The 57,671-nt window shown below is 55.2% G+C and carries 56 protein-coding genes and 3 tRNA genes (1 of these 59 only partly in view); 14 read left to right on the plus strand and 45 right to left on the minus strand.

The genetic code is table 11. From position 1 onward, the window contains the following. The 13 genes from urtB to dctP all read right to left on the minus strand — a co-directional run. Positions 1 to 905: the 5' portion of an urea ABC transporter permease subunit UrtB gene (gene urtB, locus ACOSDM_RS08925; protein WP_420724165.1), read on the minus strand. Its footprint begins 718 nt before the window's first position; 905 of the gene's 1,623 nt are visible here — the first part of the coding sequence; it begins with the start codon at positions 903 to 905; the stop codon falls past the left edge of the window. 106 nt (positions 906 to 1,011) lie between these two features. Beyond that, positions 1,012 to 2,298 carry an urea ABC transporter substrate-binding protein gene (gene urtA, locus ACOSDM_RS08930; RefSeq protein ID WP_420724166.1) on the minus strand — a complete coding sequence of 429 codons (1,287 nt, stop codon included), beginning with the start codon at positions 2,296 to 2,298 and terminating at the stop codon, positions 1,012 to 1,014. Positions 2,299 to 2,619: 321 nt separating this feature from the next. Continuing rightward, entirely contained in the window at positions 2,620 to 3,063 is a 444-nt protein-coding gene (locus ACOSDM_RS08935) for a DUF7282 domain-containing protein (RefSeq protein ID WP_420724167.1), read from the minus strand. Positions 3,064 to 3,224: 161 nt separating this feature from the next. After that, a complete protein-coding gene (locus ACOSDM_RS08940; protein ID WP_420724168.1) occupies positions 3,225 to 3,959 on the minus strand; it encodes an anti-sigma factor in 735 nt (244 codons plus the stop codon). Then, a complete protein-coding gene (locus ACOSDM_RS08945; RefSeq protein ID WP_420724169.1) occupies positions 3,956 to 4,504 on the minus strand; it encodes a sigma-70 family RNA polymerase sigma factor in 549 nt (182 codons plus the stop codon). The genes ACOSDM_RS08940 and ACOSDM_RS08945 overlap by 4 nt, the downstream gene beginning before the upstream one ends. Before the next feature lie 218 nt (positions 4,505 to 4,722). After that, a complete protein-coding gene (locus ACOSDM_RS08950) occupies positions 4,723 to 5,949 on the minus strand; it encodes a hypothetical protein (RefSeq protein ID WP_420724170.1) in 1,227 nt (408 codons plus the stop codon). Positions 5,950 to 5,955: 6 nt separating this feature from the next. After that, positions 5,956 to 7,179 carry a hypothetical protein gene (locus ACOSDM_RS08955; RefSeq protein WP_420724171.1) on the minus strand — a complete coding sequence of 408 codons (1,224 nt, stop codon included), beginning with the start codon at positions 7,177 to 7,179 and terminating at the stop codon, positions 5,956 to 5,958. 460 nt (positions 7,180 to 7,639) lie between these two features. Beyond that, positions 7,640 to 7,716, minus strand: a tRNA-Arg gene (locus ACOSDM_RS08960). A 131-nt stretch (positions 7,717 to 7,847) separates the two neighbouring features. Continuing rightward, complete coding sequence (locus tag ACOSDM_RS08965; RefSeq protein WP_420724172.1) at positions 7,848 to 8,153, minus strand: ETC complex I subunit; 306 nt, start codon at positions 8,151 to 8,153, stop codon at positions 7,848 to 7,850. Between the two features lie 106 nt (positions 8,154 to 8,259). Then, entirely contained in the window at positions 8,260 to 9,774 is a 1,515-nt protein-coding gene (locus ACOSDM_RS08970) for a malonate--CoA ligase (RefSeq protein ID WP_420724173.1), read from the minus strand. 39 nt (positions 9,775 to 9,813) lie between these two features. Further along, positions 9,814 to 11,130: a TRAP transporter large permease gene (locus ACOSDM_RS08975; RefSeq protein ID WP_420724174.1), complete on the minus strand. Its 1,317-nt coding sequence runs from the start codon at positions 11,128 to 11,130 to the stop codon at positions 9,814 to 9,816. Beyond that, positions 11,130 to 11,681 (minus strand): TRAP transporter small permease, encoded by a 552-nt coding sequence (locus tag ACOSDM_RS08980; RefSeq protein WP_420724175.1) that lies wholly within the window; start codon positions 11,679 to 11,681, stop codon positions 11,130 to 11,132. Before ACOSDM_RS08980 ends, ACOSDM_RS08975 begins: the two co-directional genes overlap by 1 nt. Positions 11,682 to 11,777: 96 nt before the next feature. Further along, positions 11,778 to 12,767: a TRAP transporter substrate-binding protein DctP gene (gene dctP, locus ACOSDM_RS08985; protein ID WP_420724176.1), complete on the minus strand. Its 990-nt coding sequence runs from the start codon at positions 12,765 to 12,767 to the stop codon at positions 11,778 to 11,780. Between the two features lie 155 nt (positions 12,768 to 12,922). Here dctP and ACOSDM_RS08990 point away from each other — a divergent pair, with 155 nt between their 5' ends. From ACOSDM_RS08990 to ACOSDM_RS09015, 6 genes are all read left to right on the plus strand, one after another. Then, positions 12,923 to 13,588, plus strand: a complete 666-nt coding sequence (locus tag ACOSDM_RS08990) for a GntR family transcriptional regulator (protein WP_420724177.1) — start codon at positions 12,923 to 12,925, stop codon at positions 13,586 to 13,588. A 151-nt stretch (positions 13,589 to 13,739) separates the two neighbouring features. After that, positions 13,740 to 15,260 carry a 4-hydroxyphenylacetate 3-hydroxylase family protein gene (locus ACOSDM_RS08995; RefSeq protein WP_420724178.1) on the plus strand — a complete coding sequence of 507 codons (1,521 nt, stop codon included), beginning with the start codon at positions 13,740 to 13,742 and terminating at the stop codon, positions 15,258 to 15,260. Between the two features lie 8 nt (positions 15,261 to 15,268). Next, complete coding sequence (locus tag ACOSDM_RS09000) at positions 15,269 to 16,441, plus strand: LysR substrate-binding domain-containing protein (RefSeq protein ID WP_420724179.1); 1,173 nt, start codon at positions 15,269 to 15,271, stop codon at positions 16,439 to 16,441. A 28-nt stretch (positions 16,442 to 16,469) separates the two neighbouring features. After that, positions 16,470 to 16,886 (plus strand): RidA family protein, encoded by a 417-nt coding sequence (locus tag ACOSDM_RS09005; protein WP_420724180.1) that lies wholly within the window; start codon positions 16,470 to 16,472, stop codon positions 16,884 to 16,886. 3 nt (positions 16,887 to 16,889) lie between these two features. After that, positions 16,890 to 17,564 carry a DUF1028 domain-containing protein gene (locus tag ACOSDM_RS09010; protein WP_420724181.1) on the plus strand — a complete coding sequence of 225 codons (675 nt, stop codon included), beginning with the start codon at positions 16,890 to 16,892 and terminating at the stop codon, positions 17,562 to 17,564. 42 nt (positions 17,565 to 17,606) lie between these two features. Further along, entirely contained in the window at positions 17,607 to 18,536 is a 930-nt protein-coding gene (locus ACOSDM_RS09015; RefSeq protein ID WP_420724182.1) for a LysR substrate-binding domain-containing protein, read from the plus strand. Here ACOSDM_RS09015 and argE read toward each other — a convergent pair. Genes argE through ACOSDM_RS09035 form a run of 4 tightly spaced genes read right to left on the minus strand, consistent with a single transcriptional unit; the run spans position 18,531 to position 21,607 of the window. Further along, a complete protein-coding gene (gene argE / locus ACOSDM_RS09020; protein WP_420724183.1) occupies positions 18,531 to 19,688 on the minus strand; it encodes an acetylornithine deacetylase in 1,158 nt (385 codons plus the stop codon). The two genes, ACOSDM_RS09015 and argE, sit on opposite strands and share 6 nt — an antisense overlap. A 56-nt stretch (positions 19,689 to 19,744) precedes the next feature. Continuing rightward, on the minus strand, positions 19,745 to 20,314 hold the full coding sequence (locus tag ACOSDM_RS09025; protein WP_420724184.1) for a biotin transporter BioY: 570 nt from the start codon (positions 20,312 to 20,314) through the stop codon (positions 19,745 to 19,747). Beyond that, positions 20,289 to 20,885, minus strand: a complete 597-nt coding sequence (locus ACOSDM_RS09030) for an energy-coupling factor transporter transmembrane component T (protein WP_420724185.1) — start codon at positions 20,883 to 20,885, stop codon at positions 20,289 to 20,291. The genes ACOSDM_RS09025 and ACOSDM_RS09030 overlap by 26 nt, the downstream gene beginning before the upstream one ends. Further along, positions 20,873 to 21,607 (minus strand): energy-coupling factor ABC transporter ATP-binding protein, encoded by a 735-nt coding sequence (locus ACOSDM_RS09035; RefSeq protein ID WP_420724186.1) that lies wholly within the window; start codon positions 21,605 to 21,607, stop codon positions 20,873 to 20,875. Before ACOSDM_RS09035 ends, ACOSDM_RS09030 begins: the two co-directional genes overlap by 13 nt. A gap of 328 nt (positions 21,608 to 21,935) precedes the next feature. Between ACOSDM_RS09035 and ACOSDM_RS09040 the strand changes: the two genes are divergently transcribed. Next, positions 21,936 to 24,005: an NAD(P)-binding protein gene (locus tag ACOSDM_RS09040; protein WP_420724187.1), complete on the plus strand. Its 2,070-nt coding sequence runs from the start codon at positions 21,936 to 21,938 to the stop codon at positions 24,003 to 24,005. Positions 24,006 to 24,032: 27 nt separating this feature from the next. Here the strand turns inward: ACOSDM_RS09040 and ACOSDM_RS09045 are convergent, their stop codons facing one another. The 3 genes from ACOSDM_RS09045 to ACOSDM_RS09055 all read right to left on the minus strand — a co-directional run bounded on the left by ACOSDM_RS09045 (position 24,033) and on the right by ACOSDM_RS09055 (position 26,014). Continuing rightward, the gene (locus tag ACOSDM_RS09045) at positions 24,033 to 25,130 is read right to left on the minus strand and encodes a hypothetical protein (protein WP_420724188.1); all 1,098 of its coding nucleotides are present in this window, start codon (positions 25,128 to 25,130) and stop codon (positions 24,033 to 24,035) included. A gap of 224 nt (positions 25,131 to 25,354) precedes the next feature. Beyond that, a tRNA-Pro gene (locus tag ACOSDM_RS09050) sits at positions 25,355 to 25,431 on the minus strand. 91 nt (positions 25,432 to 25,522) lie between these two features. Then, on the minus strand, positions 25,523 to 26,014 hold the full coding sequence (locus ACOSDM_RS09055) for a GFA family protein (protein ID WP_420724189.1): 492 nt from the start codon (positions 26,012 to 26,014) through the stop codon (positions 25,523 to 25,525). Between the two features lie 138 nt (positions 26,015 to 26,152). On the opposite strand from ACOSDM_RS09055, the gene ACOSDM_RS09060 reads away from it, so the two are divergent. Then, positions 26,153 to 26,482, plus strand: a complete 330-nt coding sequence (locus ACOSDM_RS09060) for an ArsR/SmtB family transcription factor (RefSeq protein ID WP_420724190.1) — start codon at positions 26,153 to 26,155, stop codon at positions 26,480 to 26,482. Here the strand turns inward: ACOSDM_RS09060 and ACOSDM_RS09065 are convergent. Then, positions 26,473 to 27,885, minus strand: coding sequence for a mechanosensitive ion channel family protein (locus tag ACOSDM_RS09065; RefSeq protein ID WP_420724191.1), 1,413 nt, complete (start codon positions 27,883 to 27,885; stop codon positions 26,473 to 26,475). The genes ACOSDM_RS09060 and ACOSDM_RS09065 overlap by 10 nt on opposite strands. 251 nt (positions 27,886 to 28,136) lie before the next feature. Between ACOSDM_RS09065 and ACOSDM_RS09070 the strand changes: the two genes are divergently transcribed. Then, entirely contained in the window at positions 28,137 to 29,345 is a 1,209-nt protein-coding gene (locus tag ACOSDM_RS09070; RefSeq protein ID WP_420724192.1) for an MFS transporter, read from the plus strand. A gap of 797 nt (positions 29,346 to 30,142) precedes the next feature. Here ACOSDM_RS09070 and guaA read toward each other — a convergent pair. The 16 genes from guaA to ACOSDM_RS09150 form a co-directional block, all read right to left on the minus strand. Next, the gene (gene guaA / locus ACOSDM_RS09075) at positions 30,143 to 31,711 is read right to left on the minus strand and encodes a glutamine-hydrolyzing GMP synthase (RefSeq protein WP_420724193.1); all 1,569 of its coding nucleotides are present in this window, start codon (positions 31,709 to 31,711) and stop codon (positions 30,143 to 30,145) included. 707 nt (positions 31,712 to 32,418) lie between these two features. Continuing rightward, a complete protein-coding gene (locus ACOSDM_RS09080) occupies positions 32,419 to 32,814 on the minus strand; it encodes a RidA family protein (RefSeq protein ID WP_420724194.1) in 396 nt (131 codons plus the stop codon). 13 nt (positions 32,815 to 32,827) lie between these two features. Next, the gene (locus ACOSDM_RS09085; protein ID WP_420724195.1) at positions 32,828 to 33,946 is read right to left on the minus strand and encodes a peptidoglycan DD-metalloendopeptidase family protein; all 1,119 of its coding nucleotides are present in this window, start codon (positions 33,944 to 33,946) and stop codon (positions 32,828 to 32,830) included. Next, positions 33,939 to 34,583, minus strand: a complete 645-nt coding sequence (locus ACOSDM_RS09090; RefSeq protein ID WP_420724598.1) for a protein-L-isoaspartate(D-aspartate) O-methyltransferase — start codon at positions 34,581 to 34,583, stop codon at positions 33,939 to 33,941. Before ACOSDM_RS09090 ends, ACOSDM_RS09085 begins: the two co-directional genes overlap by 8 nt. A gap of 86 nt (positions 34,584 to 34,669) precedes the next feature. Further along, the gene (surE, locus tag ACOSDM_RS09095) at positions 34,670 to 35,455 is read right to left on the minus strand and encodes a 5'/3'-nucleotidase SurE (RefSeq protein ID WP_420724196.1); all 786 of its coding nucleotides are present in this window, start codon (positions 35,453 to 35,455) and stop codon (positions 34,670 to 34,672) included. A 5-nt stretch (positions 35,456 to 35,460) separates the two neighbouring features. Further along, complete coding sequence (gene serS / locus ACOSDM_RS09100; RefSeq protein ID WP_420724197.1) at positions 35,461 to 36,744, minus strand: serine--tRNA ligase; 1,284 nt, start codon at positions 36,742 to 36,744, stop codon at positions 35,461 to 35,463. 97 nt (positions 36,745 to 36,841) lie between these two features. Further along, a complete protein-coding gene (gene tatC / locus ACOSDM_RS09105; RefSeq protein ID WP_420724198.1) occupies positions 36,842 to 37,696 on the minus strand; it encodes a twin-arginine translocase subunit TatC in 855 nt (284 codons plus the stop codon). Beyond that, positions 37,693 to 38,385 carry a Sec-independent protein translocase protein TatB gene (gene tatB / locus ACOSDM_RS09110; protein ID WP_420724199.1) on the minus strand — a complete coding sequence of 231 codons (693 nt, stop codon included), beginning with the start codon at positions 38,383 to 38,385 and terminating at the stop codon, positions 37,693 to 37,695. Before tatB ends, tatC begins: the two co-directional genes overlap by 4 nt. A gap of 70 nt (positions 38,386 to 38,455) precedes the next feature. After that, entirely contained in the window at positions 38,456 to 38,701 is a 246-nt protein-coding gene (locus ACOSDM_RS09115) for a twin-arginine translocase TatA/TatE family subunit (protein WP_420724599.1), read from the minus strand. 116 nt (positions 38,702 to 38,817) lie between these two features. Continuing rightward, positions 38,818 to 39,897: an ABC transporter ATP-binding protein gene (locus ACOSDM_RS09120; RefSeq protein WP_420724200.1), complete on the minus strand. Its 1,080-nt coding sequence runs from the start codon at positions 39,895 to 39,897 to the stop codon at positions 38,818 to 38,820. 82 nt (positions 39,898 to 39,979) lie between these two features. Further along, positions 39,980 to 40,651 (minus strand): SMC-Scp complex subunit ScpB, encoded by a 672-nt coding sequence (gene scpB / locus ACOSDM_RS09125; protein WP_420724201.1) that lies wholly within the window; start codon positions 40,649 to 40,651, stop codon positions 39,980 to 39,982. 35 nt (positions 40,652 to 40,686) lie between these two features. Continuing rightward, positions 40,687 to 41,586, minus strand: coding sequence for a segregation and condensation protein A (locus tag ACOSDM_RS09130; protein WP_420724202.1), 900 nt, complete (start codon positions 41,584 to 41,586; stop codon positions 40,687 to 40,689). Positions 41,587 to 41,649: 63 nt separating this feature from the next. Continuing rightward, entirely contained in the window at positions 41,650 to 42,663 is a 1,014-nt protein-coding gene (gene nagZ / locus ACOSDM_RS09135; RefSeq protein WP_420724203.1) for a beta-N-acetylhexosaminidase, read from the minus strand. Positions 42,664 to 42,678: 15 nt separating this feature from the next. Beyond that, positions 42,679 to 43,602 (minus strand): SPOR domain-containing protein, encoded by a 924-nt coding sequence (locus tag ACOSDM_RS09140; RefSeq protein ID WP_420724204.1) that lies wholly within the window; start codon positions 43,600 to 43,602, stop codon positions 42,679 to 42,681. A gap of 97 nt (positions 43,603 to 43,699) precedes the next feature. Then, complete coding sequence (gene argS / locus ACOSDM_RS09145) at positions 43,700 to 45,532, minus strand: arginine--tRNA ligase (protein WP_420724205.1); 1,833 nt, start codon at positions 45,530 to 45,532, stop codon at positions 43,700 to 43,702. Positions 45,533 to 45,578: 46 nt separating this feature from the next. Then, positions 45,579 to 46,733, minus strand: coding sequence for a deoxyguanosinetriphosphate triphosphohydrolase (locus ACOSDM_RS09150; RefSeq protein WP_420724206.1), 1,155 nt, complete (start codon positions 46,731 to 46,733; stop codon positions 45,579 to 45,581). A 154-nt stretch (positions 46,734 to 46,887) separates the two neighbouring features. Between ACOSDM_RS09150 and erpA the strand changes: the two genes are divergently transcribed. Continuing rightward, a complete protein-coding gene (gene erpA / locus ACOSDM_RS09155; protein WP_420724207.1) occupies positions 46,888 to 47,253 on the plus strand; it encodes an iron-sulfur cluster insertion protein ErpA in 366 nt (121 codons plus the stop codon). 24 nt (positions 47,254 to 47,277) lie between these two features. After that, positions 47,278 to 47,895 carry a TetR/AcrR family transcriptional regulator gene (locus ACOSDM_RS09160; RefSeq protein WP_420724208.1) on the plus strand — a complete coding sequence of 206 codons (618 nt, stop codon included), beginning with the start codon at positions 47,278 to 47,280 and terminating at the stop codon, positions 47,893 to 47,895. A gap of 25 nt (positions 47,896 to 47,920) precedes the next feature. Here the strand turns inward: ACOSDM_RS09160 and ACOSDM_RS09165 are convergent, their stop codons facing one another. The 4 genes from ACOSDM_RS09165 to yajC all read right to left on the minus strand — a co-directional run bounded on the left by ACOSDM_RS09165 (position 47,921) and on the right by yajC (position 51,413). Next, positions 47,921 to 48,295: an Mth938-like domain-containing protein gene (locus tag ACOSDM_RS09165; protein ID WP_420724209.1), complete on the minus strand. Its 375-nt coding sequence runs from the start codon at positions 48,293 to 48,295 to the stop codon at positions 47,921 to 47,923. A gap of 46 nt (positions 48,296 to 48,341) precedes the next feature. Beyond that, positions 48,342 to 49,298, minus strand: coding sequence for a protein translocase subunit SecF (gene secF / locus ACOSDM_RS09170; protein ID WP_420724210.1), 957 nt, complete (start codon positions 49,296 to 49,298; stop codon positions 48,342 to 48,344). A 3-nt stretch (positions 49,299 to 49,301) separates the two neighbouring features. Continuing rightward, positions 49,302 to 50,915 carry a protein translocase subunit SecD gene (gene secD, locus ACOSDM_RS09175; protein WP_420724211.1) on the minus strand — a complete coding sequence of 538 codons (1,614 nt, stop codon included), beginning with the start codon at positions 50,913 to 50,915 and terminating at the stop codon, positions 49,302 to 49,304. Between the two features lie 90 nt (positions 50,916 to 51,005). Then, on the minus strand, positions 51,006 to 51,413 hold the full coding sequence (yajC, locus tag ACOSDM_RS09180) for a preprotein translocase subunit YajC (protein WP_420724212.1): 408 nt from the start codon (positions 51,411 to 51,413) through the stop codon (positions 51,006 to 51,008). A 218-nt stretch (positions 51,414 to 51,631) separates the two neighbouring features. On the opposite strand from yajC, the gene ACOSDM_RS09185 reads away from it, so the two are divergent. The 3 genes from ACOSDM_RS09185 to ggt all read left to right on the plus strand — a co-directional run bounded on the left by ACOSDM_RS09185 (position 51,632) and on the right by ggt (position 55,483). Continuing rightward, positions 51,632 to 52,507, plus strand: coding sequence for an ATP-binding protein (locus ACOSDM_RS09185; RefSeq protein WP_420724213.1), 876 nt, complete (start codon positions 51,632 to 51,634; stop codon positions 52,505 to 52,507). 754 nt (positions 52,508 to 53,261) lie between these two features. After that, positions 53,262 to 53,570 carry a hypothetical protein gene (locus ACOSDM_RS09190; protein WP_420724214.1) on the plus strand — a complete coding sequence of 103 codons (309 nt, stop codon included), beginning with the start codon at positions 53,262 to 53,264 and terminating at the stop codon, positions 53,568 to 53,570. Beyond that, the gene (gene ggt, locus ACOSDM_RS09195) at positions 53,567 to 55,483 is read left to right on the plus strand and encodes a gamma-glutamyltransferase (protein ID WP_420724215.1); all 1,917 of its coding nucleotides are present in this window, start codon (positions 53,567 to 53,569) and stop codon (positions 55,481 to 55,483) included. The genes ACOSDM_RS09190 and ggt overlap by 4 nt, the downstream gene beginning before the upstream one ends. Here ggt and ACOSDM_RS09200 read toward each other — a convergent pair. The 4 genes from ACOSDM_RS09200 to ACOSDM_RS09215 form a co-directional block, all read right to left on the minus strand. Then, positions 55,480 to 56,331, minus strand: a complete 852-nt coding sequence (locus ACOSDM_RS09200) for a hypothetical protein (protein ID WP_420724216.1) — start codon at positions 56,329 to 56,331, stop codon at positions 55,480 to 55,482. The genes ggt and ACOSDM_RS09200 overlap by 4 nt on opposite strands. Before the next feature lie 307 nt (positions 56,332 to 56,638). Continuing rightward, positions 56,639 to 56,715 (minus strand) — tRNA-Pro (locus tag ACOSDM_RS09205). Between the two features lie 50 nt (positions 56,716 to 56,765). After that, positions 56,766 to 57,221, minus strand: coding sequence for a MerR family transcriptional regulator (locus tag ACOSDM_RS09210; protein WP_420724217.1), 456 nt, complete (start codon positions 57,219 to 57,221; stop codon positions 56,766 to 56,768). Positions 57,222 to 57,310: 89 nt separating this feature from the next. Continuing rightward, on the minus strand, positions 57,311 to 57,601 hold the full coding sequence (locus ACOSDM_RS09215) for an integration host factor subunit alpha (RefSeq protein WP_420724218.1): 291 nt from the start codon (positions 57,599 to 57,601) through the stop codon (positions 57,311 to 57,313). Between the last annotated feature and the right edge of the window lie 70 nt (positions 57,602 to 57,671).

Here is a 57,671-nt window from a genome sequence, read left to right on the forward strand (position 1 = left end):
GGCATCGAGGTGCGAATGATGTCCTGCACGATGAAGGTCGTATAGGCCCCCAACATCACCATTTCCCCGTGGGCCATATTGATAACGCCCATCACGCCAAAGGTGATCGCCAGTCCAATCGCCGCCAGCAGCAGCACCGACCCCAGCGACACCCCGTACCACGCATTCTGTGCCAGATCCCAGATCGCCAGGGATTTTTGAATGGCCGCGATGGCCGTGTCGATATCGGATAATAACGGGCCTTCCGCGCTGCCTCTGGCATTCAACAGAACCGCCAGCGCCGACTGGTTTCCCCGATCCGCCATCAAGGCAACGGCCGCCTGCTTTTCCGCCATATCGCGGGGGGAATTCAGGACCGCCGCCGCGCGGGCTTCCTGCAGGGCAAGTTTCACGGCTTCGACCGTTTCTTTTGCAATCGCAGTATCCAAAAGGTCAATCGCATCAGCATCTTTGGACTTGAATATCGCCCCAGCCGCAGCAAGCCGTACCTTTGGATCATCCGACAACAAGGTCAGGGCGCCCAGCGCGGATCGTATTTCCCGACGCAACCGGTTATTGACCTTGATCTTCTCGACGGCACCACTGGGAACCGACCCCAATGCATCGCCCGATATCGGATCGAATGTCTCGACCGTCGCGCCCTCATCCAGGCCAATCACAATGGCCTTGTCTGATTTCGTGACGAACAGCAGCCCCTCCCCCAATGCTTCCAAGGCTGGGACGGCGCGGGCATCACCCGTTGCGGCAATGGCCTGGATTGCCTTCGCGCGGTCTGAATAACTGCCTTCGGCCAAAGCGGAAATCTTGTCTTGTAAGGCGGGGTCTTGCGCCGCCATCCCTTGGGCTGTTCCTAGAATGAGGAACAGGGATAGGGCTGATAGAGAGAAACGAATAAAGGCCTTCATGGAGAGTATCACCTCTGCTGGAGCGCCAAAATAGATCGGTCACACTCTGTTTCGGGTATCGGGGATGGCGATATGTGCCACCCCCGACACTGCGAAACCCTGCGCCTTATGCGCCGCCGCACTTGCCTTCAGCGGTATTGAAATTGCCGCAGGACATGGGCTTGCGCCAATCAGAGATCAGATCTTTCGACCCCGGCAGGAAGTCGGACCAGGCATCCCCAGGGACCAGGCCTGGCGTCCGCCAAACGGTGTCGAACTGACCATCCGACTGAATCTCACCGATCAGGACCGGCTTGGTGATGTGGTGGTTCGGCATCATCGCGGAATAGCCGCCCGTCAGGTTCGGAACGGAAACGCCAACCAGATTGTCGATAACGGTATCGGCAGAGGTGCTGCCCGCCGCTTCCACAGCCTTGATCCACATGTTGAAGCCAATGTAGTGGGCTTCCATCGGGTCATTGGTGACGCGCTTGTCATCCCCGATAAAAGCCTTCCATTTTGCAATGAAATCAGCATTTTCCGGGGTGTCGATGGCCATGAAGTAATTCCAGGCCGCCAGGTGACCGACCAGAGGACCGGTATCCAGACCCGCCAGTTCTTCTTCCCCAACGGAGAAAGCGACGACAGGAATGTCTTCGGCCTTGATGCCCTGGTTCGCCAGTTCCTTATAGAAAGGCACATTGGCATCACCGTTAATGGTGGAGACCACAGCGGTTTTTTTACCAGCCGATCCGAAGGTTTTGATGTCAGACACGATGGTCTGCCAGTCAGAATGACCAAACGGGGTATAGTTGATCATGATGTCTTCAGGGGCCACGCCTTTATCCAGCAGATAGGTCTCCAGGATTTTGTTCGTGGTGCGGGGATAGACATAGTCCGTACCCGCTAAGACCCAACGCTCTACGCCTTCCGCATCCGCAAGATAATCCACCGCCGGAATGGCCTGCTGGTTCGGGGCCGCGCCGGTATAGAATACATTGCGCTGGCTTTCTTCCCCTTCATACTGAACCGGATAGAACAGGATGCTGTTTAGTTCTTCAAAGACCGGCAGGACCGATTTGCGCGATACAGAGGTCCAGCAGCCAAACACCACATCGACCTTGTTGACGGAAATCAATTCCCGGGCCTTCTCAGCAAACAAGGGCCAGTCAGACGCCGGGTCAACCACAACGGCCTCAAGTTTTTTGCCCAGAACGCCGCCCTTTTTGTTCTGCTCGTCAATCAGCATCAGCATCGCGTCTTTCAGCGTGGTTTCGCTGATCGCCATGGTGCCGGAAAGGGAATGAAGAATGCCGACCTTGATCGTCTCTTCAGCAGCCTGGGCCACGGTGCCAACAAGCATCATGCCTGATATCGCCGCAGCGCCCATTAAGGAACGAATACGATTTTTCATGTTTAGCCTCTCTGTCTACAGTTTTTATAGTTACTCCAATAATTGTGCACTGCAACAAGCGTACCAATTTTTCGGTACTTTCTGGAGCACGACAGAACGCTAACTAATCGATTGATATAACGTATATTATTTCACAAATGTGACATCGGCCCCAATTCTGGAGCATCCTTAACCTTTAAATAATTGCATATATTTTAAACTATCTAAAATTTTTGATCAAAAAATAGACATTTTATGAAATAACCAACACTCTGATCGCGAAAAAAATCCCACCCCTGCCAGTGGCGGGGGTGGGAGGGCATACCGTCCGTTATCAAGCGATTATTTGGCGGTAATCACCGTCATGACCAGTTTCCCATCAACACGGACTGGGCCGTCTTCCTTGGCGCCCAGCGTGTATTCAAATCCGCCTGTTTTCATGCCACCTTCTTCACCATGCAGCATCAACATCAGCATTTCACCGCTTTTGACCGGTTCGGTCAGAATTGCGCTGACATCGGCGTTTTCACCGATTTTCAACGGCGCATAGCCAATAACCGGGCCGGGCTTCATATCAGCACCGGTGCGGTGAACCACCATCCAGCCGTTGGCTTGTGCGACAATCTTATCAGCCGTAACGGTGCCAGTTGTCACATCCTGATCCGATGCCATCACGCCCAGTTTCATATCGCCGGAATTAGACCCGGCGGAAGCCGTGATGCTGATGACAGTGCCTGCTGCAAAAACCAGAGCAACGATAGCCGTTACAATAAAATGGCGAACCATAAAAACCTCCTGTGTATTGTCTGTTATGCGGACAAACGCTGTGTTTGAACGCAAGACCACATTGCCAGGGATCAGACCCTGACAAGCCACCCTTCTGATGGCCTACCTATAGCTACGGAAGGTTCCTGAGAAAGTTTCAAAACAGACGAAAAAAATGGCGATCAGGGCTGAACGGGGATCAGATAGCCATGGATGGCCGGGCCTGTGGGTTTACCCGTGGGCGACCCCCCTGGCGGTTCCACACTGATACCGAATGTGGCTTGCTGCAGTACTTCAGAAGGATAGGCCGCCAGACTTTTTTGTGTCAGGGCCCCATCCTCTGACAGCAGGCCCAAGGATTGCGGTTCTTCAGCAATCCCATCGCCGACGATCCACAGCTGATAAGAGGCCTGTTGCTGTCGTTCCGCCGCAACCGGCTGAATGGTCAAGGCGCGCGTTTTCAAATCAATCGATAACAGGAATGCGGGCTGTTGGTCATCAGATTGAAAAACCGCAACGAAAGTCTCTTGCTGGGGCCCTTGAACAAGGGGGGCATTGACCAGGATATAGGCAAACAGCGATGCCGCGATTGCCCCGGTCACAAATGTTGCGCCACGCCAACGCGATACATGCTTTTTCAGTGAAAGGATAGTGCCGCCATTCCTCTCACCCCCGGTGCCGCCCTGCCCCTCCTGTTGGTCAAGGCGCGCCTGGATGCGATCAAACAGATGCGGATCGGGCACCGCGCTGCTGATTTCTTCCTGCAGCGGTGCCAAACGCTGTGTCCAGTCATGAATAGCCGCCTCCAGCGCCGCATCCTGAAGTCGGCGCGTCTCCACCGCCAGGCGCTCCTCTGCATTTAAGGTGCCCAGCACATATTCCCCGGCCAATTGGTCTATTTCTTCCCGGTTTGTCATGACCCCAGGCATTCCTTCAATTGCTTCAAACTGCGATGCAGCCACGTCTTAATCGTATTCACCGGCTGACCAAACAAATCCGCCAGATCCTGGCGAGAGGCCCCTTCCAGATAGGCCAGCCGCACCATTTTGGCCCGGTTGGGATCCAAGGCCTCCAAACAGACGGACAAAGCCTGATACGCCTGACTGCGCTCCAATTCATCCGGTGCGGATCGGGAGGGATCAACAATCGTATCAATCTCAATTTCCACAGTCATCCCCTGGCCCTTTTGGCGGCGCAATACATCAATGGCGCGATTGCGGGCGATGGTTCCCATCCAGGTGATCGGCGATGCACGGTCCGGGTCATATCGCGCCGCCTGCCGCCAGATGGTCACATAGACCTCTTGCAGCACGTCCTCGCTGAGCGCCTGGTCCTTCAAGATACGAAGGACAATGCCAAAAAGTTTCAAGGAGGTGGCCTGATACAGGGCAGCAAAGGCAACCCGATCCCCCTGCGCACAGGCAATCAGATGGTCCTTCAAATCGCCAGGGGTGCATTGCATACCCAAACCCACTTATCCTTACGCCCCCATCCGCATCACGATATCACAGCCAGCGCAGGACATATACCAAAACCGGGCGTTATGTGGATGGTGGGTGCTCTATCCAGTTGAGTACTGAGCCGTAGGTTGGGTCATTGGGTCACCTTCGTCGTTCTTGTCTATCTTATGGGCGCTGCCACTTAACAATCAAGAAAGGTCAATACGGGTGTCCAGCTTATTCATTGCATGCGATAGCAATGACCACGCACTTCCGCTGTGCATTTCCATGCCCCACTTTTCATCTGCTTACAGTCTGCATTCGCAAAGGTTGTACGCTCGGAAGAGTTCCCTTTTTCAATTTCGGAAAATCTTGTTGAATCGTAACGCGCTCCTTTACCATAGCACTGTTCGCTAATCTTGTTGGTAGCCTTTAGCCGTGCGTAAGCAATGGCTTTGGCGCGGACGCTAAATGTCGATAAATTTTTACCGGTCACCACCTGAGGCATTGGTTCATAGACTTTTTGGGGAGCATTTTGTTTTTGGCGAACCGATGCGGTATCGCCTCTCACATCTGCATACTGATCTTTCTGGGGTGATGATGAATTTGATGAACTGTTGGACTGGTCGTTGGACTCATCGATATTCATTAAAGCCGAGCCAGCTTCTGAACCGTTATAAGGACTGGAACCAAATCCCTTTGTAGAAGGCATGGCTTGGGACTGAGCTGTAAATTTTTCCTGACGCGCCTGCCGCTTTTTCATCCGCATTGCTTGACGCCTTGCTCTCTCAATCGCATAGGGCGACTGAAGCCGTGTGATATTACGGGGCATTTCCGTCAAGTTCTCCCACTGCTTCGCCAACTGGGTCTCGTTAGAGTCCAACTCAGCGAACACGTCCTCCATCTCTCGCTCATATGCCCTTTGTTCTTGAGCTTCCTGACGCCTTTGTTGTTCTTCTAATTCTGCTTTTCGGCGACGTTTCTCTTTTAAATGACGGCGATATGCTTCATCAGCCTCAGCTTTTTGTCGGTTTTCATCTTCAATTCTTTGCTCCTGGGCCAAAGCGATATCCTCAGGGTCCTTTAAGGTTACACCGCTAAGATCAATCTCAACTGCACTCTTCTCAGCAGTTGATGGCGCTCTCTCATGGGGGGAACTTTTCAACGATGATAATGGCACAAAGCCCGAGACATCCTCATCTGAAACGAGTTGTACCTTAGCCCAAGAGCCGCTCATACTAAGTAGAAATACACGCTTGTTGAGCTTAAGATTAGCTAAAAATTCACTGGCTGAATCCGGACGCACGCGCACGACTGTTTCCCGAGCAACATACCGAATTTCATGTTCAGACGAAGGCTGGTTTCCCAAGCTATTCAGAATATCAGATTCAATATCGGCCAGCAGAGGTGACGTCAGAAAGGTGAGGTTCAATGCGATTAACGTACTTAGCAAAGCTGTAATTTTCATTATCAATCAACCATTGGCGAGTTCGAGAAAGTATTCGTGCTCTTTAGCATGATGATATTTCGATGCGTCGAACCGAATAACATTGCCATCATGATTGAGCTTCAGGCAATTAAGGCTTTGTGCTTCACATTGTGTTACTGGAAGGTCTTTCCCAACCAACTCGGGGCCACGCACTGGGATAACCATATAAGAAGTCGCCACATCGCACCGTAATGTGTTTGCACGGCTTACAACGCAATACTGTTTACTATTGTCAGAGTAAACTTCGTCCAAAAAAGCAAAGCCAAATTGTGGGATTTGATATTTTTCTTGACCTGTTACCCTAGTATTTTGCTGGGTATATGTGAATTTGTTAAGGCCATGGTCGTTAAACAGATATGCCTGAGGGAGAATTTGATTCGTCGAAACGCCGACATGGGTCTCGGCGTAGTTTTGACCGTCAAAATATGTTATATCGGGTGAAATGGTAAAGAAATCACTGACAGAAAAGTAATCTCCGCCCCACGAAACAAAAAGTCGTCTGGGAATTCGCCAATCACGGTGCCCTGCTAGAGATAAACCTTCAAATATTTCTCTAATCTTACTTTCACTGAGACTTTGAAATTTATCGGGTTTTCCGACGCAAGCACCTTCTTTGTATTTTGAGCCAATGGGGCAGGCATATGCCTCAAATTTATACAAATTCGCTGAGTTTGAGCCAGATTTTACCAGTCTGTAGACAGATATCGTACCGTCCTTATTATCAATGTATCGTGAACTGAAGGATTTATGCTCTTCGACTCTCAACTTATAAAAATCTCGCCAAAGTGACGTCATGCGATTTTCAATGTAAAGCTCAGCTGATGAGGCATACCAATTTTCTATTGAATTGATAGCAAGTTTCCGATCAACGTTTTCGGATGCAGCTGAATAAATCTCAATAGCTCTGCTGTAGTGCTTCGCGCCCTTGCCGTTCCTTTCGATGTATTTTTTTATCTGCTCAAGCGCTTCAAAATCCCTTTTGGTTGATAGCGCCGCCAGGGCTTCATAATAGAGAAGTTCACCGGTTATTTTCCCAGTTTCCTTCAGCCCCTGCAGTATCTCATAAGCCTTCTGATAATTTTCGGTTTCAAGTGAGGTGATGAGTCTTTGAACCATGGCCTCACGTTGAATATCGATGGCATTGGCTGATATTGGCAGCATCAATAAAAGGAGAGAAATGAATGAAACAATTGTACTCTTAAAATACATTATCGATGGCTCCTAAATAAGTTACCCTGCCATGAAATTTTCCTAAGGTTTTCAAAGGTACAATCTGACTGCAATATTATCCTATATGATTGCGTATTCTGTCCTTGAAAACTCTATTATTTGATTTTGAGCGTATAAACGATGAATTCATATGTCAAGAACACCATTACTATTATTAAGTAATAAATAGATTGGCGTTTCAAATTTATATGACTCTCGTCTTTGTGGATTTTATTTGTGATATCAATATGTTGGTTTCCATAGCCATCCGGCCAAACCAAGGATGCGCTGGCAAATATCATCAGGGATATGATTTCAGATCTGTGACGATCCTGGGGATTTTTTCTGATGCTGATTAATAGTCATACTATAAAAACGCCCTAAGATTTTATCACTGGTGTGATGCGCGAAAACGACTTCAGGGAATCCACACGCTTAGGGGGGCAATCGAGAAGGAATATGGCGGCCCCGACAGGGTTCGAACCTGTAACCATCCGCTTAGAAGGCGGGTGCTCTATCCAGTTGAGCTACGGAGCCGTTGGGGTGATAGAATAGCGGTCATTGCCATCAAAAGACAAAGGCCACCAAACGATCCAAGGGGCGTTCGGTAGCCTTTTGAAAGGTATGCTGCAAGAGATTTTAAGCCCTCACACAGCTTGCCCGAACGATCAATGGGTCCAGGGGCGTCGTCTGTTGTTGGAGAAATTGTCGGAATAGGATTTCGGCTTTATGCGGCGATCCTTGGGTTTTTCCACCGTATAGGAATAGCCGTTCTTTTCCGCATAGGTAATTGCCTCGTCCGCCGTGTCGAATTGCAGGCGCACCTGCTTGCGGGTATCGGCTGATCCGACCCAGCCCATCAGCGCATCCGGGCGGCTGGCCGTGGTGGGTTCGAATTCCAGAATCCAATCTTTCGTCCCGGCACGACCGGATTGCATGGCGGTTTTGGTCGGTTTGTAAATGCGAACTTCCACTCTTCTCTCCCCTATCTGATACGGGAATTTCCACTGTTGGATCGGTCATACCATGCTTTGCCCAGCATGCCTAGACAGCATTCCGGGGCGATTTCAGGGCCGGGATTCAGATTTTGAACTGGTCCTTGTACTTATCGCGCAAGACGTTTTTCTGAACCTTGCCCATGGTATTGCGGGGCAGCTCGTCATGGATGAACAGGGCCTTTGGTTGTTTGAAGCGCGCGATCTTGGGCGCAATGGATGACAGGATCGCATCGGGATCCAATGTCACCCCCTTTTGCGGCACCAGGACACCAACGACCCCTTCCCCGAAATCCGGATGGGGCACGCCAATGACGGCTGATTCCAGCACGCCGTCCTCTTCATCCAACAGCAGCTCTATTTCCTTGGGATAGATATTATACCCGCCGGAGATGATCAGATCCTTGGCCCGGCCGACAATGCGCACATAGCCGCGATCATCCATCTGCCCGACATCGCCGGTGATGAAGTATCCATCGGCGCGGAATTCTTCCGCTGTCTTTTCCGGCATATTCCAATAGCCCTTGAAGACATTGGGGCCGCGCACTTCGATCACGCCGATTTCCCCCTGGGGCAGGACCTTTCCGGTTTCCGCATCCGCGACGCGCAAATCCACACCGGGCAGCGGGAAGCCCACAGTGCCGGCCCGGCGCTCCCCATCATAGGGGTTGGAGGTATTCATATTGGTTTCGGTCATGCCATAGCGTTCCAGAATGCGATGACCCGTCCGTGCCTCAAACGCGATATGGGTTTCCTCCAACAAGGGCGCGCTGCCCGAAACGAACAGGCGCATATGGGACACCAGATCCTTGGTGAAGGCGGCCTCGTCCAGCAATCTGGTATAGAAAGTCGGCACCCCCATCATCGTGGTCGCGTGCGGCAGAAACGCAATCATCTGATCGGCCTTGAAACTGGGCAGGAAGATCATCGATGCCCCGGCCAGGAAGCAAATGTTGGACGCCACGAACAGCCCATGGGTGTGAAAGATCGGCAAGGCATGCAACAGCACATCCGCCCCTGTGAACTGCCAGTAATCGGTCAGGGCCCGAGCATTGGACAACAGATTATCCTGGGTCAGCATCGCACCTTTGGAGCGCCCGGTCGTGCCTGATGTATACAGGAAGGCTGCCAGATCGTCCCTGCCCCGCGCGCGGGTCTTAAAGCCGTTGGGTGCCTGATCTGCTGCCGCCATCAAACTGCCGCTGCCATCGGCATTCAGGGTCATCAGCCGGGCACCATGGGCCTTGGCAACCGGGTCCAGGGCGGGTTGGGCCTTCTGATCACACAACAGGATCTTCGGTGTCGCATCCCCGACGAAGTAATCGACCTCGCTGGCCGTGTATGCGGTGTTCAGGGGCAGGAAAATCACCCCTGCCTGAACACAGGCAACATAGACAGACAGAGCCTCTGGCGACTTGGCCACCTGTACGGCCAGACGATCGCCCGGCGCAACGCCCAATTGGGTGATGACATGGGCAATGCGCGCCGACCGGTCCAGGAAATCCCGAAACGTCTCAACCCGACCATCCGCCAGGGTCAGGAAAGGCGCGTCCCTGTCACGATGGGGCAGAAACAGGGCATCATACAAATGGTTAGACATACACAACGCTCCAACTTCATCGGCGGCGGCCGACCTAAACTACACCGCCGGTCCCATAACCATCTCTGGCAAGCCGGTCGCCAGCCACGGGAAGACACACAGGATTATGATCGCAACGACCATGCACAGGACATAGGGGATAGATCCCTTCAGGATCGTCTTCAAGGGAATATCTGGCGCTATCCCATTGATCACATACAGATTCAGACCAACCGGTGGGGTAATCAGACCGATCTCCATGTTAATGGTCAGGATCACTGCAAACCAATAGGGATCGAACCCGGCTGCTGTGACAATGGGCAACAGGATTGGCGCAGACATCAGGATCACCGCAACCGGTGGCAGGAAGAATCCGGCAACCAACAGGAAGATATTGATAAAAATCATCAATAGCCAGGGATTGACATCCAGAGTCCCGATCCAGCCAGCAATGGATTGTGTGATAAACAGGCTGGACAACATATAGGAAAACACACTGGCAGCCCCGATGATGAACAGGATCATCACGCTTTCCCGTGTCGAGTCCCGCAGCACCACCCACAGCGCTTTCGGGCTCCACAGGCTGTAGACGACCATCGCGACGGCCATACATAACAATGCACCGACAGCGGCAGTCTCAGACGGGGTCGCATAGCCACCATACATCGCAACCAAGACGCCCAGAATGATCAACAGGAAGGGCAGAACCCGGGGCAGGATTTCCAGCTTCTGACGCAGGCTGAATTCGCTTTTGCGCAGCACTTCTTCTGATCCGTTGCGCCATGTGTCATACAGCGACCACAGCATGAATAGGACGACAAGAAGGACGCCCGGTATCACCCCTGCCAGAAACAAACGACCTATCGAGGTATCTGTGGCAATGCCGTAAACAATCATCGTCACGGAAGGCGGGATCAGAATGCCCAGCGTACCGCCCGCGGCAATGGATCCGGCGGCGACACCATCCGGGTAGCCGCGTTTGCGCATTTCCGGAATACCCATCTTGCCAATCGCCGCACAGGTCGCGGGCGAGGATCCGGACATTGCCGCAAACAGCGCACAGGCGCCCAGATTGGAAATCACCAGGCCGCCCGGAACACGGGTCAGCCAGCGGTCCAGGGCTTCATACAAATCTGCCCCGGCCCGCGTGGAAGCAATGGACGCCCCCATGATAATGAACATTGGAATCGACAGCAGGGCGAAATTATCCAGCCCGCCAAAAAAGATTTCCGGCATCAGGGCAACTGACCGCATGCCATCAAAGGCCAGCAAGAAGCCCGCAGCAACCAACAGCAACCCAATCGCAACGGAAATACCGGAAAACAAAACCACAATCGTGGCAACCGCCACCATTAATCCTAAAATCAGCGGATCCATCAGGATGTACTCCCAACACCATAGGACGTATCAATGCGCGCCAGGATCGCATAAAGGTCCGCGATCAACTGCAGCAGCAATAAACAGAAACCGACAGGAACACCCAGATAGGGGATCCACAAACGCACGGCCCAAACCGTGTCGGATTTCCAATCCCGCGCAAAGGCTTCATACCATTGCTCATAGCCATAGACGGCCATGATGCCGATAACGGTGATGGTCGATAAAATCACGATCAGCGCCAGCACGCGCCGCAACCCAACGGGCAGCATCATGGGCACCAGATCGACATTCACATGTCCGCGTAAACGCTGAACATAGGGCAGGCCCAGCAGCGTCGCGTTGATCATCAAATAGACAACCATCTCTGTCTGCCAGGTGGTCGATTGATTTAAAATGCCGCGCACAAAAATCATCTGGCATGTAATCGCGACAGACGCGATGATCATCGCCGCCGCAATCCAACCGCAAATCGTAGAAATCCTGCCCACAACGCGCAGAAACAAATTTCCACCGTCGCGGTCTGTCGATGTCTCACCGTGTCCGCTCATCACCGAAATCCTCCGCACAAAATGGCACTTTCAACGTTGTGAAATGGCACGGGGTGATCCTGTAAGATCACCCCGGCCGGACATTCAACGTTCTGCTTACTCGACTGAAAGTGCCATATCCAGAAGCGCCTGGCCGTCTGGAACAGACTCAACGAAGGTCTTGTAGGAAGATGTCTTTGCAACATCACGCCACATCTGGAATTCCGCTGGCGTCATTTTCGCGATTTCAACACCGGCTTCTTTAAAGACACGAACCGATTCCGCATCTTCCTTTTTGGCTTCGTCCAGATAATAAGCCTGAGCCTTTGCAGCCCCTGCCTCCAATGCCGCCTTCTGAGCATCGTTTAATCCATCAAAGGTGGATTTGTTCATCAACAGCGGCTGATACATGAACCACAACGCAACATCACCAGCAGGCGTGTAGCATTTCACCTGTTCGTAGATCCGATAGGAAACGAAAGAAGAGGATGAGGTATTGGTGGCTTGCAGTACCCCGCTTTGCATCGCGGAATAGATTTCTGAAGACGCCATGGAAGCAATGGACGCCCCCGAAGCAACCAGCATCTCTTCGAATGCCTTACCGGCGGCCCGAATCTGAAGGCCTTTCACATCATCAGGTTTGGTGATGCAGCCCTGGGTACTGGCAAATCCACCGGCCAGATAGCCATGGACCAGAACCATGACATCATCGCTGGCCAAGATGTCTTCGATCTTACCCATAAAGGGCGATTCATTCAGTCGTGCCGCATGGTCATGGTTTTTCACCAGGCCTGGCATCAGCGTCAGGTTATACTCCGGATGCTGACCCCCCGCATAAGACAGCGGGAACACAGTCATGTCCAACTGACCCCGGGTCATTGGCTTGTACTGTTCTTTGGCCTTAAACAAAGATCCCGACGGAAAAATCTGGATCGACAGATCCACATTTGCCGCCGCCACTTCATCGGCGACGATCTGCGCAACCTTGTGGCGCACATCAGACGTTGACCATTGGTGGGATAGACGGAGTTCTTTCGCGAAAGACGGGCTTGTCACCCCGGCAATCAGTGCGACCGCCGCAAGCGCGGCGCTTACCTTAAACTTCATAGCGTTCTCCCCTAAAAGGAATGATATTATTATTTCTTTCCATCACGCTGTTATCAGCGCGTTGAAGAGCAGCCTAAATCGACTGCATCCAATGTCAATGATAATGTATACAATTTCGATTTGTCGCCCAAACAATGCGGTGATACCTTAAGACCATGACAATACGAACCGCTGATATGGTCCGGGAAAACCTGGAACAATTGATCATCACCGGCGCCCTGGGAAATGGCGACCGACTGGACGAGGTGCGTCTGGCAGCGCAATTTGATGTATCACGCACCCCGGTACGCGAGGCGTTACAGATGCTGACCGCCACGGGTCTGGTCGAACATATCCCAAACCGGGGCACATTCGTTCGACACCCGGATTTTCCAGAAATGATTGAAATGTTTGAAGTTATGGCAGAACTGGAAGCCTTGTGCGCGCGCCTTGCGGCCCGCCGGATCCAAACCGCACAATTAATCAAAATGCAGGAAGCAGCCGCCGCCTGTGAAAATGCGCTGCAACACGGCACGCTGGATGATTATTATCTGGAGAATGAAAGATTTCATTTCCTGATTTACCAGGCCAGTGGCAATGGCTTCCTGGCGGCAGAGGCGACAAGGCTGCAAAAGCGCCTGAAGCCATTCCGGCTGATGCAATTGCGCGTCCGGGGCCGCATGAAACAATCCATGCAGGAACATCGTGAAATACTGGCGGCGATCCAAGCCGGTGACGAATCCTTAGCCGCAAAAGCCTTGCGGGGTCACGTCAAGATTCAGGGGCAACGGTTCAACGACCTGATGGCCAGCTATACCCAGAATACCGCCCAGGCCGGGTGACGCATTTAAGCTAAGTCGATCAAAATGGATTAGCCTTATCCTAATCAAGGATGTGGAAAGCCGTGCTTTATCTTAGCCCCAATCTTCCGCCACACTGACTGCAGCACAGAATCCCGTACGGGATGCAATTTTTTGGATGTGGAGCAGACCAATGATCAGAACAGGCGACCAATACCGCGATTCCATTCGGGATAACCGCGAAGTTTATATGAATGGCGAACGGGTAAAAGATGTCACCCGCCATCCCATGTTCAAACCCCTGGTCGATATCCGCGCTCGCATATACGACATGGCCCATGACAGCGAAACCGCCGATGTTATGACGGTTGAGCAGGACGGCGAAGTCAACGCGGTTGGCAACGCCCTGCCCTATACTCAGGAAGACTGGTGGGCCAAGCGCCGCGCGACCGACACCGTGCTGGAAACGATTGGCGGTGTCGTGACCCGTGTGGGAGACGAAACCGTCGGCGAAATGTGGTCACTGTATGATGGTCAGGACCTTCTGAACGAAGTCGACCCTCAGTTTTCAAAGAATATCCAGAGCCATATCAAGAAAGTACTGCACGAAGACCCCTTCCATGTATCGGCCAATACCGATCCCAAGGGCGACCGGTCTCTGGCCCCACAGGATCAGGATCCGGACATGCTGTTGCATGTGGTCAAGGAAACCGATGCTGGCATTGTCGTGCGGGGCGCGAAATATGAAACGGCAGCAGCCTATGCCAATCAGGCCTTCACCAAGCCCACGATTGCCAATTGGGGCAATGCAGAAATGTCCGACTATGCTGTCGGCTTCATCTGTGACCTGAATTCGCCTGGGTTGAAATTTATCTGCCGCGGTGGATTTGCCGGCACGCGCGGGGATGAGCGGGACTATCCCCTGACCAATCGCTTTGATGAAGTCGACACCATCGTTATCTTCGATAATGTTCTGATCCCCTGGGAAAATGTGCTGTTCTATCGCCATACCAAGGCGGCAACTTTTATCCGGGCGACGCTGCATCGCTATTCCGCCTTCGCCTTTGTACAGCGCACCCTGAAACAGGCCGACCAGATGATCGGAACCGCCCTGTTCAATGCGCGGCAGACCGGCCTGGAAAAGCAACAGGCGGTTCAGGAAAAACTGTCCCAACTGGCGATCTGGCGTGAAGGCATCAATGCGCATCTGACCGCTGCCATTGCCCTGGGCGAACGATCCCCTGCGGGGCTTTTGATGCCCAATCAATCCCTGCTGATGACCGGGCGTTGTCATGCCCTGGATAACCTGCCGGCCATGATGCATATCTCGCGGGAATTATGCGGGGGACAAATTTGCGTCACCCCCAATGTCGCAACCTTTGAATCGCCGGAAACCAAGCCCTGGATGGATAAATACTATACCATCAATGACAGCTGGATGGCGGAGGATCGGCGCAAGCTATTGGCCTATGCCCGCGACCTGCTGAATTCGGACTATGCCGGTCACCGACTGACCTTCCAGCTTTTTGCGCAATCTCCGCCTTTCGCCCAATATGGGGCCGTCTATCGCAATTTTGATTGGGATGGGCCGCTGAGCTTTGTAAAGGCGGGGGCCAATCTTTCTGACACCGTGGTGAAAGGCTTCAAGCCCCGCAACAGCGACTGTGCAGTTCACCAATATTATGGCGAGCAGCTAAAAGACGCCGCGGAATAGGGGAAGTCATGGACGGCATCATCGATCTGGACCTGCGGGACCGCTTTCTGGGCGGGATGAGCCATGCGGCCTGCACGGTCAATATCGTCACCACCAATGGACCAGCCGGTCATGCGGGGGTCACGGTCTCAGCCATGGCATCGGTCTCTGCAGATACGCCCCGCCCGACCCTGCTGGTCTGTGTCCATCACAAAAGCCCCGCTGCGCAGGCGATCATTGATAATGGCGTGTTTTGCGTCAATGTGCTGCGCGATGATCAATCCTATATCTCCGACACATTTGCGGGACGCTTTCGCGATGATGTTGCAGACAAATTCGCCTGTACCGAATGGACCAAGCAAGTGACCGGCGCCCCCAGGGTGAAGGATCCGCTGGTCGCCTTCGACTGTCGGGTATTGAGTTCGGAACGTGTCGGCACCCATCATGTATTTATCGGAGAGGTGGAGGATATATTCTCCGCCGGGCGTGGATCGCCCCTGATCTATGCCAATCGCACCTATGGACGGACATCGCGGATTGATCCCGTCGCCTCAATAGAGGCCGGATTGATCAATGCCGAGGGAAGCCTGCGCATCGGTTGTTTCCACACATTCGGTCCCTTTGTTCTGCCGGAAGTCTTGAGCACAATCACACCGCAACTGGATGTTGAACTGACATTGGTGGAAGGCGATCACCGCCGCATTCTGGAGAGTCTGAAATCCGGTGAGACGGATATCGCCTTGATGTATGATTTCGATCTGGGGCGGGATATTGAGACGGAACTGCTGAACGAACTGTATCCCTATGTCCTGTTGGCGGAAAATCATCCCCTGGCGGCGCAACAGAGCCTGTCACTGGCCGATCTGGTAGCGGAACCCATGATCCTGTTGGATGCCCCGCCCAGTGCGGATTACTTCCAATCGTTGTTTACCAAGAATGGCATGTCGCCCAATATCCGCTATCGATCCGCATCGTTTGAGATGGTGCGCGGCATGGTGGGCCGTGGTCTTGGATTTTCCATTCTAGCAACCAAGCCCGCCAGTGATATCAGTTACGATGGCTGTCCCCTTATCACGCGCCCCTTGACCGATACGGTTGATCCCAGCCGCGTTGTCCTGGCGACCCGCAAGGGAAAGCGTCTTCCGAAACCAGCCCAGGCTTTCGCCAGCCTGTGTCGTGATATGTTTAGTCCTGAAACCTGACCCAACCCAATCTGTGAACGGAAACACTATGGCCCATACCCGCATTCGAAAATTCAACACCGCCGATACCTATCCGGAGCAAAATCTGGACAATGATCTGTGCCAGGCCGTGGTGACACAGGGCGGCAAGACCGTCTATCTGCGCGGTCAGTGCCCGCAAAACCTGGATGATGCCAAAAATATCGACAGCCATGATCCGGTGGAACAGACCCACAAGGTCATGCAGAATATCAAGCAATTGATCGAAGAAGCCGGTGGCACGATGGAGCATCTGGTGAAAATCGTCGTCTATATCACCGATGTCCGCTATCGGGAGGCGATCTATCGCACCATGGGCGAATATATCAAAGGGGTTCATCCCGTTTCCACAGGCCTGGTGGTACAAGCCCTGGCGCGCCCGGAATGGTTGGTTGAAATCGACGGCACCGCTGTCATACCGGAGTAACCGATGACCTTTTCCCTTGTTGCCCGTTGCAAAGAGACCGGCATGTTCGGTATCGCCATTTCGTCTTCCTCTCCTGCTGTTGCAGCGCGGTGTTCCTATACCCGCGCGGGCGTTGGCGCGGTTGCCAGTCAGAATATCACCGATCCGACACTGGGGCCGGGTGCGCTAGACCTGATGCAAGGGGGCCTCAGCGCGCCAGAAGCCATCGCAAAGCTGCAGGCGGAGCGGAACTTTATGGACTATCGTCAAGTTTTGGCGATTGATACGGCGGGCAAAACGGCAATCCATTCCGGCACTCGGGCGCTTGGCATCTGGACACAGGCCGAGGGAATTGATGTCGCCTCCGGTGGCAACTTGCTGGCCAATGACACGATTCCACAAGCCATTGTGGACGGGTTCATGGCATCCAAGGGGCATCTGGGTGATCGCCTGATCGCTGCCATGCGGGCCGGGTTGGCGGCAGGCGGTGAAGCCGGTCCCGTCCATTCCGCAGGCCTGCAATTATGCGATACGGTCGCCTGGCCCGTTGCGGATTTGCGCTGCGATTGGACCGAAGACTGCCCGATTGAGGCCATCGCAACCGCCTGGGACGTCTATAAGCCGCAATTGGCAGCCTATATACAGCGCGCCCTAGATCCGACGGAGGCCCCGTCTTACGGCGTACCGGGCGATCTTTAATAGTGTCTTGATTTTCGTCAGCGTTAAGGTTTAGTGGCATCTATGCCGCTGCGATTCACATTCAGACAGCTTGAATATCTCGTTGCCGTTGGGGAGGCAGGCAGCATTGCGCTCGCCTCTCAGCGGATCAATGTGTCCTCCCCCTCTATCTCGTCAGCCATCTCTCATCTAGAGGCGGAATTGGGGATGCAGCTATTCGTGCGCCAACATGCCCAGGGCCTGTCCCTGACGCCAGGCGGACAGCGCCTGTTTAACGAGGCGAAGCAAATCCTGCATCACGCGGCCTCCCTAACCGATCTGGCCGGCGATATCCGCACAGTACCGCGTGGGCCGATCTCCATTGGCTGCCTGAACACCGTCGCACCCTTTATCTCCGCTGCGATCCGCCGCTCCTTCGAGGCAGACTACCCCGATGCGGAAGTGACACTGCGTGAAGCCCATCAGGCGGAATTGCTGCATATGCTGGGCCGTGCGGAAATCGACATCGCCATTACCTATGATCTGGAGATACCCAGCGATATAGAATTTCAGCACCTGATCGCCCTTCCCCCCTATGTCATGGTCGATATAGACCATCCCCTGGCGCATCAGGACAGCATCATATTGGACGATATGCGCGATGACCCAATGATCCTGTTGGACCTGCCATTGAGCCGCGAATATTTTCTGTCCGTGTTTCATGCGGCAGGAATTCGCCCCAACATCGCGCAACGCACATCGGATCTTTCCGTCGCGCGCAGTCTGGTGGCAAACGGATTTGGCTATTGCCTGATCAATTTCCGCACAAAGACCAGAATTGCACCGGATGGGGAGGAACTGACCTTCCTGAAGCTATCTGGCAATCATCGCCCGATGGTTTTGGGACTGGCGACAAAGCGCAGCGAGCATGTCCCGCGCGTTATCTCCGCCTTTACAGAACATGTGCAAAAGCTTGCGGAAAAGGGCACCCTGCCCGGCATGGCCCCGCTATAGGCCATCCCGCAAACGCGCGATCAGGGCATCCAGCATCTGATCGCATTGCTGTAATTGCACCAGGGTAACAAATTCGTCTGGCTTATGTCCCTGTGCCATAGAGCCAGGCCCGCACACTACGGTGGGCAGGGATAGGCGTTGTGTAAACAGCCCCGCCTCCGTTCCGAAGGCCACTTTCATCGTGGCATTGGCCCCGGTCAAGGACTTCACAAAGGCAACGACGTCGGAAGATTCGGGTGTTAACAAGCCAGGGTAACTATTTGTTATTTCAAAGTTAATTGAAACTTCCGGATAGTCGTCTGAATGCCGGGCTACAATGTTGTCAGCCGCCGCGCGAATGCGGTTTAAAATCTCCGCCGGATCATCCTGTGCAATATTTCGGATTTCAAAATCCAACTGACAGTGATTGGGGACAATGTTCAACGCAACGCCCCCCTGGATCAGGCCAACATGAACCGTGCTATAGGGAACATCATAATCGGCATCCTGGGCATCGCTTGCTGCCAGTGCCGCCTGCTCCTGGCGCAGCACCGCGATCAGATCCGTTGCCAGATGAATGGCATTCAGTGCCTGGGGGGCCAGGGCGGAATGCCCCTCTCGCCCTGTGCAGGTCGCCCGGATGACGGTCTTTCCCTTATGCCCCGTCGCCACCGCCAGAGAGGTCGGCTCCCCCACGATACAAAAACCGGGCTTGAACGGCGCATCGGCCAATACATCCAACAGGGACCGCACACCGATGCAGCCGATCTCCTCATCATAAGACAGGGCCATGTGCAGCGGCGTTTTTAGATCGTATTGGGACGCGCGCACCATCGCCGCGATGGCGCAGGCGACGAACCCCTTCATATCCGCCGTGCCGCGCCCATAAACCTTGCCGTCTTCCTGGGTCATCTGAAACGGGGGCTTGGTCCAGGCCTGCCCCTTTACCGGCACAACATCCGTATGCCCAGATAACAGCACGCCACCCGCCTGATCCACTTGCCCAATAGTGGCGTAAAGGTTGGCCTTTGTACCGCTCTCATCCCTCAATACTTGGACCGTCGCACCCGCTTGGCGCAACACATCCTCCACGAACAGGATGAGATCCAGATTGGGCTCCAAACTGACGGTGGGAAAAGCTAGAAGACGATCTAAAATGTCGAGGGTTTTCATATAATATCTCTTAGAATGTGAACTACACCTATCTTATCAGGTGCCGATGCATCATTTTATTCTGATAGGCTCGGTCTGGCGCGTCGGACCTCACGGTTTATATAGGCAGCTAGGATAGCCTTGAGGATATCCCCAGGGATAAAGATGGCAACGGCGAGAACAGCCTTCAGCAGAGACAGCTCAGCAATGATCATCAGCCCGACAATTCCAAAAACATAAAGCAAGACGATACCGCCCAAAAGGCTCGCAATCACACCTGCGGTCATAACGCCGAGCCGAGTTGTCGCCCTGAACACCAGTCCAATCGCGATAACGGCAATGGGCCATCCAACAAAAAAACCGACAGTGGGGCCTACAAACACACCCAGCCCACCGCGTCCACCCGCGAGCAGGGGAGCGCCGAGTGCAACGACTCCGATAAAGACGATGATTGAAAGCGCCCCGCGCCAGGGGCCAAGAATCAGCCCTGCCAGCATGACGCCCAGTGTTTGGGCGGTTATTGGAACGCCACTGGCAATGGGCAAAGTAATCTGGGGAATCAATCCGAGGGCGGCGATGAATGCCGCGAAAAGCGCAACGCGGGTTACTGTATTTTCCATTCTATTTTCTCCGATCAAAGCCGCCACGGGCGACCAGTGCTTCAGCGGTGCGATCCGCATCATCTATCACTGATATAACAAAGGGTGATACGAGTCGCCAAAGTGGGCGGCGGGGTGAGCGGGCGCGCCAGCTTTCCGCAAGGAATTGCCAACGTTCTGTCAGCATTGGTGCGAAACGCAAAGTCATAGCAATGACCACGCCAACCGGGCGGGTCGGCAGTCCGATCCACCGGAGCGGCGCCAGAATGCGGTCCAGCACGGCAAGCATGCTAGCCAGCGGAATCGAGGCTGAAATCACTGTGGCGAGCAGAACCAGCGTGGCGATTCGCAGGCAGACAGTAAGACCCAGCACCCAATCCCCCAACAGTCCATGGGCCGCAAAGGCGAGGAGCAGCATTTGTCCAGGCGCGCGCAACGCGGAATATAGGCCGTGGGCGCGGGCAAGTATGGTCAGGATCACGACGCAGGCGAAGACTGCGATCAGAAAGACAGGCCTGTCTATCAGAAAGACGAATACATTGATAAGAGCCAGCAATAAGAGCTTCAAACCTGCGGGCAAACGGCGCAGCCATTGCGCCTCAATATTTACATTTCCCACGATGACTCTCTTTCTACGGCTGCCTGCATCGCGACGGCGAAGGCGGGCAAGATGGATTCCGGTCGACCATCGGCATGAATCCTCCCTTTCTCGATCCACAACACTCTGTCGAAATCGTTCAGGCTATCGATGTCATGGGTGATCATAAGGACCTGATGGGGCAGATCCGCAATGAAACGCTTCAGGCGGCTTCGGGTTGGAATGTCCAATCCATTGAAGGGTTCATCCAGCAGGATCACTTTCGGCTGCATGATCAACACCGCCAACAGGCACACCAGACGGCGCTGACCTTCTGACAGGGTCGCGACGGCGCGATCGCGCCAATCGGCGATCCCATAGTGCTGAAGCAACGCCATAACCGTGGAATCAATCCGCTTCGAAGAGGTGCCATTTTCGCTCAGACCAAAGGCAATTTCCTCAAAAACATTGGGACACAGGATCTGATGATCCGAGTTCTGAAACAGAAAGCCGGCAACAGATAAGGAGTCAAAGTCGCGTTTTGCGGGGTCGCGACCATAGAGCCGCACAGTCCCGGATGAGGGGCGCAGTATTCCCTTTATAAGACGCGCCAATGTCGACTTTCCCGATCCATTTCGTCCAACAATCGCAACTCGGTGCTGTGTTATCGACAGATCAAGATCATGCAGAACCGTCTGCCCACCGCGATCAACCCGGGCCTGTTTCAGGTGAATACCGGTTTCAACGCTGATATCTGAAGTCACGAGCTGTATCCATTATGGGCAGTGAAGGCGCCATCTATCGCATATTGTCTCGCTGAGTCCCAGACGCGAGGCAAAGTATTATTTTGGCCGAGGGCGTCTTCCGGCCTCTCTTGTGCCATGAAGCCACGTTATCGGCTCACAATGTACGCTGCTGTCAAATTCAGCGTGAAATTTAGTGAAACCTGACCTCAGATATTCGCACTACATCAAGTCTTGCTTACCAGCGCGATGGTTAGTCTTTACCTAAGCTGCGCTTCCGAACACGATGCTTTTGCAGAGGAATGGAATTGCCCAACCTCCGCAAGGCAGCAAAATAGGGAATTCAGACGTGGCACGGGATCCAAGATACGACATTTTATTTGAACCACTGGCAATCGGTCCGGTTACAGCCAAGAACCGATTCTATCAGGTGCCGCACTGCAATGGTGGTGGCTATCGCGACCCATCGGCGGCGGCAGAAATGCGTGGCATCAAGGCCCAGGGCGGCTGGGGGGTAATCTTCACCGAACAATGCGAGATGCACCCGACATCTGAAATCACCCCCTTTATCGAATTGCGCCTGTGGGAAGATCAGGACATTCCGATGATCGCCAAAATGGCCGACAGGATGAAGGAACACGGCGCCTTGGCAGGCATTCAACTGGCCTATTCCGGGATCAATGGTCCAAATTTCTATACTAAAGAAGTCCCCATGGCCCCGTCTGCCCTGCCAATTCGGACCTTTACCAATGACCCGGTGCAGGCACGGGCGCTGGACCGTCAGGACATCAGGGATCTGCGTCGCTGGTTTGTTACCGCCGCGAAACGCTCCCGCACGGCAGGGTTTGATCTGATCTGCCTGTATGGCGCCCATGGGTTTGGCATTTTTCAGCATTTCCTGTCCCGCGCCACCAACCATCGTACCGACGAATATGGCGGCAGCCTGGAAAATCGCTCACGCTTCGTGCGCGAAGTGATTGCTGACCTAAGAGATGCGGTCGGCGATTCGATGGGCCTGACCTTACGTGTTTCCCTGGATGAAATCACCGGCGATCTGGGGTTTGGCAATGCGGAAGTCCGCGATTTCATCGAAATGCACTCAGATCTGCCCGATTTATGGGACCTGGCCCATGGCACGTGGGAGGATTGCTCCGGCCCCTCCCGCTTCAAGGAAGAAGCGGCGCAACAGGATCTGGTGCAGGGAATCAAGGCGCTGACCAGCCGTCCCGTCGTTGGCGTGGGGCGTTTCACCAGCCCTGATGTCATGGTGCGGCAAATCAAATCCGGCATCCTGGATTTCATTGGATGCGCGCGCCCCTCCATTGCGGACCCCTTTCTGCCAAAGAAAATCGAAGAGGGCCGTATCGAGGATATTCGCGAATGCATCGGGTGCAATATCTGCATCACCGGCGATATGACCATGTCCATCAGCCGCTGTACCCAGAACCCCACCTTTATGGAGGAATGGCGCAAGGGCTGGCATCCCGAAAGAATGAATGCAAAAGGCGACAGTTCGTCCGTTCTGATTATCGGTGCAGGCCCGGCAGGACTGGAAGCAGCCCGCGCCTGCGCCGAGCGGGGCTACGATGTCGCCCTGGCAGAGGCACAATCCGAAATTGGGGGGCGTGTGGCGAGGGAGCGCCTGTTGCCTGGCCTGTCTGCCTGGGGGCGCGTGGTCGACTATCGCGCCTATCAATTATCCCAGAAGGGCAATGTCGAGACCTATCTGAACTCCTCCCTGACGGCGAACGATATCCTGCAATTCGGCTTTGAAAATATCGCCATTGCCACGGGGGCAAGCTGGCGGCGCGATGGGGTTGCGCGTCAGCATGTATCGCCCCTGCCCATCGATCCCGCCTTGCCCCTGTATACGCCAGACGACCTTATGGCGGGTAGCATTCCGACCGGCACTGTCTTCCTGTATGATGATGATCATTATTACATGGGGGGCGTACTGGCTGAGTTGCTGGTTCAGAACGGTGCCACGGTTGTGCTGGTCACGCCTTCCGCCTATGTGTCGGACTGGACCAACAATACCCTGGAACAGGCCAGCATTCATCGAAAACTGGCCATGATGGGGGTTGATATCCAGCTGAACCGGGGCGTAGTAGCGATTGGGGCAGATCATGTCCTGACCAATTGCACCTATACGGATGTGACCCGCCCGATACCCTGTGATGCCGTTGTCATGGTGGCATCGCGCATCGGAAACGATGGACTGTATCAGGCCTTAAAGGCCCGACAGGACGATTGGCTGGATGCCGGGTTAAAATCCGTGAAGCTGATCGGGGACGCCAATGCGCCGGGGCCAATTGCCTGGGCGACCTATGCCGGTCACCGGTATGCCCGTGAATTGGATGAGCCAGACCGTGGCGACGCGCTATCTTTCCGGCGGGAGATTACGGCCCTGGCGGAGTAGATTTGTCCTGGCAGCCTCTGTTCAGGCCTAAATCTCCACAATCTCAAAGGCGCTCAGTCTCTGTATCATTTCCTGATCCAGCTCTTCAGTGCGCCAGTCCATATTCGCCTTCACCCAGCTTTTCTGGGTTTCGCGAATTCCCGACAGGATATCCGCCTGCTTACCCGCCAGAACAGCCTTCGGAAGAATTGGCAGATCCTCATAAATCTGTTCCAACATCTTACGACGTTCGCCCCGGAAACTTTCTTCAGATTCTTTCCAGACCTGACATAAACGTGTCCAGCCATCCAGAATCCAGGAGATCTTTTGGACACGGTCAGACATATCCCGCATCGCCTTATCGGATTGGCTCAGGGTCGCAGCCAAATCAATTTCATATCCCCAGCAAGCGTCCATTTCCCGCAATGCAATGTCACTGGTCAATGCCGCAGCCTCAATCACGCCTCTTCCAACGAATTGAACTTCTGGCGGCTCTTTCGTCAGATGCTCTTTGATTTCATCGATCATCAATTGAATATTGCTATAGGTCTGGGTCAGATAACCCGGATATTCTGTTTCTCTGGCACCGATTGCCCAGATGATATTGGCCCATAGCTGGAATTTCCGCATCAGCTCTTCTGATGTCGTATTCCATTTCTCACTGTAACGTTTGAACTGCTCTTTGGCCTGAGATTGGCCGCCCTCCGTCATCAGATCATTCACATCCAGTTCAATCGGATCAGTACTCAAGACCCTCAGTGCCCGCAGGATCAGCAAACACTGGTTGTAGGATACGACCGTACGTTCATCTTTCAGCGCCTTCTTTGCCGCCTTCGCCTTTGGGACGCCGCCATAGCCCTTGGCATTCACTTCCATCACGATCCGCCGCAAATCAAAGGGCGTAAAGGTTTGAGCATCGGTCAAATGCTCCAACAAGGCCTGATCATACAAATTCAGATCAATCGTCCCGGAAAGAGCCTTAAATGGAACGACATAGGTGCCCTTACCACCACTCAGCGCCGGCAGAAGAAACTCCCTTTCCTCCGCAACTTCGCCCCGTAAACGCGCGTTGCGGGCCACGTCCGTGGTAAAAGGAACCGTCACGCCCCGTTCTTCAAATGTGCTAGGTAAAAATAATGTCGCCATTGCCCCCATCCTATGCAAAAGGCGTATTATAATTTCGCTAAGGTGGCAATTGGAAAGAGTCTGGAAACCTCAGCCCAATCCAAAATTACTGTGATGCGCCAGTTCACCAGTATTGCAGGGATGCAATATCTTTTCGTCATCGCTGAGGTCATTCCTCAGGTAACAAATAAATGCACTCCCTCGTCGGCAGAGAAAGCGAAATGCATATTTATTTTCAGAAAAAATGGTCGGGGCGGCTGGATTCGAACCAACGGCCCTCTGCTCCCAAAGCAGATGCGCTACCAGGCTGCGCTACGCCCCGACATGTGCGGTCTCCCGCGCCCGATTGCTCAGGTGGCGCAATGAGTATTGCGTCGCGGGGGGAAAATCAACACTTCCGTTGACCTGTAATGTCACTTCTCGCGATTTTTTAGGGCCATAAAGCGCTTTTGGCTGGATTCCGGCCATTCTTCGCGGGGTTTATAGTATCCGGGATGTTGTGACGCCCCCGGCGGAATGATCACCCAGGGCTGTTTAGAGTCGGTATAGATGTGAATATCTGGCGGCGCGCTTTCCGGATTGTCCAGTGTCCCAACCCGCACGAAGGCGACAACTTCCCCCGCCCCGGCATAATGGCTCCAAACCGCCATACGACAGGTTGGACAGCGATGGATAATCTGACCCTTTCCGCTCTCACTGGGGGTCATGATGACTTCCGGGGTGCCTGTGATCACCTCGACATGACTGCTTTCGATCATCGCGTTCAAGGCAAAGGCGGACCCTGTTTCGCGCTGGCACCAATGGCAATGACAGCAATGCACGAACATTGGCGGGGCGGTTATCGCATAGCGTATCTGTCCACAACTGCATCCGCCCTCTTGTCGCCACTGTGCCTGTTCCTTCATCAGACGCCCCTTCATGTAAATGTGCAGTTTTTGTTTCACTATGTCGAAATATGCTTGAATTCCGTTTGCGGTTCCCCCTACATAGACCCTGCGATCTAGAAGTAGCGTATTTTGGTGACATTTACCATGGTGGGGACCATGACAACAGCATGCTTGAAAGCGGGTCAAACGACTCCGATAAGAGAGAGTTCTGCCGTCGATATCGATTCGGCGGCTGCGGCGCTTCGTGCCATATCAAATGTGCATAGATTTATGATTCTGTGTCTTCTGGCAGAGCAGGAACACACTGTTGGGGATCTGGAACGGGCGGTCGGAATTCGTCAGCCCAGCATGTCCCAACAGCTGGCGCGGTTGCGGGAAGACGGTATCGTGTCTTGCACCCGGGACGGGAAATCAATGATCTATGCCCTGACTGATTCCAGGGTCAGGCAGGTGATTTTGACGTTGAGCACGATCTATCATCGTTGATCGTCCGACGGCGCTGTAGTGCCTGACGATGGCGGAGGTTCCGTTGCGTCTGAATGACCCATCTTCGAAGCATCTGGCTTGGGGGACAGGGGTTCTGTGTGCATATAGACCGGAATTGGCACGCTGGACCGGATGTGAAGATCACGCTGCCCGAATGGGAACTCTATCCCGTTGTCGCGGTACATCTGCCAAATAATCAACAGAATTTCGCTGCGGACATTCACCACGCCCGCCTGGGGATCATCAATCCAGATCCGCATTTCCAGTTCCAGGGCATCGTTCCCGAAATTCATGAAACGACAAACCGGCGCCGGATCGGTCCGGACACGCGCGATGGAACGCGCCGCCTGAACGGCCAGATCCATCGCCAGCTTCACATCTGAGTCATAGGATATGCCAATTGGAATCTTCAGGCGCACCAATGTGTTGGAATAGGACCAGTTTTCAACCCGTTGAGAGATCAGCTCTTCATTGGGAATCAGATGTTCTGTTCCATCCCGGGTGATCACGGAAACATATCGGGCGCGCAAGGAATTAATCCACCCGAACGTATCGCCAATGGCTATTACATCGCCGGGCTTTACAGATTTATCCATCAGCAGGATCAAGCCGCTGATCAGGTTGGAGATAACCTTCTGCAGACCAAAGCCGATCCCCAGGCCAATCGCGCCGGAAAAGACCGCCAACGCGGTTAGGTCTATGCCGATACTGTCCAGGGCGGCGAAAATAGCAATGGCGATCAGGAGAATGCGGAAGGTCTTGCTGAGCAGCACCCGCGCGGACGGCGATAAGCTCTTGGAATTATGAAACCGGCTATCGACCATCTGGGATACCAGGCTGCCCAGCCATAGCAGCACGACCAGCACCACACCGGCCTTACACGCGCTGAGGACAGAAATCCGGACATCCCCAAGATTGACCCCCATCCTGTCCAGCGCCACCATTGTGGGTGTCAGGAGCCCCAGCAGATTCAAGGCGGCAATGCTCCAGGCGATGATTGCCAGCATTTTGGCCCAGCCGGGGTCCCGCACCGCGCCGGAAACCAATCGGATCACCACCCAGGCCGTTAACAGGCTGACCGCGCTTTCAATCAGGTGATTGGACAGTCCAGCCTCTTGCGCTGCAAAAACTGAAAACCATTGTAAAATCAGCCATATGAGCGGCAGTATCAGTGGCAACACGGTCCGGATTGCCACATCGAAAACGCGGGCAAACCTCAATTTGCCGATCTGATTTTCCAGCAGGCGTTTTACGGTCGGGGTCAAAAGCGCTGACAGGCCGAAGGCCACGACAATGATACCCGCCTGGACGACGGTGGACGGCACCAGAAGATTAATGTCGATCCACTGCCACACGCTCGCGATCAGCCGTTCAATCTCCGCCGCGTCCAGATACTTCTCCATTCCAACTCCCTTACATGATTTTGAATATCGTAGAGAGCATTCCGGTAAATTACTAGGCTGGCACGAGGCTGGGGCGGATCACCTTAATTTTAAGGCGATACTCTGCTGTTTTATTCCATTTGGGAACTCAATATAGTGTCATGCAATTTATTCATTCCTGAACTTCACATAAATTGCGTCAAAACACCCCCTATTCTCCAATACCGATGACCGCCATATTGCGCTGCATCACATAGGGACGCGGAGTATCCATGCCGACAAAAGCAGAAATCATAACCAGCACGACTATTGCTGAAGACCCGCCGGTCTTGAGCCGCTGGCTGACATTTGCCATGGCGGGCGCGACGGGAATTGCTGTGGCCAATATTTACTATAATCAGCCGATGCTGGGCATCATGCAGGCGGAATTTCCCGGACAGTTGGCAGGGCTTGTTCCGACCGTCACACAGTTGGGATATGCGCTGGGCATATTCCTTCTTGTCCCCCTGGGGGATCTAGTCGAACGCAAGAAGTTGATCATCCTGCAGTTTGGTCTGCTGTTCCTTGCCCTGGCCGGTGTGGCCCTGGCCCCCAATGCGTCTGTGCTTCTGTTAACGTCCTTGCTGGTCGGGGTCGGTGCGACGGTCGCGCAACAGATTATTCCTTTGGCGGCGCATTTGTCGGACCCAAATAAAAGAGGCGCCACGGTGGGATTGGTTATGTCCGGTCTGTTATGTGGCATCCTTTTCAGTCGTACCCTGGCCGGGTTTGTCTCAACCCATTCCGGGTGGCGCGAAATGTTCGCCCTGGCCGTGCCAATGGCACTCGCCGCTTGTGCCGTGATGGCCTGGAAACTGCCGCGCAGTCACCCGGAACCGACAATGGGCTACCCTGCCCTGTTGGGATCGATATTGGGATTATGGCGGGAGTTTCCTGAACTGCGCGTGGCAACGCTGACGCAATCCTCTCTCTTCGCGGCGTTTAGCGTGTTCTGGACCATCCTGGTCTTCCAATTGGAAAGCCCGGCCTTCAATCTGGGTCCCGACGCAGCGGGCTTATTTGGAATTATTGGCGCAATCGGTATATTGGCTGCCCCCTTTGCAGGCAAACTGGCCGATAAGCGTGGCCCGCATATGATCGTGCTTTTCGGGGCCAGCCTAACCCTGGTTTCATGGGTCATATTCGGATTCTGGATATCCATCCCCGGCCTGATCGTGGGGGTGATCCTTTTGGACCTTGCCCTGCAAAGCGCGATGATCCCCAATCAGCACATCATCTATGCCCTGCGGCCCAGTGCCCGTGCCCGCGTCAATACGATCTTCATCGGCAGCATGTTTCTGGGTGGCTCGCTAGGGTCCGCCCTCGCCTTGCAAATCTGGACGGCGTTCGGGTGGACCGGGGTCTGCCTGCTGGGTGGCGGCTTCTGCGCCATAGCAACGGCATTGCAACTCGTCCGTTGGTCTGCACGTCGCTCCCGGTAAAACGCCGCACGCACAATTACACTACACGATATGGGCTACGGCATCAGCCTCTCTCTGCTTTTGCCCCGTTTAACATTAGTAAAACAGGCTGTTTGTGAAGGGACTTCATCCCAGTATCCACGCCCATAATTCTGGAACATAAATGCTGGGGGCCCGCATTCTTGATGGAGTTGGCCTAAGGTTGTTTTGGTTGGATAAACATTCGGATAATCCTCAGGGATATACAGCGATCAGCCATACCAATATTCGATATCACGATAATTGTCTTTTGGTCCTGATAGTTCAGTTCTTTCCCGATCCTGTGTGCAGTCCGACCATGCACCATTCACCGAGCAATCACCTGGCCTCACTTCAAATTATTCGATGACTTTACTCGGAGCCTCCCCCGTAAAATCTTCAATAACCTTATAGCCATATGGTTTGGTATTCAGACTTCTTTCGAAGTCTCCGAAAGACCCGCGATCAACTGTCTGGCATCCCATAAGGCTCGCAATGAAGAGCAATACAAAAATGTAAGTGTTCTTTTCATCTTAACTGACAGCTTGATTAAGATTTTCGATATCGACTATAAAGACCCAGTCTATTCTTCTGATTCCTGCCTTCAGCGACCAAGCCTTTGATCATACAAATGGCTCTACCCATTTCAATTCCTCACGAAATTGCTGCAATTATGCCCAATATGTGCAAAATAGGCTGTAAGGGCCGATGCGCTGAGGGATCGCTTCGGGCGTTGGCTTCCGGGCTGCGGCGTCACCATGCGCACATTCAGGTCAGCACTCTCGGGTTCGGCCCTTACCTTACTCCCACTCAATCGTGCCGGGCGGCTTGGACGTTACATCATAGACCACGCGGTTGATGCCGCGGACTTCGTTGATAATGCGGGTGGCAACGCGGCTTAAGAACGCGTGTTCGAAGGGGTAGCTGTCGGCGGTCATACCATCGGTAGACGTCACCGCCCTCAGGCCGCAGACATGATCATAGGTGCGCGCATCGCCCATCACGCCGACGGTCTTGACCGGCAACAATACAGCAAAGGCCTGCCAGATTTCGTCATACAGGCCCGCATTGCGGATTTCTTCCAGATAGATCGCATCGGCCTTGCGCAGGATATCCGCCTTTTCCTTATCCACGGGGCCCGGTATGCGGATGGCAAGGCCCGGCCCCGGAAAGGGATGGCGGCCGATCATGCTTTGTGGCAGGCCAAGCTCCAGGCCCAAAGCGCGCACTTCGTCCTTAAACAATTCGCGCAGCGGCTCCACCAGCTTCATATTCATCCGCTCCGGCAGGCCCCCCACATTGTGGTGCGACTTGATGGTCACGGACGGGCCACCCGCGAAGGAAACGCTTTCAATCACATCGGGATACAGCGTGCCCTGAGCCAGGAAATCCGCCCCGCCGATCTTGGTCGCTTCCTCTTCAAAGACATCGATGAACAGGCCCCCGATGATCTTGCGCTTCTTTTCCGGATCATCAACCCCGGCCAGCTTGCCCAGGAACAGGTCAGAGGCATCCCGATGCACCAGAGGAATGTTATAGTGATCCCGGAACAGGGTGACGACCTGATCGGATTCACCCTGACGCATCAGTCCATGATCGACATAAATGCAGGTCAAGCGCTCGCCAATTGCCTCATGAATCAGGACGGCAACCACAGAACTGTCCACCCCGCCCGACAGGCCACAGATGACCCTGCCGGTTTCGCCGACCTGACGGCGCACGCTTTCAATCGCCTGTTCCTTAAAGGCGGCCATGGTCCAGTCGCCGGTACAGCCGCAAACGGAATGTACGAAATTTGACAGCAGCTTGTGCCCATCGGCGGTGTGAACCACTTCTGGATGGAACATGACACCATAGAATTTGCGCGCCTCATCGGCGAAAATGGCAAAGGGGGCCCCTTCGCTGCGCGCGACAACCTTGAAGCCTTCAGGAATGTCGATGACGCGATCCCCGTGGCTCATCCAGACCGTTGGCGTATCGCCGGGTGCCCACAGACCATCATACAGGCTGCACGGCTCCAGCACATCCAGGGCCGCACGGCCGAATTCATGATGATCCGACGTGCTGACGACACCGCCCAATTGATGGCACAAGGCCTGCTGACCATAACAAATGCCCAGGATCGGCAGGCCCAGATCAAAGACCATCTGAGGCGCACGGGGGGTATCGGAATGGGTGACACTGGCCGGACCACCGCTGAGAATGATACCCTTGGGCGCAAAGGCGCGGATTTCATCATCAGTGATGCTGTTGAATGGGTGCACTTCGGAATAAACACCCGCTTCGCGCACGCGCCTGGCGATCAACTGGGTGACTTGGCTGCCGAAATCGAGAATGAGAATACGGTCAGCGGCGACAATTTCGGTCATAGGGGCAGATCTTTCCCAGATTTTGCCTGAAAACAGGTAGGGGGCGCGGAAGCGATCAGATAGCGCGATTCAGCCGCAGGAACAAGCCAGCAGCCGGGATTTTCGCGCATAAATACCACACCACGGAACCACCGTCAGAGCATGCGAGGGCCGAACACTCCCCGCGCTCTGAGGAGCCCAACGTCTCGCTGCAAGCATCCCCCTCCCCGTCACACCTGCGCAGGCGGGTATCCAGGGGCCACCTGCACCGATCATGCCTACCGCCCTGGATCCCGGATCACGTCCGGGATGACGATAGTGGGGGAACGCAAAGGGCGCGGAGAAACGCAGAGGGTGCAAAGGCAAATACAGGCACGTCTCTCCCACGAAGGCGGGAGCCCAGGGCCACCCGCACCGATCATGCCTGCCGCCCTGGATCCCGGATCACGTCCGGGATGACGATATTTCGAGACAAATACTCCCTCACCCTGAGGAGCGCAGCGTCTCGAAGGGTGATCTTTCTGTAAGCAGCCCCCTTACAGCGCATCCTTCGAGACGGCGCGAATGCGCCTCCTCAGGATCAGAATGGTGCTGAAAGTATGCCTAAAACACCCCCTCCGCGCCCTTCGCGCCTGCTCTGCGCTCTTTGCGTTTTCTTTTCCCGTCACACCTGCGCAGGCGGGTATCCAGGGGCCACCCACACCAATCGTCCCTACCGTCTCTGAACCTCAGACGCGGCGTGCGACCATATCGATTTCAACCAGCGCACCTACCGCCAATCCGGTCACCCCGATCGTGGTGCGGGCCGGTAATTTACCGGGCTGAAAATACTGTACATAAGTCTCGTTCATCACCGCATAGTCGCGCTGAAACTCCGTCAGATAGATACGGCATTGCACGACATCCGCCAGGGTTAGATCCAATCCCTTGAGGATCAGGATCAGATTGTCCATCACGCGGCGCGTTTGTGCCTCAATCCCTTCCGGCAATGGTTTCTGATCATCATTGGGGTCGGTTGGCATCTGACCGGTCAGGAAGACGAACCCATTCACCTCTGTCGCATGAGAAAAGGGCGCAACAGGAGTCGGGCCGCCAGCGATCATATGGTGCAGTATATCGGACACAGTGCCCCTCTCCTTAGCTGGTCAGTAACAGGGTGCGCGGGTCAATGGCCTGACGCCCCTTTCGGATCTGGAAGTGTACCTGGGGCGTTTCGACATTGCCCGTTGATCCCACCCGGGCGATAGCCTGCCCGCGCTGGATCACCTGACCGCGTGTCACCAACAGACTGTCAGCATGGGCATAAGCGGTGACATAGCCATTCTGATGCTTGATCAGGACAATATTACCAAATCCCTGCAGGCCATCCCCGGCATAGGCAACGACCCCGGATTCCGCCGCCCGGATCGGACTGTTTCGGGGGGCGGCGATGTTAATGCCATCATTATGCAGGCCCCGACCTTTGGCGCCATATCCTGAGACAACCTTGCCCTGCACCGGCCACAAGAATCCCTGTCCCGTCATGGGGGGAGGACGGGGAATGGGGCCTACCAGACGGGGCGGCGCGTTTGGCTTGGCGGGGGGATAAACCACCTCGCCCGGTCCATAGCTTGCCTGCTGGGGAGGGGACGGTTGTGGATCGGCGGCAGTTGGATCGAAAGAAGCCGGCGTTTCATCCTGTCCAACGGGAGAAGACGTGCCAGAGGGCGGCAATGGTTCCTGGGATATCGTCCCATCATCCGGGGCGGACGGGCTTAACGCGACGGTCTGTTGGCGCACTGACCCGGTCTGGGCTGGAATATTCAGCCTTTGCCCCACCTTGATCCGGTACGGGGATGGTATCTGGTTAGCCCGCACCAGTTCATTCATCGCCACGCCATATTGCCGGGAAATGCCGTAAACTGTTTCTCCTGGGCGCACTGTATGCAGCCGCACGGCGGGGATGCGCAGCCGCTGCCCCACCAACAGATCATAAGGCGGCGTCAGATTGTTTTCGACAATCAGGCTACGCAAGGGAACGCCGTATTCTCGGGAAATCGCATATAATGTCTCCCCCCGGGCGACACGATGGATGCCGTCTTCCGGTTGAGCGACCGAGACACTGGACGAGCCACCGACTGTGTTTGCGGACCCGGTGCCGCCGCTCGGCACGCTGGACCCATCGAATATCCGAACCTGCGGACCACCGCCAGAAGAGCACGCCCCCAACAACAAGATCACCAACAGTCCAAATAGTGGAAGTGGAAATCTAGCCATTGCCCGCCTCCACCCCCGGCAGCAAGGGGACGAAACGCACGCCGCCAAGCTCTTGAAGCTCTAGCCCAGCCTCCGTCTTAATGCCCAGCAACAGTGTCTGGTTCTCCCCGTCGGGGCCCACCGGCACGACAAGCCGCCCGCCGATTGAAAGCTGATCGATTAAAGCCTGCGGAATATCCGGCGCAGCGGCGGTTACAATGATGCGATCAAAGGGGGCCTGCTCTGCCCAGCCGACCGCCCCATCCCCAAATCGGGTGCTGATATTGTGCAGATCAAGGATTCGAAACAGCGACTCTGCCTCTCGCAGCAGAGGTTTGTGGCGCTCGATCGTATAGACGCGCCGCGACAGCTTGCTTAACACTGCCGCCTGATAGCCCGACCCTGTGCCAATTTCCAAAACCTTGTGGCGGCGGGTCAGGTCCAGTGCATCGGTCATCCGCGCAACAATCAAGGGCTGGCTGATTGTCTGTCCGCGCCCGATGGGCAGCGCGGAATCGTCATAGGCATGCCGGGCAAAGGTTTCTGGCACGAACAGCTCACGCGGGATCGCTTCCAGGGCTGCCAATACAGTCTGGTTCAAAATCCCGTTCTGGCGCAGCCCCAAAATCAGCTGCGCGCGTTCGGAGACCATATCCATCTCAATATCGATGTCTCTTGCCCCGATATCAGTTCCCCAACATCCCTGACCCGACCGAGGCCAGACCATAGCACCTTGCGTCAGGTTTAAAGCGCTTCGGCGGCTCTATGCAAGAGGTCCCTGTCGGTTCTGTCCAGCGTCAATGGCGTGATCCCGATCCGACCGGCTTGAATTGCGGCTGTATCCGTGCCGGATTCCAACGATCTGTCACCATCCTGATGGTGCAAAATATATCGCCCCTGCGCAGCTTCAACAGCGACATAATGCATCGTATCAACCGATTGACCCTGGCGACACAATTGCGGTTCAGAATGCATGACATGGGATGGAAAATTAACGCCATATGCCCCGTTAGGCGCAAAGCCAAACCAGCAAATACGCCCCAGAACGGCCGGTAAATGCTTGCGCACATCATCCCAGGTATGGGGCTCCACAGGGTGACCGGAAACATGGTCCGCACTAAAGGCAACGGCTGGCACACCATTGGCCGCCGCAGATATCGCCGCCCCGACAGTCCCGGAATAGATCAGGTCCACCCCGATATTCAAACCGTGATTGATACCACTGAGCACCAGATCAGGCGGGGCATCCTTCATCACCAGACGTAGGGCTGCCAGAACCGTATCGGCGGGTCGACCGGTAACGGCATAGCGTCGCAGCCCCCTTTCCTGCACCTCAATCTCGCGACGCAGGGAAACCATGGCGGATGCCCCACTGTGCCCTTCTGCAGGGGCACAGACCCACAATTCCCCCACCATCGGGCGTATGATTTCTTCCAGAACCGCAAATCCTGCGGCATCAATGCCATCGTCATTGGTCAGCAGGACCCGCGCCGTGGGCAAATCAACGGATCGCAGATCCGGCTCCATCATCCGCCTCACGCCTTGCCAACTGGTTGAATGACATCCTTGCCACCCATATAGCCGCGCAGCACCTCTGGCACCGTGATCGATCCATCGGCATTCTGATAATTCTCCAGAATGGCGACCATGGTGCGGCCTACCGCCAATCCCGAGCCATTGAGCGTGTGGACAAACCGGGTGCCCTTCTCTCCAGCGGTGCGGAAACGCGCCTTCATGCGCCGCGCCTGAAAATCCCCGCAGTTTGAGCAGCTGGAAATTTCGCGATAGCGGTTCTGTCCGGGCAGCCAGACTTCGATATCAAAGGTCTTGCGAGCGCCAAACCCCATATCCCCGGTGCACAGCATCATTGTACGGAAAGGTAGGCCCAAAGCTGTCAGAATACCCTCAGCACAAGCGGTCATGCGGTCCAGTTCAGCTTCAGACTGATCGGGATGAACGATGGAGACCATTTCAACTTTGGAAAACTGATGCTGGCGGATCATGCCCCGTGTATCCTTGCCCGCCGCCCCTGCTTCTGACCGAAAACACGGTGTCCAGGCCGTCATGCGCTTTGGCAGGTCGGCCTCGTCATAAATCTTTTCCGCTGCCGTATTCGTCAGCGGCACTTCCGCGGTGGGAATTAACCAGAAGCCATCATCCGTATGGAACAGATCCTCAGCGAATTTCGGCAATTGTCCGGTGCCATACATGGCATTGTCCCGCACCAGCAGAGGCGGAATGACTTCGGTATAGCCGTTGGTTTCGGTATGGGTATCCAGCATGAAACTGGCAATCGCCCGCTCTAAACGCGCTAAGGCCCCCCGCAGCAAGACAAACCGCGCACCGGACATGGTGGCTGCCGTTTCAAAATCCATCAGGCCCAGCGCTTCGCCCAGATCAAAATGTTCCTTGGGTGCAAAGTCTTTCGCAACAGGTTCCCCGACGCGTCGGACCTCAACATTCTCCTCTTCCCCACCACCATGAGGCACATCCTCATAGGGAATATTCGGCAAGCCCGCCAAAAGGGCATCCAGCGTTTCCGCCAGCAGGCGTTCTTCTTCCTCCGCCTTGGCCAGGCCGTCCTTCAACGATTGCACTTCCGCAATCAGATCATCTGCGTCTTCGCCCTTGGCTTTGCGCTGGCCAACTTCCTTCGACGCTGTATTGCGGCGGTTCTGTATCTCCTGCATGCGTGTCTGGGCACCACGCCGGGCCTCATCAAGGCGCAGAATCTCAGCGGATGCAGAGGAAATCCCACGACTTGCCATTGCGGCGTCAAAGTAGTCCGGGTTATCCCGAATGACTTTCAGATCGTGCATTCTCTCTCTCCTTATCCACGCATGGGAACCATCCCCCAAATTGATGGAGGCGTTATAGGACGCACCGGGGGCACACGTCCAGCCGCTGTAATGGATTTTAAGGTTGGGAACCCGCCTTGCGGTCTTCGGCATCCGGATCGTCGTCATCGTCGTCGACATCCAGACCCAACAGCTTATCGCGTTCCTTGCGTTGACGTTCAATCAACACACCGCACCAAATTGAAATTTCGTACAGCAGGATAATGGGAACGGCGAGACCAATCTGGCTCAACGGATCCGGCGGTGTCAGCACCGCAGCGACGATAAAGGCAACCAGCACCGCATAGCGGCGTTTTGCCCGCAAACCATCCGAAGTGGCTATGCCGACCTTAACCAAAAGGCTGAGCAGCACGGGCAGCTCGAAGCACAGACCGAACGCAAAAATCAATGTCATGGCAAAAGACAGATATTCACTGACCTTTGCTTCCATTTCCACCCGCAGACCGTCTGCGGCGGATTGCTCAAAGCCCAGAAAGAAGCTGAGCGCAACGGGCATCACCAAATAATAGACAAAGGCCGCACCCAGGGTGAACAGGAAAGGCGTTGCCAGCAGAAATGGCATGAATGCTTGTTTTTCGTGACGATACAGGCCTGGCGCTATGAACATCCACATCTGTCCCGCAATTATCGGGAAGGTGAAACAGAAGGAGGTAAACAACGCCACCTTCATCTGGGTAAAGAACCATTCCTGTGGGGCCGTGAAAATCATACGGCGCCCTTCCAGATTGTCCCCCCAGGAGGATATCAACGGATGCGCAAGGAAATTATAAATCGGTTCAGCAAAGGCAAAGGCTATGAAAAAACCGATCATCAAGGCGCCAACAGAAATCAACAGTCGCCGACGAAGCTCCTTTAAATGCTCCATTAGCGGCGCTTTTGAATTTTCCAATTCGCTTTCGTCAACGCTGCTCATGACTTATCGCCTGTCTTCTTAGCAGCCGCTTTTGTGGCAGCAGTCTTTTTAGCACCCGCCTTTTTGACTGCTGTCTTCGCCGGTGCCGTTTTGGGTGTGCCGGCTTTTGTTGCAGACGTTTTTGTTGCAGATGTCTTTGTGACAGGCGCTTTCTTTGCTGTAGCCTTTTTCGCAGCCGCCTTAGGGGGTGCCGTATCGGGACCTGTCTTGGACGCCGCACCATCTGGATTGGCCGTCTTGGCGTCCTTGACCGATTCCCCATCTGCCTTCACGTCAGGCTTAGGCGTGGTCGTGCTGGGGGAGTCTGTGGCGCTGGACGATGCGGTGGTGCTGGCTGTGGGCGTTTTGTCCGGGAAATTGGGGCGTGCGCTTTTGTTGATCCAATCCTTTGCGGACGACACCTGCTCCTTCGTATCCTTCATGGATTTGGATACTTCACCAGTCGGATCGATATCTTTCACCCAATCAGAGGACCCGCTTTTTGCCTTTGTGACTTCATTTTTGATGTCTTGCAGGTCCGCTTCCCGGGCCATTTCATCCATGGCGCTGTGGAACTCACCTGCCAAAGAACGGGCTTTTCGCATCAGTCCGGAAACCGTGCGAAACACGCGCGGCAATTCCTTGGGCCCAACAACAAGAACGGCCACAACACCAATCACCAAAAATTCCTGCCAACCGAAGTCGAGCATACCTCACCGCACAAACCGGGTTAAAGAAAAGACACGCTTATAGAGGCAGTCTTATGGCTGCCCCGCGAACTCAGCTGTTTACAGCCTTATCCTTTTTCGTCGTCTTCTCAGCATCCCCATCGGCGGCGATGCGCTTGGCTTCGGTTTCAGACTCTTCATCCGCAGAGCCATCCGTCTCGTCCTTCATGTTCTTCTTAAAGGTTTTCAAACCTTTACCGAAGTCGCCCATGAGGCTGGAGATTTTGCCTTTACCGCCAAAAAGCAGCAATACGACAGCCAAAACGATGACCCAGTGCCACCAAGAACCGATACCCATAAATTCTACCCCTGTGGTCTCTTTGCCGTCTGTATAGACAGATACGACACGTGTTTCACGGTTCAATCAAAGCCCAATATCACAGCGTGATAGGACCCTGATCTCGCTTGTCCCCGCTATGTAGCGCCTTCCGAGGGAAAAACAAAGACCTGACTGCGATCCAAATGAACAGATTGCAATTCGCCTTCCTTCGGAAGATACCGGCCGGGCATACGCGCATGTAAATGAACCGCCTGATCGCTGGTTTCGCAAGTGCATAAATGAATTAAACTGGTCCGACCCAGCATTCGCGACGCCAAAACCTTTACCCGCGCTGGGGCGTCGGACGATACAGGCGATAAATTCAAGGCTTCGGGGCGGATCACGACTTCAACTGCCGCCCCCTCTTTCAAGCCACCTGATGGAAAACTGCCAAGGGGCGTTGCCGCCTGCCCTTCTGCAACAGTCCCCGCAATCTTGTTCACATCGCCAAAAAACCCTGCAACAAAGCCATTTTTAGGCTTTAAGTACAAAGTATCTGGCGTTCCTTCCTGTTCTAACCGCCCATCACGCATCACGACGATCCGGTCCGCCATATGCATCGCTTCTTCCGCATCATGGGTGACCATCAGGACCGCCGCGCCTGATTCTTTCAGGATATGCAGGGTACGATCCCGCACAGATTCCCGCAAACGCGCATCCAGGCCGGAAAAAGGCTCATCCATCAAAATCCCATGCGGTTCCGGGGCCAGCGCACGCGCCAGGGCGACCCGCTGTTGTTGCCCACCGGACAATTCATGGGGATAAGCCGCCGCATAGTCGGTCATGCCAACCTGTTTCAGAACGGCCGCAACTCGATCTTTGGCCTTAGCCTTATCCGTCAGGCCAAAGCCAATATTCTCGGCAATCGACATATGAGGAAACAGGGCGTAATCCTGGAAAACCAAACCCAGATTGCGGTTTTCCGGCGCGACCATTTTCCCCTTCTGAGAAACCGGGACGCCATCCAGCAAGACATGGCCCGCCGTCACCGGTTCCAGACCTGCGGCAATTCGAAGCGCCGTTGTCTTGCCACAACCAGAAGGCCCCAACAGGCACACAACCTCACCCGGATGCACCTTCAGGTTCAACCCCAGAACAGAAGGCGTGTCGCCATAAGAATGACTGACATCCCGCAATTCAATAACGGGGGGCAAAGAGTGTTTACTGTCATGCATAGAGATCATTGATCCAATCTATTGAGAACCAATCGCAGGTTCAAGACCGACTAAGCCGTGCATATCCATTTATGGTTCCTTATCAGTCGTCCAGGGCGATATGCTCATCTTCCTCAACGGCGTCAAAGGCTTCGTCGTTTTCCAGAAAGGCCGTGCGCTCGTCATCTTCTTCGTCCTGCGCCTCGTCATCTGTGTCTGTACCCTGCATTGCAATCGCCCCCAGATTGGGTCGGCTGTCCAACAGGCCTGCCGCCTTCAATTCTTCGACGCCGGGCAAATCATCCAGGCTTTCCAGGCTAAAATCCGCCAGGAAGCGCTCTGTCGTGCCCCATGTCACCGGCTTTCCAGGCGCGCGCCGGCGCCCTCTTGGGCGTATCCAGGCAGCTTCCAGCAAGGCATCCATTGATCCTTTGGACAGGGCGACACCACGGACTTCTTCAACTTCAGCCCGGGTAACGGGCTGATGATAGGCAATGATGGCCAGAGTTTCGATCGCGGCACGGGACAATTTGCGGGGTACTTCACGCTCCACCGTCATGTGAGACGCCAAGTCGCTTGCCGTGCGGAAGCACCACCCCTTCCCCACCTTCACCAGGTTCACGCCGCGCGCCGAATACATGCCTTCCAGCTCTTCCAGAAGGCTTGCCAGGTCCACGCCTTCCGGCAAGCGTTCTAACAGGGCGGCATCTTGAACAGGCTCAGCGGCAGCAAACAGCATGGCCTCTAGCAAACGTAATTGCTGAAATCGATCCATCTCTAACAGTCCCAATCTATGCAGAGCGTTAGCGCTCAGTCTTCCTTATCTTCAAACAAGTCCATGTCGTCCGGGTCCAGCGGGTCTTCATCCGCTGCCAAGGCGTGCGGATCAGGCTGCTGCAAATCTGCGCCCGGTTTCGCACGCATATAGATCGTGCCAAAAGTGCCGGTCTGGCGTATTTCCACCAACCCCTCTTTCGACAATTCCAGGCTGGCCGCAAAGGTGGAAGCCATAGCGGACCGACGCAGCAGCGGGTCGTCGCTGTCATAGGGAATAAACCGTTCCAATGTCTGCCAATCGGGCATTTCGCCCAGGATGGCGCGCAATCGACGGGCCGCCTGTTCCATCGAAACCAGACGCGTTGGCATGATCCGCAATTCACTGCCAATATCCTGTTTTCGGCGGATATCCCCATAGGCCCGCAGCAGATCCAGTAGATTGGCATCATAAATTGCGCGATTGGCAATCCTCAGCCGCTCTGGCATGCCACGGGCAAAGAACTCCTGTCCCAGGCGCGGGCGATCAAACAGAATCTTGGAAACGCCCTGCATCGCTTCCAGCCGCTGCAACTGAAAAGCCAAACGCGCAGCAAGCTCAGCCGGGTTTTCCTCTTCCGATTCATCGGCAGGCGGCGGCAGCAGCAATTTGGATTTCAGATAGGCCAGCCAGGCCGCCATCACCAGATAATCTGCCGCAAGTTCCAGCCGTAACTCTCTGGCTTTATTTATGAATTCTAAATATTGCTCGGCCAGTGCCAGAATCGAAATCTTTGCCAGATCAACCTTCTGATCGCGCGCCAGGGTCAACAGCAGGTCAATGGGCCCTTCGAATCCATCCAGATCCAGAACAAGATTGTTCACGGTAATCAGGCCCGCAGCAGGGGCGGTATCTTCCTGAAACTCTGATCTGGGATCTGATCCGGTATCCGACACGGTTCCGTCCTTAATTGACTGACATAGTGATGTGCCGGATGACACCGCCTTTGGCAAGAATGGCTATATCAAAAGCGTCTTGAGTTCCGCCAAGGCGGCGTCTGCATCAAAGTCAGGCTCCACCTGGCGCAGGCTTGCCGCCCTGGCCCAGCGGCGTTGCGCCTCTGGCGACATCGGGCCGGTCGCAGCCATGACAGCCTGCATTTCCTGCGGATCGCCATTGCAATGAAGCACGAGGTCACAGCCCGCTTCCAGGGTGGTTCTGGCGCGGTCTTCAAAACTGCCGCCCAAGGCCTTCATGGACAGATCATCGGTCATCAGCAAGCCATCGAATAGCAGGGCTTCGCGAATGAAGGCGATCCCGATTTTGGATTGCGTGACGGGACGATCCGGGTCCAGCGCATCGAAAACGATATGCGCCGTCATCCCCAATGGTATCTCAGGAAGCTTCATGAAAGGCACGAAATCCGTGTTCTTCAGCACCTCTAACGGCGCATCAACACGGGGGAGATCATGATGGCTGTCGGCCATTGCACGCCCATGGCCCGGCAAATGCTTAGAAACCGGCAGAACACCGCCCGCCAGCAATCCCTTTACCGCGATGCGACCACAGGCCGCAACAAGGGCTGGATCGGTCGAGAAGGCACGATCCCCGATCACATCATGAGCCCCCGGTATCGGGACATCCAGACAGGGCACGCAATCCACATCAATGCCTAAATCCACCAGATCCCGGGCAATCAGGCGATAATTCAACCAAATCGCCCGCAGGCCATCGGTAATATCGCGATCATACAGGTCGCCCAATTGCCGCGCCGTGGGGGCGTGTCGCCAATGGGGTGGTTTCAGGCGTTGAACCCGGCCGCCTTCCTGATCAATCAGGATCGGCGCATCGTCCCGACCAACACTGGCACGCAATTCCTTCACCAGGGTGCGTACCTGATCCGGGGTATCGATATTTCGGGCAAATAGAATGAACCCCAAAGGGTTTGTCTGTGCAAAAAACGCCGATTCCTGAGGTGACAGTGTCAAACCCTGGCAGCCAAGCAGGGCAGCAGACGGCACAGTGGGGCTCATAATGGTGATCCCACTCTAACTGCCGGGCGCAACGGGAATACAGGCCAACTTCTTGGCCTTCATTTCGGCGCATAGCGCTTTTGCAGCATCGCCATTGGCTAAAGGCCCGCCACGAATCCGGTAGTAGGTGGTGCCATTCACTGTTGCTTCCTGAATTTGCACCGCCAAATTGCCCAACAGATCCGGATTGGCGGATTGCTTCTTGGTCCATTCCGCGCGGGCGTCCGCTTCGCTGCGCAAGGCTGCGATTTGAATCCGCCAGCCATTTCCGGCGCTGGAGGGGGCCGTCGTTGTTGCAGCAGGTGTAGCAGCCGTCGTTGAGGCCGGAGCGGCTTCCTGAGCTGCCGGTTTAGGGGGCGCCGGTGGTTCCGGCTGAACCGGCGCAGCGGCGACCTGCTCTGTCTCTGAGCCGACCGTCGGTGGCGGAGCCGTTGGCTGTGCCAAGACTGCATCTGGCGCAGGCACTGGTGCGCGCGTCGCGGACGCATCAGAGCCTGTTGTTGTCGATGGGGCGGAAGGCTCTGTCGGTGCCGCGGGAGCCTTATTGGGCGTTCCCGCAGGCGCATTCTGCAAGATATCGACAGGCGGGCTGCGTGGTTCCTCTGGCGGGGGCAGAATACGCTCTACAGACGCCGTTTCCTGATCCCCGGAGACGCGATCATAGATTCCCAGTTCCGTCCCTGCGATTTCACGCCCGCCCGGATTTAAAGGGGGTTCTTTTGCCGTTCCCTCAGGCATCAACAAGGGGGCGGCAGTCTCACTGCCTTCCCTAACGCCTTGAGAATAGGCATACCAGATGATGCCGCCCAGGGTCAGCAGAGAGACAACCCCCACCGCGATGGGCAACAGGCGCAAACCGGATTTTTTCCGATCCGCCCCCGGCTCATCGCCGAGTTCCCCAAGTTCACGATCCAGTTCGTCATATTCCGTGGCAATCATGCGCAGTGCGCTCCATTGACTATGACGCGGGCAAAACCCACGCAGTTATGAGCCGCTTTACCTCAGCACTCAGCTTAGAATGTGGGGACGATGGGCCCTAATTCAATTCATTGCGCGGCTCAACGCCGAACACAGACAAGCCAGATGCGATCACGATTCTAACCGCCATGACCAGTGCCAATCGCGCCTGGGTGACTTCTGGTTCTTCCGGGTGAATGACGCGCAGCGCCGTGTCTTCCCGCCCCTGCGTCCACCACCCGTGGAAGGTTGAGGCCAGGTCATACAGGTAATAGGCAATGCGATGGGGCTCTTCGGCTTCGGCAGCAGAGTCCACAACACGCGGCCATTCCGCCATCAACCGCAACAACTGCTCCTCCGCCGGGCCGGACAGAACGGTCAGATCAGCCGCCATCAGTGCCGCATCGCTGACATCCAGATCAGGCATTTGCTCGTCTGCCATGCGAAACACCGAATGGGTCCGGGCATGGGCGTATTGAACATAGAACACCATATTGTCGCGGGATTGTTCCTTAACCGCGGTCAGGTCAAAATCCAGCGGGGCGTCTGGCTTGCGGGTCAACAGATAGAACCGCACCACATCCTTGCCCACGGCCACTTCCAGGTCGCGCAGGGTGACGAAGTTCCCTGCCCGCTTGGACATCTTCATGGGTTCGCCCTTATCCAGCAGGCGGACCATTTGGCATAGCTTGATCGTCAGCGTTGCCTCGCCCTGGGACGCGGCCTGAACTGCGGCCTGCATCCGTTTGACGTATCCGCCGTGATCGGCCCCCCAGACATTGATCTGGCGCTTGAAGCCCCGCAGATATTTATCGCGGTGATAGGCGATATCGGATGCAAAATAGGTCCAACTGCCGTCTGATTTTTGCAGGGGCCGGTCCACATCATCGCCAAACTGGGTTGACCGGAACAGGGTCTGTTCCCGAGGTTCCCAATCGTCCAGCTTCTGGCCTTTCGGTGGTTCCAGAACACCGCGATAGACCATGTCCTTTTCCTTCAAATAGGAAAGGACGCTGTCGACTTTACCGCTTTGGATGATGTCGCGTTCCGATGTGAACTCATCCTGTACGATCCCCATGACAGCCAGATCCGCCTTGATCAGCTCCAGCATCTTTTCCACCGCCACCAGGCGTATGGGATCCAACCATTCTGATACCGGCACCGGCTTGACCGCGCCATCTGCACCGCGCGTGATCAGGCTTTCGCCAAACTTATCCAGCACCGCTTGCGCTGCAGGAATCAGATACTCACCGCGATATTCCAATTCCCGATCCGAGGCACCCATTTCAACCGTAAAGGCCTTGATTGCGGCCTCATCGGTAATCGCATAGGCCTTGGGGTCCAGCAGTTCCAGATAGCGCCAGTAAACCGCCCAGCCCAGGCTGTCGATCTGTGATCCTGCATCATTGACCCAATATTCCTTGCAGACGTCATAGCCTGCCTTCAACAACAGACCAGACAGGGCATCGCCTACGACCGCGCCCCGCGCATGGCCAATATGCAGCGGCCCTGTCGGATTGGCCGATACATATTCAACATTGACCTTTGTCCCAGTTCCCATGTCGCTGTCGCCATAGGCGGTATTGAGGCGCAAAATTCCCCGCAACACGTCGAACCAGACAGACTCTTTCAAACGCATATTGATAAAGCCGGGACCGGCGATCTCAGCGGTTGCGATCAGGTCACTGTCCGGCAGGGCCTTTGACAGGATATCCGCCAGATCGCGGGGCTTCATGCCTGCCTGCTTGCACAGCACCATGGCGGCATTTGTCGCCATATCGCCGTGGGCGCGGTCCTTTGGCGATTCAACGGTCACACGCGACAGGTCCAATCCGTCCGGCAAAATGCCTTTCGCGACCAATGTTTCCAATATGCGGACCAGATCGGTCTTAACGTCCCGAAATATATTCATGATATCGCTCTTTGTGTTTTGGCGTGCTGGCCCCAGCCGGGGCGGATCATTCGGTGTGAAAGATTCGTCGGTGCAGACGTTTGGCAAAACGATCCGTCATGCCCGCAATATAATCGGCAACGATCCGCTCCCAACTTTCATTCACCGCGCGGGGATACGCCGTCAGCCACGACATGTCCAGCGCATCGCGCACTTCCAGGAAATACGTAAACAGGTCCCGCACGATCTGGGCACCCGCCTTGCGTTCTGCATTCACGCTGGGGGACCGATACATATGTTCGAAAAGGAACGTTTTCAGGGCCCGCTCATTTTCCTTCATCGGCTCGGTGAACCGCACCATCGCTTCCCCGCAATTGCGCAGATCTTCTGCCGATACCGGCGCAATCCGCGCCAGTCTGCGTGTGGTGCAAGCCAGGGTATCGTCAATCATGTCACCGATTAAGCGCCGCACAGCTTCCGAGATGACATCGGATTCGGGCGCATCCGGCTCATCCTTGCGAACCTTGGTGAAAACCTCCGCAACATGGGGAACGGAATCGCACAAGGCCTCTATGGTAAACAGGCCTGCGCGCAGGCCATCATCCATATCATGGTGATTATAGGCGATATCATCGGAAATCGCGGCGATTTGCGCCTCGACCCCCGCATGAGTGTAGATTTCCAAGTCAAATTGGGCGTTGAACCAGGCCAGGGTACTGGGCAAAGGCGATTTGGTCACAGGACCGTTATGCTTCACCACGCCTTCCAGGGTTTCCCAACTAAGGTTCAACCCATCAAATTTGGGATAGCGCTGTTCCAGCAATACCAGAACCCGAAGGGCCTGATCATTGTGGTCAAAACCGCCATAGCCCGCCATGACAGCGTCCAGCGCGTCTTCCCCCGCGTGACCAAAGGGTGTGTGGCCCAGATCATGGGCCAGAGCAATCGCTTCTGTCAGATCCTCATCCGCGCGCAGAACCCGCGCAATCGACCGCGCGATTTGAGACACTTCCAATGAATGGGTCAGGCGCGTGCGAACATGGTCCCCTTCCGGCGAAATGAAAACCTGGGTCTTATGCTGTAACCGCCGAAAGGCCGTGCAGTGAATAATCCGGTCGCGATCCCGCTGAAACGGCGTGCGGGTCCGGGACGCTTCCTCCGTCACCAACCGGCCGCGGGTAGCTTCATAATCCGTCGCATAAGGCGCTCTTAACACAATCACGTCTGCACCCTCCTTGGGCGACATTGTAGGATCTATCGGGATGGTCTATTCCGAGTCCGTCGATTGACAAAACACTGTGACCACTTACCTATGAGAAGTGCCTAGCAATGTGCTAGTGTATCGGAATTGGCAACCAGTTTAGGACTTAAAAGTGATGTCTGACCCTTTCGCAATCGAAACCGATGAAGCCACACGGCATCTCAGCCTGTCAGATTCCGCTGTTGCGCGCCTGAACCGTTTGATCAAACAGGAAGGCAAGCCGGACCTGATGTTGCGGGTCACTGTATCGGGCGGCGGCTGTTCCGGTTATCAATATGGCTTTGATTTCGACACCGAATCCGGCGCCGACGATCTGGTGTTTGAACGCGATGGCGTGCGCGTTGTCACCGATACGGTATCAATGGACCTGTTGGCGGGGTCCGAACTGGATTATGTCGATGATCTGGTCGGGGCCTATTTCAAGGTCAACAATCCCAACGCCTCCTCCTCCTGTGGCTGTGGAACGTCTTTTTCCGTCTGATTGAACCAGTCGCGGGGACAGCGTATGAGCGGCCTTCGCGAACAACAGAAACAGGATCGGGAATCACGTCTGCTGCATGCAGCAGCGCACTGCTTCCGGTCCGCTGGCTATGGCAATGCCACAATCGAAGACATCGCCAGACAGGCCGGTCTTTCCCCCGGAACCGTCTATAATTATTACGGGCATAAAGGGGAAATGCTGATCGCCCTGGTCGCAATGGAAGTAAACGATGTTCTGAAAGCAGGCGAATCCTTTGTCAGGAACCCTTCCCTCGATGTGCTGGAATCGGTTGATGGGTTGATCGGCCTTTTTCTGGAAAAATCACTTATCTATCTGGACAAGGAAAGCTGGCGACACGCCATCGCCGCCTCTATCGAACAACCAGAAGCGGTTTTTGCCAGCCACTATACCGATCTGGACGCCAGACTGGCCGATCAGATCAGTCGTATGCTGATGACCTTGCAACGACTGGAACGCATCCACCCGAAAATAGACCCGCAAGTATTCGGTCGCATGCTGTTTAACAACATGAACAATCAATTTATCGAATTTGTGAAGGATACGCCGCGCGAACTGGAACAGTTGCGCGCCGATCTGCGCTATCAACATACAGCCTTGTGCCGGTTGATAGAAATCGGGTGACGCCCCTCTCCCGTGCTGGAGTCGATCACATCGGGATCAGGGCCGCAGCGGCGCGTCGTCCCTCGATCATCAGGACATTGAATGTGCGACAGGCGGCCCCCGTCTTCATGATATCCATGGAAAGCCCTGCATTCCGAATGGTATCGCGCAAGGCTGAGGGGATCATCTCCATCCGCTCCCCTGTCCCCAACAGCAGAACCTCAATAGGGGGCGATTCCTGCTGAACCAGTGACAACGCATCCAGGGAGACATCGGCCGCCCTGGTCAAGGACCAAGGCACCACATGGGTCGGAAACACGATCACAGGCCCCTGATAGGCGATACCGCGCACTTGAAATCGGCCCGGACCATAAGAATCGATCAGCATCCGGTTTTCGGGAACTGCTGGGGTGATATCCATTCGGCCGCCCCTTCCTGACGCAATCAATTAGGTGAAGAGGCTGACTTTATGCCTGTTCTGCCTTTGCCTCTTCCGATGTACCAACATCATCTCCACGATGCGGTTCCAGCACTAACAGCAACGGCACGGCGATACAAATCGACGAATAGGTCCCGATTGTAATCCCCCAGATCAGCGCGATGGAGAAGTCACGGATAACCCCGCCCCCGAACACCGCCAGCGCAGCCAGCGCCAGCAATGTCGTCAAGGCTGTCATCGTGGTGCGCGACAAGGTGCTATTGATGGCGATATTGAACAAATCCGGAAGCGACATCGTCTTGTATTTGCGAAGGAATTCACGCACACGGTCAAAAATAACCACGGTATCATTGATCGAATACCCAGCAATCGTCAAAAGCGCCGCCACGGTTGCCAGATTAAACTCCAGCTGCAGCAATGCGAACAGGCCAATCGTGGTGATCACATCATGCAACAGCGCCACAACGGCGCAGATCCCGAACTGCCATTCGAATCGCAGCCAGATATACAACATGATTGCCCCGATGGAGAAACAGATGGCATAGATTGCCGCCTTCTGCAGTTCCGCCCCGACCGTCGGTCCGACGACTTCGGTCCGGCGATATTCCTTTTCGCCGTTTGCGTCGACAGAAACCATGGAATCAATGGCATCTTTTGCCTTTTGCAGGGCAGCCTGTTGCGCCACATCATCACCGGGTTGGCGTTGAATGCGGATCAACAGATCGTCCGGCGCGCCAAACTCCTGAATCTGAACATCTCCCAGACCCAGGCTGCCCAGTGCTTCCCGGAAGTCAACAACGCCCTTGCCTTGCTCTGTCTTGACCTCCAACAGCGTGCCACCGACAAAATCAATCCCAAGGTTCAAGCCACGGGACATGAATAACCCGATAGACGTCGCAATAAGCAGGACAGAGAAGATATAGGCCAATCTGCGCCGACCAATGAAGTTGATTTTCGTATTGTCTGGAATCAATCGTAACAGCATGGATCAGGCCTCCTCAGCCACGGCCTTGGCGGCAATTGGCAATGTCGTCGGTTTTTTCGCTCGTGCATACCGTACGATAAGATAGCGCGTAACCATGATCGCCGTGAACATAGAGGTCACAATGCCGATCGCCAGGGTAATCGCAAACCCCCGAATGGGGCCCGATCCAAAGGCAAACAGCAGAACCGCCGCGATCAGGGTTGTCAGGTTTGAATCGACAATGGTGACAAAGGCACGCTCAAACCCGGCCTCAATGGAATTCAGGACGCCGCGACCATTTGCGGCTTCCTCCCGAATGCGTTCAAAAATCAGCACATTCGCATCAACTGCCATACCGACCGTCAATGCAATCCCGGCGATCCCCGGCAGAGTCAGTGTTGCGCTGAGCGCAGACAACACGCCAATAATCATGATCAAGTTTAATACCAGGGCGATATTGGCAAAGACACCAAACCGGCCATAGGTCACGAACATGAAGACCACCACCAGCACAAATCCAACCACGCTGGCCAATTCGCCGGCTTCAATCGAATCCTGTCCCAGCCCCGGCCCAACCGTGCGTTCTTCAATTGTATCCATCTGCGCTGGCAATGCCCCTGCCCGCAGCAGCAGGGATGTTTCCTGGGCCTCTTCCAGACTGAAGTTCCCGGTGATGATGCCACTGCCGCCGAGGATCGGGCTTTGGATACGCGGCGCGCTGACGACCTTGCCATCCAGAACGGCCGCCAGGAAGCCGCCGACATTTTCCTGTGTCACCCGCCCAAAGCGCTGTGCGCCAATCGAATCGAAGGTGAAGGAAACCACGGGACGACCATCCTGAAACGTCGCCTGGGCATTGGTCAGATTCTCACCGGAAACAAATGCCTGGCGGGATACCAGATACTGTCGCAGCGGCTCACCCGAAGCTGATTCCTCAATCGATGGCATCAATTGATAGCCAGACGGCGCGCGTCCCGATTGAATGGCTTGCGCCTGTTGTTCAAAATCAACCAGATGGAAGGTCAAACGCGCCTGGGCATTCAGAATTGATTTCAATTCATTGGTATCAGCCAGACCTGGCACCTGTATCAGAATGCGATCCAGGCCCTGGCGTTGGATTGTCGGCTCCGTCAGGCCCAGCGCGTTCACACGGCGTGTCACGACCTCTAAGGACTGCGCCATTGTGCGCTGATTGATTGCCAGAACTTCAGTTTCCGGCAGCACCAAACTAAACCGCGTATCGCCTGTTCGGACCACATCATAGCCGGGAGCCGCATCGTCAATCGCTTCCAGCGTTGCATCCCCGTCCGCTGCGTCGCGAATGGTGAACGAAACACTAAGGCCGCTATTATCGACATTAAAGCTGCTGGCGCGCACCCGCTTTTCGCGCAACAGGACCCGCAGCGCATCGGCTGTGGAATTCAGACGTTCGTGGATTACATCATCGGTTCGGACCTGAACCAACAGATGCGCTCCCCCCCGCAGATCCAGCCCAAGGCTCAGCGACTTGCCTGGGGCCCAGGTTGGATAATCCTCCCAGGGGGACCAGGGGCCCGTCACGTTTGGGGCGGCATAAAGCACACCCAATAAGGCGATCACCGCGATCAGGCCCTTTTTCCACGCAGGAAATTGCAGCATACGAACCGTCCGTTACGTCTGAAGTCCAAAAAGGTTAAGGATAAGACCCTCGCAAGAGCCTTATCCCCCCTTAAGATAGGCGAAATCCAATCACTTCTTGCCGAAAAGACCACCCAACAGGGATTTCTTTTCCGTTCCCTGCTCATTGGCGGGGGCGCCCTTGGCACCGTCTTTCGCCGGTTCCGGCTTGGACACGACATCCATCAGGGTCGACTTCAGAACGCGGACTTCGACATCGTCTGCGATCTTGACCTGCAATTCATTGTCATCAACGACCTTGACGACCGAACCCAGAATGCCGCCGCCCAGCACAACCTTATCACCGCGACGTGCCGCCGACAGCTTGGCCTGATGCTCTTTCTGGCGCTTCTGTTGCGGGCGAATAAGCAGGAAATAGAAAATTACGAAAATCAGGATCAGCGGCAAAAACATGCCCAACCCGCCTTCTCCCCCAAGTGCACCAGCCGCGTCCTGCGCGAAAGCCGTTGAAATCAGCATGTGTCTACTCCCAGTTTGGTTTGTGCCCGTTTGGTTTTGTGAAAGATGGGGAGGCGTGCCGCATTCCGCCATCTGTAAAGTCGCGGGGGACTATACGGACACGCAAGGAAAGTGCAATGCCATGTGTTAAGGGGCACTTTGGGTCGATTGACCACCCCGAACCGGGGCGATAGGGTTTGCGCCCTATCCAATCCATCCAGCATCCAGGAACACTGTTTATGGTCGAGTCTGATACGCATTTACAAACAACCCTATTGCGCATCGCCGATGCGCTGGACAGACTGGCCCCGCCGCCGCCGACCAAGTTTGAATTAGGGGCCGCAGAAGCCTTCATCTGGCACCCGGAAACAGACCAATTGGAAGCGGTTCCAAAGGTCAACCGTGTTGATATAAGGTTGCTGCAAGGCATTGATTTACAATGCAATCAATTGCTGGAAAACACCCGCCGATTCGCCAATGGCCTGCCTGCAAATAATGCCTTGCTGTGGGGGGCGCGGGGGGCTGGTAAGAGCTCTCTGGTGAAGGCATCTCATGCAGCGGTCAATGCAGAACTGGCGCAGTCGGGTGAGAGAAAGCCAGTCTGCCTGATTGAATTGCACCGGGAGGATATTCCCACCCTGCCCCGGCTTCTGACCCTGCTGCGACCATTGGACCGGCGCTTCATCCTGTTCTGCGACGATCTGTCCTTTGATGGCCAGGACGCAGCCTATAAATCGCTGAAAGCGGTACTGGAAGGGGGAATCGAAGGCCGGCCGGAAAATGTCCTGTTCTATGCGACATCCAACCGTCGCCATCTGATGCCCCGTGACATGATTGAAAATGAACGCTCCACAGCGGTCAATCCATCCGAAGCGGTGGAAGAAAAGGTCTCCCTGTCCGACCGGTTCGGCTTATGGCTGGGCTTCCATTCCTGCGATCAGAATACCTATTTCGAAATGATCCGGGGCTATGTGCAGGCCTATGACCTGCCGATCGAAGAGGATGCCTGGCGCCCCATGGCCGTTGAATGGACCGTAACCCGTGGTGCCAGATCCGGTCGCGTCGCCTGGCAATTTATTCAGGATCTGGCCGGAAAACTGGGCAAACCTCTTTAGATAGACAGACGTTACCCGCACCCTTCGCGCCTTCTCTGCGGTTTATCTGCAAAAACCCTCGTCACCCCGGACATCGATCCGGGGTGACGATGTATTAGACATTTACACCCGCACCCTGAGGAGCGCAGCGTCTCGAAGGGTGGTCTGTCTGTAAGCACCGCCCTTACAGCGCATCCTTCGAGACGGCGCTGTCGCGCCTCCTCAGGATGAGAATGGTGCTTAAGGTCAGAAGTGGAATGCCATAGCCCACCAGCCCCTCAGCGCCCTTTGCGCCTCCTCCGCGCTCTCTGCGGTAACTCTTCAAAGAAGCCAGAGCCACATGCCCGAACCTGCGCCACCCGCCCTGGATCCCGGATCAAGTCCGGGATGACGATGTATTAGACATTTACACCCTCACCCTGAGGAGCGCAGCGTCTCGAAGGGTGATCTGTCTGTAAGCACCGCCCTTACAGCGCATCCTTCGAGACGGCGCTGTCGCGCCTCCTCAGGATGAGAATGGTGCTTAAGGCCAGAAGTGGAATGCCATAGCCCACAAACCCCTCAGCGCTCTCTGCGCCTCCTCCGCGCTCTCTGCGGTAACTCTTCAAAGAAGCCAGAGCCACATGCCCAAATCTGCGCCACCCGCCCTGGATCCCGGATCAAGTCCGGGATGACGATACCGAGGGAGCGCGCGCCCTGAGAGCGTTTCTTCCTTCACGCTTGCCCAGATTGCCATAATTCCCTTACCATTGTTCCAGAGCATAGGGGGGATGGCATGCCAAAAGCGGAGGCAAAGGTTATTCAGTTGAAAGATGTAAGACCCGCCACCATCCGGGGGGGCGCAAGACCATCACGGGTGCAATTGGCTTATCTTTTGCGGGGCGTGGACCAACCGGGCGGAAAACTGCCGCTGTTTGATGAGGACGGTCAGCGCATCAGCGACCGAACCGTGCGCAGTTGTATCGAACAGGGCTGGGCCGAACCCTGGTTCAACAATCCGCTGAAACCGGACTGGTTGGTCTGTAAGCTAACCGATCTGGGCCGGGCACAGATCGACGCTGAGAAAACCCGCAGCGCCTCATGAAGGAGCAATCGGGCACCATTTCTTCCCTTTTGCGTGCGGGGTTAGGACTGATCGTCCTTGGCGGTGGATCCATGCTGGGGGGATTGGCGTTGCAGGCGCTACTAGGCGTGCCGGGCGGCGATGCGCCGGGTAAATCCCCCTCTCCCAGCGCTGCCATAGAAGGGATCGCACCGGAAGCCCTGATCGACCGGTCAGAAACTGAATCTGAAAACAAGGCGGTAACCGCCCAGGAGTATATGATGGTTGCCGCCCATCCGGTCGCCGCCCAGATCGGGGCTGCCATTCTGGATGAAGGTGGATCAGCGGTGGATGCAATCATCGCTTCCCAGATTGCGCTAAACCTTGTGGAACCGCAAAGCTCTGGCATCGGCGGTGGTGGCTTTCTGCTGGTCTGGGACGCCAAAACGGGGGGCCTGACATCCTATGACGGCCGGGAAACCGCCCCGGCAAATGGCAGTGGTGACTATGTGCTGCAACAGGATGGCGCGTTCCGACCCTTTATGGAAGCTGTGACCGGTGGGGCCTCGGTCGGGGTTCCCGGCATTTTGCGCATGCTGGAACTGGCCCATCAGGATCATGGAACACTGCCCTGGGCCCCATTATTCACCCCCACCATTCAATTGGCGGAAAAAGGGTTTCCAATCAGCCCACGCCTGAATGGCTTGCTGCAGGATGCGCCATATCTGAAAGACATGGAACCGGCAGGGTCTTATTTTTATGATACCGCGACGGGAAAGCCCCATCCCATTGGCACAATTTTGCGCAATCCGGATCTGGCCCGGTCCCTGCGGGCCATTGCAACCGGTGGCGCCGATGCGTTTTATACGGGCCCCCTGGCGGAAGACATCGTTACAGCGGTTCAAACTGCCCCCCGTAATCCTGGGGCCCTGTCTCTCACCGATCTTGCCAATTACACGGCAAAGCGCCGCGACAATCTGTGCCTGAGTTACCGCGTTTATCAGGTTTGTGGCATGGCACCGCCGTCCTCCGGTGGGTCAACAGTGCTGCAAATCCTTGGGCTGATGGAACAAAGCGAGCGCGACATCCGAGAGACAGATCCGCTTTCTGCCGATGGCATTCAGATATTTGGGGAGGCGATGCGCCTGGCCTTTGCGGATCGGAACCGATTTCTGGCGGATACTGATTTCGTTTCCGTGCCCTTGAAGGAGATGCTGTCACCCGCCTATCTGGTGCGGCGCGCACGGACGATGGATTTCAGCCATGCGCCAAAAGTGCCCAGAGAGGCGGGTAATCCGACCAATGATCACGCCTTCCTGCCCAATGTTCTGGATGACAGCCCGGAACTCCCCTCTACATCGCATCTTGTGGCGGTGGACCGCACCGGAAGTGTTGCGACCATGACGACCTCCATCGAAACGGGATTTGGCTCACGCGTCATGGTGGGCGGCTTTCTGCTGAACAATCAATTGACCGATTTCGCCTGGAGTGACGTTGAGAACGGCCTGCCGATTGCCAATCGCTATGAACCAAACAAGCGCCCGCGCAGTTCCATGGCCCCAACACTGGTCTTTGGTCCAGATGGCCAGCCACGTCTGGCACTGGGCTCGCCCGGCGGCAGCCGGATCATCGGCTATGTCGCAAAAACCGTGATGGCGGTGCTGGATTGGGATATGAGCTTACAGCGCGCAATTGAAACGACCCATTTCCTGAACCGCAATGGCGCAATGGAGATCGAGGAAAACCCCAATCTGGATGGCATCGCCGCCACGCTGACCGCGCGGGGCTATGACGTCCAACGCCGCGCGATGGCAAGCGGCCTGCACGGGGTCGAATTTATCGGTGGTCAGTATATCGGTGGCGTCGATCCAAGGCGCGAAGGGCTGGCCGTCGGTGAAGGAAACCTATCGTCAGACCTGGATCAGGTTTTCGACAGGCTGATCCCCCAACACTAATACTGATCCGACCGAAATCCTTTCAGGGCGGCCTTCGCCCTATTGATCGAGTCCCCATTTGGAAAGCCTATCCGGATATCGACCCTGAAATAGCCATCTATGGCACATTCCTGTTCCGACAGACCGTGACGAAGGCCCGCCGCGATCTCCTCCACCATTTCCGACTCTGAGAAAGCGCGCCGATAGCGCACCTTTTCCACCAAAGTCTCCAGGCGATAGTCATGATGTGCCAGGGCTTGTTCAATGGCCGTAACGGACACTCTGGGTCTGGGGCACAACAACAGCCACGGCTTGTTCTTGCCCGCACAAATGGTCAGCAGGGCATCCATTGCACCGGCAATGTGATCCCCGATCGCCCCGCTTTCATAGATCATATCCGCCCGCAACACGGCATCGCGTAAACCGGATGGAATTTCATCGGTCAAAACATTGCACGCATACGCCCCGTCCAAAGCCCCGATTGATTGGGCATAGTGCAGAGCGACATCGGCAATATCGACGCCACCGATCCAGTGATTCGGGATGTTCTCTTTTCGATGTGCCAAAAATGTTGCCACATCCCCGGCGCTTGGCGCATCCGCCTGATAAATCCGATACAGATCGGCCATCGTGGATCCCGTGCGCAGACAGGCACCGACTGCGCCATAGCCACAGGCGAAATCAATCAGACGCGGCACATCGCTCGTCCCCCGGCGATCCGCCAGAACGGGCAGCAGGCGCGCAAGGATCGCTGCCAGAACCCCTGGCATACGATAATCCCCGGTCGCCACACCGCGGAAGTAGGGGCGCGGATCTGATAGATTGTACAGACTGTCAAATTGAGTCCAGTGGGTGGGCGCGTCGACCATTTCGCATCTCCAAGAATGAGACACCATCATGACGGATCATGCCTGCGCTTGTCACCCCGAACAAACCGCATTCGGCTTGGTCCGATCCCACAGACACGGAGCAAAAATGTTTGTGGGATCGGTGTATCGTCCAAGCGGCGGCCAGTGCCTCCCGGTCAACGCGGCTGGTTGTGACGGAGTCCTGTGACCAAAATAGGGCGACCAGATGAAGGTCTTATGAAGGGATTGAGGCGCGGGAAACTGGCAAGCTGCACCCCACTACGAAAAAGGGGCTAGCGGTGATATGCCGCTAACCCCTTGGTCTCACTGGTCGGGACGGCAGGATTTGAACCTACGACCCCTACACCCCCAGTATAGTGCGCTACCAGACTGCGCTACGCCCCGTTAGTGTGAGACGGGTTCATATAGAACCTGTGGCCCTGCCTTGCAATTCCCTATTCACGGTCTTTTGCATGATTTGGTGAGACGGCATCGTCAACAGCCAGTAAATCACGGGCCTGGGCCAGTTCCTCGCGCAGGCTGTGCAGCGCCGCGACATCAATCTTTGACGGGGTTGAGGCGATTTCGGGTTCCGGCGCGGGCACCGTTGCCCCCTCGTCACCCCAATCCAGCACCGTCTTAACCCCATTATCGCGCAGCAGTTTCTGCACACCGCGGATGGTATAGCCTTCTTCATGCAGCAACCGACGGATCACCTGCAGCAGGCGCACATCTTCGGGGCGATAATAGCGACGCCCGCCCGCGCGCTTCATCGGCTTGATATGGGTGAATTTTGTTTCCCAGAATCTCAGGACATGTTGCTGAATATCCAACAGATCAGCCACTTCCGTAATAGTCCGGAAGGCGTCTGCGGACTTTTCCGCCCGACTGAGATCTGAAATATCACTCATACTAATTGCCAAGTCCGACCGTGAGGCAAAACGAATGGCCCTTTGCGACGAATGGGTATGGGGACAACATCCAACCCGGATTCAATCGATCACTGATTGATTTTGTCCTTAAGGACATGGCTGGGCCGAAACACAAGAACGCGGCGCGGCAGAATCGGTACTTCCTCTCCCGTCTTGGGATTACGCCCGATACGCTCGCCTTTTTGACGCACGGAAAAGCTACCAAAGGAAGAGATTTTCACTGATTCTCCAGTAACCAGTGCATCCGCCATCTCCCCCAAAATGGCTTCCACCAAAGCGGCCGATTCGATTCGCGACAGGCCAACTTCCTGATATACCGCTTCGGCCAGCTCCGCGCGGGTAACGGTTTTTCCCGCCATAGCCCAAACTCCCCCAAGGTTTTCAAACGATTACGATGGATCAGAGTATCCCCGTCTGATTATCGCGTCA

The organism is Hwanghaeella sp. LZ110, assembly GCF_048892525.1.
Lineage (GTDB): Bacteria > Pseudomonadota > Alphaproteobacteria > UBA8366 > Aestuariispiraceae > Pacificispira.

Coding starts and splice junctions, on each gene's coding strand:
- urtA (WP_420724166.1), bottom strand. CDS start 2,298: ATGAAAAATCGTATTCGTTCCTTAATGGGCGCTGCGGCGATATCAGGC.
- ACOSDM_RS08935 (WP_420724167.1), bottom strand. CDS start 3,063: ATGGTTCGCCATTTTATTGTAACGGCTATCGTTGCTCTGGTTTTTGCA.
- ACOSDM_RS08940 (WP_420724168.1), bottom strand. CDS start 3,959: ATGACAAACCGGGAAGAAATAGACCAATTGGCCGGGGAATATGTGCTG.
- ACOSDM_RS08945 (WP_420724169.1), bottom strand. CDS start 4,504: ATGCAATGCACCCCTGGCGATTTGAAGGACCATCTGATTGCCTGTGCG.
- ACOSDM_RS08950 (WP_420724170.1), bottom strand. CDS start 5,949: ATGAAAATTACAGCTTTGCTAAGTACGTTAATCGCATTGAACCTCACC.
- ACOSDM_RS08955 (WP_420724171.1), bottom strand. CDS start 7,179: ATGTATTTTAAGAGTACAATTGTTTCATTCATTTCTCTCCTTTTATTG.
- ACOSDM_RS08970 (WP_420724173.1), bottom strand. CDS start 9,774: ATGTCTAACCATTTGTATGATGCCCTGTTTCTGCCCCATCGTGACAGG.
- ACOSDM_RS08975 (WP_420724174.1), bottom strand. CDS start 11,130: ATGGATCCGCTGATTTTAGGATTAATGGTGGCGGTTGCCACGATTGTG.
- ACOSDM_RS08980 (WP_420724175.1), bottom strand. CDS start 11,681: ATGAGCGGACACGGTGAGACATCGACAGACCGCGACGGTGGAAATTTG.
- dctP (WP_420724176.1), bottom strand. CDS start 12,767: ATGAAGTTTAAGGTAAGCGCCGCGCTTGCGGCGGTCGCACTGATTGCC.
- ACOSDM_RS08990 (WP_420724177.1), top strand. CDS start 12,923: ATGACAATACGAACCGCTGATATGGTCCGGGAAAACCTGGAACAATTG.
- ACOSDM_RS08995 (WP_420724178.1), top strand. CDS start 13,740: ATGATCAGAACAGGCGACCAATACCGCGATTCCATTCGGGATAACCGC.
- ACOSDM_RS09000 (WP_420724179.1), top strand. CDS start 15,269: ATGGACGGCATCATCGATCTGGACCTGCGGGACCGCTTTCTGGGCGGG.
- ACOSDM_RS09005 (WP_420724180.1), top strand. CDS start 16,470: ATGGCCCATACCCGCATTCGAAAATTCAACACCGCCGATACCTATCCG.
- ACOSDM_RS09010 (WP_420724181.1), top strand. CDS start 16,890: ATGACCTTTTCCCTTGTTGCCCGTTGCAAAGAGACCGGCATGTTCGGT.
- ACOSDM_RS09015 (WP_420724182.1), top strand. CDS start 17,607: ATGCCGCTGCGATTCACATTCAGACAGCTTGAATATCTCGTTGCCGTT.
- argE (WP_420724183.1), bottom strand. CDS start 19,688: ATGAAAACCCTCGACATTTTAGATCGTCTTCTAGCTTTTCCCACCGTC.
- ACOSDM_RS09045 (WP_420724188.1), bottom strand. CDS start 25,130: ATGGCGACATTATTTTTACCTAGCACATTTGAAGAACGGGGCGTGACG.
- ACOSDM_RS09055 (WP_420724189.1), bottom strand. CDS start 26,014: ATGAAGGAACAGGCACAGTGGCGACAAGAGGGCGGATGCAGTTGTGGA.
- ACOSDM_RS09060 (WP_420724190.1), top strand. CDS start 26,153: ATGACAACAGCATGCTTGAAAGCGGGTCAAACGACTCCGATAAGAGAG.
- ACOSDM_RS09065 (WP_420724191.1), bottom strand. CDS start 27,885: ATGGAGAAGTATCTGGACGCGGCGGAGATTGAACGGCTGATCGCGAGC.
- ACOSDM_RS09070 (WP_420724192.1), top strand. CDS start 28,137: ATGCCGACAAAAGCAGAAATCATAACCAGCACGACTATTGCTGAAGAC.
- guaA (WP_420724193.1), bottom strand. CDS start 31,711: ATGACCGAAATTGTCGCCGCTGACCGTATTCTCATTCTCGATTTCGGC.
- ACOSDM_RS09085 (WP_420724195.1), bottom strand. CDS start 33,946: ATGGCTAGATTTCCACTTCCACTATTTGGACTGTTGGTGATCTTGTTG.
- ACOSDM_RS09090 (WP_420724598.1), bottom strand. CDS start 34,583: ATGGATATGGTCTCCGAACGCGCGCAGCTGATTTTGGGGCTGCGCCAG.
- surE (WP_420724196.1), bottom strand. CDS start 35,455: ATGATGGAGCCGGATCTGCGATCCGTTGATTTGCCCACGGCGCGGGTC.
- serS (WP_420724197.1), bottom strand. CDS start 36,744: ATGCACGATCTGAAAGTCATTCGGGATAACCCGGACTACTTTGACGCC.
- tatC (WP_420724198.1), bottom strand. CDS start 37,696: ATGAGCAGCGTTGACGAAAGCGAATTGGAAAATTCAAAAGCGCCGCTA.
- tatB (WP_420724199.1), bottom strand. CDS start 38,385: ATGCTCGACTTCGGTTGGCAGGAATTTTTGGTGATTGGTGTTGTGGCC.
- ACOSDM_RS09115 (WP_420724599.1), bottom strand. CDS start 38,701: ATGGGTATCGGTTCTTGGTGGCACTGGGTCATCGTTTTGGCTGTCGTA.
- ACOSDM_RS09120 (WP_420724200.1), bottom strand. CDS start 39,897: ATGCATGACAGTAAACACTCTTTGCCCCCCGTTATTGAATTGCGGGAT.
- scpB (WP_420724201.1), bottom strand. CDS start 40,651: ATGGATCGATTTCAGCAATTACGTTTGCTAGAGGCCATGCTGTTTGCT.
- nagZ (WP_420724203.1), bottom strand. CDS start 42,663: ATGAGCCCCACTGTGCCGTCTGCTGCCCTGCTTGGCTGCCAGGGTTTG.
- ACOSDM_RS09140 (WP_420724204.1), bottom strand. CDS start 43,602: ATGATTGCCACGGAATATGACGAACTGGATCGTGAACTTGGGGAACTC.
- argS (WP_420724205.1), bottom strand. CDS start 45,532: ATGAATATATTTCGGGACGTTAAGACCGATCTGGTCCGCATATTGGAA.
- erpA (WP_420724207.1), top strand. CDS start 46,888: ATGTCTGACCCTTTCGCAATCGAAACCGATGAAGCCACACGGCATCTC.
- ACOSDM_RS09160 (WP_420724208.1), top strand. CDS start 47,278: ATGAGCGGCCTTCGCGAACAACAGAAACAGGATCGGGAATCACGTCTG.
- ACOSDM_RS09165 (WP_420724209.1), bottom strand. CDS start 48,295: ATGGATATCACCCCAGCAGTTCCCGAAAACCGGATGCTGATCGATTCT.
- secF (WP_420724210.1), bottom strand. CDS start 49,298: ATGCTGTTACGATTGATTCCAGACAATACGAAAATCAACTTCATTGGT.
- secD (WP_420724211.1), bottom strand. CDS start 50,915: ATGCTGCAATTTCCTGCGTGGAAAAAGGGCCTGATCGCGGTGATCGCC.
- yajC (WP_420724212.1), bottom strand. CDS start 51,413: ATGCTGATTTCAACGGCTTTCGCGCAGGACGCGGCTGGTGCACTTGGG.
- ACOSDM_RS09185 (WP_420724213.1), top strand. CDS start 51,632: ATGGTCGAGTCTGATACGCATTTACAAACAACCCTATTGCGCATCGCC.
- ACOSDM_RS09190 (WP_420724214.1), top strand. CDS start 53,262: ATGCCAAAAGCGGAGGCAAAGGTTATTCAGTTGAAAGATGTAAGACCC.
- ggt (WP_420724215.1), top strand. CDS start 53,567: ATGAAGGAGCAATCGGGCACCATTTCTTCCCTTTTGCGTGCGGGGTTA.
- ACOSDM_RS09200 (WP_420724216.1), bottom strand. CDS start 56,331: ATGGTCGACGCGCCCACCCACTGGACTCAATTTGACAGTCTGTACAAT.
- ACOSDM_RS09210 (WP_420724217.1), bottom strand. CDS start 57,221: ATGAGTGATATTTCAGATCTCAGTCGGGCGGAAAAGTCCGCAGACGCC.
- ACOSDM_RS09215 (WP_420724218.1), bottom strand. CDS start 57,601: ATGGCGGGAAAAACCGTTACCCGCGCGGAGCTGGCCGAAGCGGTATAT.